Below are 57,006 nucleotides of genomic sequence, written 5' to 3' on the forward strand. Positions count from 1 at the left end.
GCGCCCGAACCCGTATCCCGTGCGACGGTCGCGCCGTTCTCGATCGTCGAGATCGATCCCGAACTCGGCATCGCGCTCGACCTCGATACCGAGATCCCGCCGTTCGCGCTGTTGCAGGCGCGCCGGCCCACACGAGCCGCTGCGCCGCCTGGACGGCGCCCGCCGCGTTGTCGCTGACGACGACATCGGCCCCCGGCAGGTTCGCCTCGCGATTGATCATCACGACCGGAATCCGGTGTTCGAGGTACTGCTGCGCGACCGACAGCGGCGGCGACGCGGACGTCATCACGAGCCCCGCGATCCGGTAGCTGAGCAGCTGTTCCAGCGATTGCCTGACCTGGCGCGGATCTTCCGCGTTGGTCACGAGCGGCGTCAGCGCGCGCTGCCCGAGCGCGGCCATCAGGTCCGACAGCAGCCGTGCGCGAAACGGGTTCTCGAACCCCGCCGTGACGACGCCGATCATGCTGCTGCGCTGCGTGATCATGTCGCGCGCGATCAGGTTGACCTGGTAGCCGAGCGCACGCGCGGCGGCCATCACGCGTTCGCGTGTTTGCGGTGCGATGCTCGCCGTCGGCGAAAATGCGCGCGACACCGCGGAGCGCGAGACGCCGGCCCGCGCCGCGACATCCGACGCCGTTACCCACGGTTTTCTTTCCTTGTCATTCATCGATTCATGATCCCTTCGCGCCACGAAACGTGCATGCCGCTCGCCGACTGGATGTCGGCGCTCGACGATGCGCGGCTGCTGCATACGCTGACCCTACCGGGCAGCCATGACACCTGTGCGTATACGGTCGACGATGCGCTCGTGCGCACGCAGCGCGCGCCGCTCGACGCGCAGCTCGCGCACGGCGTGCGGCTGCTCGACATCCGCTGCCGGCACGTGCGCGACGCGTTCGACATTCATCACGGCGGTATCGCGCTGGGGATGACGTTCGACGACGTGCTGACAAGCTGTGCGCGCTTTCTCGACGCGCATCCGCGCGAATGCATCGTGATGTCGGTGAAGGACGAGTGGCCGGCACAGGCGTGCACGCGCGGGTTCGACGCGACGTTCGACGCGCATCGCGCGCGGCACCCGCGGCTGCGCTGGCATGCCGGCGGCACGCTGCCCGCGCTCGGCGACGTGCGCGGCGCGATCGTGCTGCTGCGGCGCTTTCGCAGCGGCCGGCCGCTCGGCATCGACCTGACTGCGTGGCCCGACAACGCGACGTTCACGATCGATCATCCGGACGGCGCGTTCGTGATCCAGGACGAATATCGCGTGCCGGTGGCCGCATCGATCGCGTGGAAGTGGCGCGCGATCGACGCGCTGCTGACGCACCTGCCGGTGCCGGACAGCGGCCGCTGGGCGATCAGTTTCTGCAGCGGGACGGGAATGGGCGCGAATCCGTCCGTGGTGGCGCACGGCGACGGCAGGGTGCCCGGCATTCATGCGAGGCTGGCCGAGCGGTTGCATGCGCAGCGCGGCCCGCATGGCGCGATGCTGCTCGATTTCTGCGACGACGACGACTGGGCGCTGGTGCGCGCGCTGATCGAATGCAACGACCACGTGCCGGAGCAGGGCGTCTGGCGCAAGGCGTTTCGCTGTTAGTCAGCGCAGGTTCGCGTTGAAGAACGCGAGCGCCTTCGCGTCGAGTGTCCGGTGGAAGGCCGCGCGATCGAAGCCCTTTGCGTCGGTGCAGATGTCGGGCGCGTCGCGCGCCAGCTGCTCGGGGCACGGCGCCAGGAATGCGAAATGCGCGGCATTCGGCACGACGTGGAATTCCGGCCGCTGCGGCAGCAGGGCCGCCAGCGCGGGCGCCATTTCCGGCACCACGCCGTCGCCGCCTGCCTCGGAGGCCCAGAGCTGGATCGGCGCATGCACGTCCTTCAGCGTGTCGGCGCTCGGGAATGCGTCGAACGGATCGGCGAGCACGTAGGCCTTGATGCGCGGATCGTGCGTCAGCGGCGCTTTCGGCACGTCACCGTCGCGGATTTGCCGGCAGATCGGCCATGCCGGGTCCGGGCAGGCGAGCGCCGCATGCACGAAATCCGGGTTGGCGCCGGCCAGCACGAGGCCCGTGTAGCCGCCGCGCGAAAATCCGAAGAAGCCGATGCGGGTCGGGTCGGTTCGTGCGGCATCCGGCGCCTTGTCCAGCATGTAGTCGACCAGACGCGTGATGTCGGCCGGACGCTCGACGAAGTCGCTCAGATCGGCCGCGCGGCTCATGTCGGAGAACGTGTCGCCCGGATGGTTGATCGCCGCGACGACGTAGCCCGCGTCGGCGAGCGTTTCCGCGAGGTCGTGATGGCCGAGGAACGTGCCGCTGTGGCCGTGCGAGATCACGACGAGCGGCAGCTTGTCGCCGGCGGTCGGGCAGTCGCGCTGCCCTTGCAGCACGAAGGGGCCGATCGTGAGCGGCCGGCCGGGGGCGGCGCAGGGTGTCCAGATGGCCGCCCGCACCGCGGGGCCGCGGGTGTCGGCCGGAATCGTGACGAACTTGACGCCGGCCGCATGCGCGATCGTGGCGGACAGGCAGAGCAGGACGGCCGATAGCCAGGTTTTCATGTGCAATCCCGGGCAAGGGCGGGCGCCGCGATACGCGCCGGACGGAAGCGCTTACCGCGTCGCGATCGCCACTGCCGCGGAGGCCATCGCGGTCGCGCTCGTGCGGTTCGCGATCCGTTTCGCACGCGTCGATGTCAGGAACGCGCGTGCATGCGATGCGAGCAGCGACCAGAAGCAGTCGGCAAGAATCAGCACGGCGAGCATCGTGCCGACGAGTTCGGCCCACGCAGCGACACTGACATGCGCGAGATCGACGATGGTCGGCAGGAGTGCGAGATAGAACACCATGATCTTCGGATTGCCGAGCGTCACGAGCATGCCGGCGACGAACATGCGCCACGGCGACTGGCCGCGCGGCAGGTCGTCCGCGCCCGTGTCGGTGGGCGCGATCCACATTTTCCACGCGAGAAACAGCAGGTACGCGACGCCAAGCAGCTTCAGCACGAACAGGCCCGTTGCGAACGTGCGCGCGAACGCCGACAGCCCCGCGACCGCGAGCGTGAGCCACAGCGCTTCGCCGAGCCACATTGCCATGAGGAACGGCAGAACGTCGCGGATGCCGTTCGTCAGCACGCGCGCGACGAGCGCGGCGACGCTCGGTCCGGGCGTGCCCGCGGTGACGAGCAGGGCGAAGGCGAAGACGGTGAGCGTGGACAGCGTCATGGCGGGCCTCGGGAGTGGGACGTTCGAAACGTATGAAGTATCGATTATAGTGACGGCCGTTCCAGCCAGCCAGCCTGAATTGCCGTCATGACAGCATCGATCCTGATTCGTCTCGCCACGCGCGAGGACGCGGCCGCGATGGCCGCCGTGGAAGTCGCCGCCGCGCAGCGGTTTCGCGAAATCGGCATGGCCGACATCGCCGACGGCGAGCCGACGGATGCGGCCACCGTGCTCGCGCGCATCGACGCCGGCCGAGCGTATGTCGCGGTCGATCAGCAGGGGACGTGCGTCGGTTTCGCGTTCTACCGGTTGCTCGACGCGCGGCGCTTGTATCTGGAGGAACTGGATGTCGCGCCGTCGCATGCCGGACAGCGGATCGGCGCGCGCCTGATCGAACAGGTGAGGGCGCGCGCGGTGCAGGAGCACGTCGAGCAGGTGCTGCTGTCGACGTTTCGCGATGCGCCGTGGAATGCGCCGTACTACGCGCGCCTCGGTTTCGACATCGTCGACGACGCATCGCTCGACGATACGCTGCGCGCGATTCGCGCGCACCACGTCGCGCTCGGCCTCGACGAAACGCGGCGCGTGTTCATGCGCGCGGACGTGCGCGCCTGAACACGTGCTGCCTGGCCGTCAGGCCGCGTCGCTCAGCGCCGGGTAGTCGGTGTAACCCGTTTCGCCTTCCGCGTAGAACGTCTCCGGTACCGGCTGGTTGAGCGGTGCGCCGAGTTCGAGACGGCGCGGCAGGTCCGGGTTCGCGATGAACAGCTTGCCCCAGGCGATCGCGTCGGCGCTGCCGCTGGCGAGCGCGGCTTGCGCGGTGTCGAGCGTGAACTGCTCGTTCGCGATCAGCGGGCCGCCGAACGCTTCCTTCAGGCGCGGGCTCAGGTGGTCGCCCGAATACGATTCGCGCGTGAAGATGAACGCGATCTTGCGGCGGCCGAGCTCGCGAGCGACGTAACCGAACGTGGCCGCCGGATCGGAGTCGCCCATCGTGTGCGCGTCGCCGCGCGGTGCGAGGTGCACGCCGACGCGGCCGGCGCCCCACACGTCGATCGCGGCGTCGACCACTTCGAGCAGCAGGCGCGCGCGGTTCTCGATCGGGCCGCCGTACGCATCGGTGCGGTGGTTGGTGCTGTCCTGCAGGAACTGGTCGAGCAGGTAGCCGTTCGCGCCGTGGATCTCGACGCCGTCGAAGCCGGCGGCCTTCGCGTTCTCGGCACCCTTGCGGTAGGCGGCGACGATACCCGGGATTTCGTCGAGCTCGAGTGCGCGTGGCGTCACGTACGGACGCTGCGGACGCACGAGGCTCACGTGGCCGCCCGCGGCGATCGCGCTCGGCGCGACCGGCAGGTCGCCGTTCAGGAATACCGGATCGGAGATCCGGCCGACGTGCCAGAGCTGCAGCACGATGCGCCCGCCGGCTGCATGCACGGCCTGTGTCACCTGCTTCCACCCTTCGACCTGCTCGTCGGACCAGATGCCCGGCGTGTCCGCATAGCCGACGCCCTGCGGCGTGACCGACGTTGCTTCGGTAATGATCAGGCCGGCCGACGCGCGCTCGCTGTAGTAGCGCGCCATCAGCGCATTCGGCACGCGCGTCGTGCCCGCACGGGCGCGGGTGAGCGGCGCCATCACGATGCGGTTCGGCAGGCTCAGGTCGCCGAGGGTAACGGGGTCGAACAGTGTAGGCATGGCAGATAACCTCTTCTCGAAAGGCGGGGAAGCCGGCGCGTCATGTGCGATGGCGCCCCGCATGGCCGGTTGGGCCGATGGTTAGAGTTCGCGGCGCATGGCGTCGTGAAATGCGTCGATGACGGCCTCGTTGCGCCGGAAGAACGCCCACTGGCCGATCCGCGTCGACGTCACGAGCCCCGCGCGCTGCAGCGTGGCGAGGTGCGCGGAGACGGTCGACTGCGACAGCCCGCAGCGCGCGTCGATCTGGCCCGCGCAGACGCCGTGTTCGTACGGCAGCGTCTGTTGCGGGAAATGCTCGTTGGGCGTTTTCAGCCAGACGAGGATCTCCCGGCGCACGGGGTTCGAGAGCGCTTTCAGGATTGCGTCGATGTCGATTTCGGTCGGCATGGAAGGGCTTGGTGTTTCGGTTCGGCAAACGGGTATCGTCGATGAGCGAATCATATATCGTAATTTAACGATATGCTTGAAAGCACTGCTGCCAATGGGGTTGATAGGTGTCGACATACAAAAAAGGTCGCACTTATGAGAAGGGGGCGGAAATGTTCAAAAAAGGCCACACCTCGTATTTCACTATGTAAAAAGGCGGGATAACTGGTTGATATCAATCACCTTTATTTTCTGCTGCGTTAGGGGCCTTGGGAGTCAGCAGGGGCGTGCAAAAGTTTCCTGCCAAGAAAATTGATTAGTATTTCTAAGTTAATGTGTGTGCTAGGTCGCTGTGGCAAGGGAAAGCGATATCATTTCATAATGCTTTCAAATTGAGGTGGGAATCCACTCAATGCGAGTCGGCTGAATGACCTGAGGTTGGCGCTTTCCCTCCGGGTGACAGAAGACCAAGGGGGAGCACGGACGAGCGCCGCGCCGACTGCACGGGGGGGCTCAACATAGGCCCTTTTTGCGGCGACGGCAGACTTACAGGGCCGCGTGACATCTCGTCGACGTTGTGGCGCTCAATCGCGAGAACTGAAGGGGAACATAGTAAGGGCTATGTTCCCCTTCAGTTCTGGGCATGGGAGAGGCCTCGGCGTGCGCGGCACGCCCCTAGGGAATTGAGCGCTCCCACCGCGGCGATCGCAAGCGGTGCCATCATCGTTTCGTCGCCGCTGTATTTCTGGCGCGGGCGACGACGTGCCGGTGGGCGGGTTCATTGGGCATTGCGTCACGCGCGGGCCGGGAGGTTCTTCGATCCGGGCCGGGCTGTTGGAGAGACGGCTTCGACTCAGGCGGTGCTGAAGCTCAATTGCGAGCGCGCACATATAGCGCGGTGATAGGCGAGGGCCTCGGCGGGCCAGCCTCAGCTCGCACCGCTTCGAGGTCGTTCGAGGCATGGATGTAGGGGAATAGGGCAGCTCGGTTCTCGCCCGCGCTCCCGGACAGCGGAAGAGCGAAGGTCATGCGTTCGAGCGGTGCGAGCAGGGTTGCCTGGCCGCCTACCTCGACAGTCTGATTGTCCGGCGCGGCGAAGGGATCTCGGGCATCAACGTCCGCCTCGACACGCAACCCGATCGTCGCTTCGTGACGACGGAGCCAGCTGACGATGCTGCGTGCGCGGCCGGCACCGATACGTGGAACGGCGCGCCACCACGTGCCGCCGCGCTCGTTACAGAAGTTCACGAGCTCCACGAGGGTTGCGATGTGCCGTGACTTCAACCGAACGGCCACCAGTGGCCGAAACCACATTCCTACGGCGTGCCCGGCTTCTGGCCGTGCAACGGCGAGCTGCGCTGCTTGCTCGACCATCTTGAGGGATACGGCAGCGAGCTTGGCGCTGCCGTGCTTTCTTACTGATGCCTTCAGGTGGTCGGCGAGCACGGGCGAGCGCGACCAGGTCGGCCTGCATGTCGCGCAGACTTCGCTCGACCGCGGCGGCCGTGAGCGGTTCACCATCGTCCATCGCCCAGGTACAGACGGCCGATCGTTGCCAGTGGGATATGCTGGACGTAAGCTCTCAGCGCGGCGAAGTCGTTCCGAGTGTAGGTGCGTTGATGGGCGACGGTCTGCGGCCGATTGGACACGGCGAATCCTCAGAAAGCGGGTTGGTCGGTATAGCGCGGGTTGGCAATCTGCTCGCGTAGCCAGCCGTCGTCGGCCAGTGCAATTGCCAAGAAAGATGGGACGGTCAGCCAGCGCAGACCGAATTCCTGCTCGTGCGCGGGGTTCTTGCGCCGCCGGTACCACTCGGCAAGGCCACGCCGGACGGGGAATGGCTGCAGGTCGGCGTCCGTCTTGAGCCAGAAATCTGCGGTGTGCGGTCTGCTCACCCGAATCAGCGTGTCGCGCTTGAACGACGCGATGTCGACGCGCTTTCCCGCGCGGACCGCCTCCGCAATCAACTCGACAGCCGGCCGATGCGCCGCTTTGTACCCCACGCGTACCTTGCGGAGCATGGCCGTGTCACCAAATCGCGCAGCAAGCCAGACCACGGCGGCAACGAGGCGGTGATTCCCGTTTGAACAATGCGCGGCGCCGCCATACGCACCGAGGTCGAGCGTTGACCGCGCAGTGGCGGACGGAAAGTGCGTCGCGCCAATTGTGGACTCAAAATAGGTCAGTGCGCGTTCGTCCCAGTCGCTGCAGTGCAAGCCCTCGAACAGTTCGCGCCAGGTCGTCGCGTCGTGGTCCGCGAAGTTCGTGTGCGAGAGCGCGACAATCGACGTAAGCGGCACGTCGAAGTAGCCGGCCTTGTATTGGCCTTGCGTGAGCAGTGAAACCATCTCGCGCAGGTTCTGCTCGATGGCTACGGGCCGGTCGAGGACGAGTGAGCGCGAACACTCGGCAGCGAACTGAATCTTGGCCTTGATGGGTGCCACCGGCCGTGTCGGCAGTGGCGCAGCCAGGGCGGCAGGGTAAGCCGCGAACGCGGCGGGGTCGTGCGGCGTCCGAGAGCGGTTGGAGGTGTTGTTCAGCTCTTGCATCTTCGTTTCCATTCGAAGGGTTGGCAGATACCAGCGATTCAACCGCCGGTCGACCCAAATCGCTACGCGGTTGTTGCGCACGCGTCGATGGGCTGAAGACGTATAGTCAATTTTTCGATGCTGCCCGGTGACCGTCATCGCATTCGCGAAAACGCCCGTCCAATCGGCGCTTCTGCGCGGTTTCGCGCCGACGCTGGGCTGGCAGGCACGAGATCATTCTGGCCTTTCTTTATAAGGCGGCGCTCGGTGCTGCGCTCGCAGCCAGCTGGTGTCGGCCAATGCCGCGGCGAGCTCAGGTGATACGGGTTGCCACTTCAGCCCGGCCTCGTCGAGCCGGGGCTCGCGAAATCGGCGACGCACGTTGCCAAGCCAGCCACCTGGCCCTGCGATCGGCGTGACCCGTCGCCCATGGGCCTCCCAATACTGAGTCCCTTCCGACGAGTGGGCGCGCAGAAACACCGTGTGACTGCCGTCCAGCCGGGCGGCGTCGACCCGTGCGCCGGCGCTGAGCGTAGCCGTTATAACGGTGAGCGCGGCGGGATTCACGGGCTGGTAGCGGACCTCAACCTTGCACAGTTTTGCGGCAAGGCCATCTTTTGCCGCCAACCAGCACACGGCGGCAACAAGCCGGTGCATGCCGTTGACGCAGATCAGCGCGCCCCCGAACGCCTGGAAGCGGAGCGGATAGGCCGCGTTAGGCGCCGGGAACGACGACGCGCCGATTTCTGATTCGAAATAGGCGAGGGTGTCCCGTTCCCAGCCGACGCCGTGGATGCCGTCCAGCAAGGAGCGCCACGTTTTCGCGTCTTTGGCGAAGTTCTTGTGGCCGAGTGCAACGAGTTTCACGAGTGGCACATCGAGGTAGGCGGTCCGGAAGGCCGGCAGCGCCAAGCCTTCAGTCGCCGCGAAGATCTCGCGCTTTTCAGCGACCGGTCGGTCGACGATCGCCGCCGGCGCAGCGGGCAGCGCCGCCCGGATCGCGGGCAGCGCGGGCGCGGCGAGCTGGGCACGCGCGCCGTCTTCGCCGTAGACGAAGGCAAGCTGGGCGAAGGTGGGCTTGTCGTTCATCGTGGGGGTGCGGGGTTCGGGTTAGAAATATGCGGGCCGGCGCGTTACGCACCGCTCCCATCGTCGAGCGGCCGAAACGTGAAGCGGCCCAACAGGGCGCGTGCGGCACCTAGAAATGCCGCAGGGTGTGCGGCGAGCACGGCGCGCAAAGCGACATCCGTCTCGATCATCTGCGCCGATCCGCTCAGGATCGGGTTGGCGCCACGGAGTAAGAACTCGGCGGTGTCGATCGGCCCGAGCGAGGCCAGCATGGCCATCAAGTGCTGCCCATAAGCGCTCCGAAACAGGTCTTTTCCCCAGACCTGCATCAGTGCGTCGACGACGGCGGCCGACGCGGCTGTGAACGGCGGATCCTCACGAACGAGTTGCGCGTGCGGCGACAGGGAGCCGGCGTCGCGCGCGAGGCGCGCCAACGGCAGCTGGCACGCGTAGACGAAGATGCGCACGCGATCAGCGCGCTCGCGCGCCGGATAACGGTCTGATTGCTCCATCGAACCCTCGAAATAGCTAGGCGTAAAGTGCCGTACCCCGATTTTCGACCATTAAATGTAACGCTGATAATAAGAATTATCACGGTTAAAAATATAAGGGCCTGACCTGTGAATTAGAAAGATCGCTTCCGTCCACTTCTTGCATGTGGTCCGTGAGCGAGCAATTGACACGTCAGCCTGCCACCGCGTCGCCGTGGGCAGTTCCTCGCGTCGGCGGCCGGGGCGCGCGCAACACCGTCTTCAAACGCGGAGACGCCGCTCTTGAATATTCACTCCGACGATCGGGATAAAATAGCGCCTGAACTCTTCCTTGTGGCATGGGGACCGTCGACCGGACATTCCGGTTCCGCAACGGTGAACGGACCGAACTGATAGACCGAATGAACCGAAATTTGACCCTTGAGGACTTCGCTCCACCGGAGCCTTACTGGAATAGGCCGCTGCAGCTGCGTCCCGATCCTTCTTTCCTTGTATTTCAGGGGGGCGGAGCCAAGGGGATCGTACACGTTGGGGCTCTTGCGGCCGTCGAAGATCTGGGAATTGAGATTAAGGGCGTCGCGGGAACTTCCGCCGGCGCGATGATTGCTGCCTTGGTCGCCGCTGGTTTTACCAGTAAAGAAATGCTCGACACGACGTCTGGCCAGCACATCATTGCATCGCTCGGAGCGAGCTTCGGGCGAACGAGACCTTTTTCACTGGTCCGAGCGACGGATTTGTTCTCATGGAAGGGATGGATGTTCATCCGTACCCTTAAAAGGATGTTGTCCCTGGCAAAGTACTTTCAGGTTGCGCTGATTGCAGTGGTGGCCCTGTTGGGCGCACTCGAGTATTTCCGACCGTTTGTGGGGATGTTTGTTGGTATTGGCGGCCTATTGTTTGCGTATTGGGTCTACAAGAATTTGAAGCAAGGGGTCAGTAGGGTAGACCGCGTCCGCGACTTCATCGATCATGCGATCGTGTCGAAATTGAATGGCAAACATCGCTCAGATGTGACGTTCCGCCAACTCCATGAGGCCGGTGGAAAGGCACTGAAGGTAGTCGCCACGAATGTGACTGACCAGTGCGTTGAGGTTTTCTCCTACCAACGAACACCGGAGGTCCCGATCGCAGACGCTGTCGCCTCGTCGATCTGCCTACCGGTCGTGTTTGAGCCTTGGAAATTTGCTTGCCAGCGTAGCGCCGGTGTACGTGCCGATGAGGAGGAGCGCGAGTTTCTTGACGGCGGCCTAACATCAAACTTGCCTGTTTGGACGCTCGATAGCGATCGCGCTGCGGCCGGACAACTGCCGACAATTGCGTTTTCTATCCAACCAGATCAGCAGGACCATGACCGCCCCGGGCACTGGGCAAGCGCGCTGATGTCGGCGATTATCTCGGGGTCGATGGAGATTCATACTCGCGCTGTCGACAAGATGGTGCACATCCCAATCGGCTGCAGCCTGAAAATCTTTGATTTCAATGCCAAACTTGCAACTCTGTGCGAGGCGGTCGACAAGGCTCGCAATGGCGTTGCGGACCGACTCGAGAGGCAATTGATCGAGTTTCCGGAGATTCTCAGAACGGGGTGTAAGCAACTGTGCGAGGCGGCGGTTGAACTTTGGAAGCAGGAGCCGCAGATTTGGTGGAGCAATCCAGCGGCCGAACCGGCGCGCTTCGGTGTGGCCTTCGCAGTTCAAGCGCCGCGCGAGTGGCAAATGACTACTCCGTTTCATTACGGATTCGGCGATGGTAGTGAACTGCTTGTCAAGCAAAAGCACCTATTAGGAGTGTGGGAGGATCTGGAACCCGCATACGTCCAGTCGGGTCCAACCGACTACTACATTCTGGTTCCCGTCTCGACTTTCGATAGTAACGTTGAGTCCGTGGAGAGGAAGCACGAGCAGCCATTGGTCGTGATCATAGGAATTCGGGATTTAAGGGTCAAATTAGATTCGGCCTCCCGTAGTGAATTCGAGAGCTTTGTTTGGGCACTTGGGGCTAGTGTGGTAGTGTTTGCAAAGGAGCGCCGGATTCTTGAGGCGGTTCAAAGGAGCACTCAGACATCATGACGACGGAAATCATCAAAAAGGTGTTAAAGAAGGCCGCTCCAGGTCGTTCGGTAGGCGATTCGGAGCGTGTAGCGCGGTTCAAGACTCTTACGATTGAACTCGGTGCGGTCGAGCTGCAAACTAAGATCGACCATGCCATTCAGGAGTCTGAAGAGCGCCGTCGACGCTTGCGCGAACAAGGCGCCGTGACGGTCACGGTGCCGTGATTTCATGTGAATTGTGATCTTGAAAGGGCGCACCAGCGCCCTTTTTTGCATCATGGGGACTTGGGCGGGGGGCACTGGCCCATGACCTTTGGATGCCCCGTCTCCGGGGCGCTTGGCCGCTGGCCAGACTGGATGAGCATTCCGGAGATACTCGATCCGGACGAATGGGATGAATCGCAATTGGGTCACGCGCAGGCCAAGCGTCGCATCGGTAAACGGCTGACGGGAAAAAGTTCCGAAACGTTGGGAGCTCGCACGATAAGACGCACGCGCTGCGGCGCCAGCTCGTGCAGACTGAATTGAATCTGCCCTGGGCTCGCAAACCGGTCGTGCCTTGACGACGCTGATGACGCGGGACACTCCGGACGGGCGCCAGAAACGGATATACCACGTTGAATCCGTGCTGACGTGTGCGGAGCCCCTGGCGCTGACGGAACCGAAACCCGAATCGACCTTTCTGGCGGCCGGCCGACATTTCGACCGCCGAGGAGCCCATCATGGATAGCATGCCCGCAGCACGGATCCTCGCCGACGAAATCGGCGCGATCGCGCTCGATACGTCCATCTTCGACCAGTACAAGGGCCGCCTTGACAGCGGCTTGCTGCGCCGCATGACGCAGTTCCGGTACGGCGGGCGGGTGAAGGTCCTGATGCCCGATCTGATTCGGCGCGAGGTGCTCGCTCACCTGACCAGTGACGCGCGAACAGCCGCGGAAAACCTGAAAAAAGCGCTGCGCGATGCCGAGTCCGCGCAACTGGTGTCCCCCGACCACACTCGGCAGTTGCTCAACGGCCTGTGTGACCCTGCTGCCGAAGCGGAACGACGCCTGTCCGAGTGGGTCAAGCAAACGCGCGCGGAGATAATCGACTGTGCAGCCCGGGTCGATCTTGGCTGCATGTTCGACCGCTACTTCGCAGCCGAGCCACCGTTTGCTGATACCGTGGACAAGAAGGCCGAGTTTCCGGACGCGGCTACGCTGATGGCGCTTGAACACTGGGCTGACGAACACGACACGCGCGTGCTGCTGGTGTCGAGGGATGGCGACTGGGAACGTTTTTGCAAGCGCCATTCGCGCTTGCAGTCCGTCGGTGACCTGGGCGCGGCGCTCAGCGCGTTCCAGGACGAGAGCGCGCAGTTCATCGCCCGGCGGTTTGCCGACGCGGAGTTGGAAACACCACCGTCGGCGATCATCGAGGCAGTGTTCAACGAGCCCTCCATGTTTTCGGAGTTGATCACCTTCGTCATCCTCGATCCGGCGTGGCGCCCCGGTCTCCGATGGACCCACCTTACCAAGCTCCACGCCGTCAGCTGGCCGACCGCGAGTGGCATGCGGGAATTCGAAGCAGTGGATCACCGGGACGGCAAAGTGGTGGTCCGTGTCAGGCTCGCGTTATCCGTGGAGCTACGCGCAAGCTTCGTGGTCCTCAAATCCGCCGCACGGGAGGAGCTTTTGCGCCTCGTCGACGGGTGGAACCGCACGACCTATCAGACGGTCCCGATCGAGGCGCTGGTGACGCTTGACGGGGGGCTGAAGGACCGCGTGCAAGTCGACCGCGTCGAGTTCTTGCCAACCACCTATGCGTATACCCTGGGCAACACTTTCCCGGAAATCCAGGCCCCGGATCGTGACGACGGCATCACCTACCACGCCTTTGATTGAACAGCGACCGATCCGATGGCCACGACCCGGCAGGAGAGATAGTGGGAATCGCGATCCTGCATGTCTACTACTTTGCGTATCAACCAACGCACGGCAACGCTCCCTCGCAAACTAAAATTCCGACATGAGCCTGACTGATTCCGGTAGTCGCTTCGAACATCGCCTACGCCAAAAGCTCGTCCAACTTAAGCAGTTTGGTTGGCGCCACCTGATGCTCAGCGCACTTTTGTTCACTGTGACGGCTCAGCTTTACGACGCAGCAATGGGGGGGCGTCGCGCGGCAAAGCTTGGCGATCCCGCCATACGCGCCAAGCGCGCTGCCGTCCGTGCGTTTCTTCATCATTTCGACGCTGTCTCTGTGCTGGAACACGCCCTCAGCGGTGTCGGGTACGCCCTTGTCGGCGCGGCCCTGCTGCAGCTCTTCTACTTCGTCTACTGGCCGCAGACGCCGCAGGCGGTCGAAACGCCGCGCTGGCTTCGCTCAGTCTGGATTGTCGTGGCCGCCGCGACCGCCGTCGTCATGATCCTGCGCGTCGCCTACGTTGGAACTGGCACCGCGATGGCTATCCTCACCGCGCTCGGCGTCGCGGCGCTACTTGTGCGCCATGCGCGTGTAGCCGGCGTCGCGCGTTCAGCGCCGCAGTGGTTCATCGGGATCGCTGGCGCCGCTGTTTGGTGCAATTTCGATCTCGCGTGGAAAGTGTCGGAATGGCCGACCACGCACGATACGCTCGGTGTTGTGTTGGCGCATTTGTTCGCCAGTGGCGCGACGCTGATCATATGCAGCGTCGCGGGCGGGGCTGTGGTGCGATGGTGCGCGTGGCTCCGACCTGTTGGTACCTAACATGATTCTGCTGAGCATCACACCCGCTCACTGCGCGTTGTTCCGCGCGCAGTGAGCGGGGCTAAACAAGCCAATGCCGTACACGCATTAGGGCATGCCGGGCGCGTGACGCGCAACACCCTGACGATCGTCGTGCGTACGCCAAATTATTTCTGTCTTTCTAGAAGGCGCCGATGTCTCTCGACAACCAAAATCAAGCCGGATGCCGGCTCTCTACACAGATGGACGAACGAGTCAAAGCCCTTGCAGCACAAGGTGCGCGAATCGCAGAAAAGGAAGCGGCGCAGCTCGCCGCTGCGGAAGAGCTAAGGGATGGACTGAACGCGGCGTTCCACAATCGTGATATTTACGCGGTCAGTACGATCGTCGACATCGAGATGTACGACGGAGACTCGTGGGTCTATGGTCGGCTCCGATATTTTCGCAAAGATCTGGAAGTGCTTTACCGAACACCTGACGACGACATGGCTGACAGCCAGCGCCCTGACGCGCGCGAGAACGGGACTTGGCACATAAAGCAGCTCAAAGATTGCACGCCGAAGTGGCAGGCCACCATGCTCTCGACGGAGATGATCACGTCGTTGTTGAACGACTTTTCGGAGAGGCTGACGACCCACGAGCAACAGCTCGATCGCTCGCTATCTGCTTTTCAAAACCTCCCGTTGTTCGAGGCGACGGACGTTGACTCACTACCGGCCCCGCCGCGGGATGATTTGATCAAGGCCGCACAACGTTTTCGCGACGGTGACTTGAGTGGGGCGATAGCGGCTGCCTGTGGGGCCGTGGACACGGTCGTCGACATTGTCTTGCGTGAACCAAACCCGAAGCCAAGTTTTCAGGAGGGTTGTAACCGTGCGTTCAAGGAGGTGCTGAACGTTCAGTCCGATCTTCAGGAGCTCGGCTGGACGGAGAGCGAGGCGATGATGCTGGCCGACAATTTTAAGAGGGCGATGAGTGCAGGCGCGTACGTAATGCAGAGTTTGCGCAGCAAGATGGGCGATGTCCACGGAACCAAGCCGGTTCTGCTGCCCCTGGCATTCGACACGCTGAAATGGGCTGAAATTATGGTTCGCACGCTCGCTACACGCGAAATCGAGCGATGAAGTTGTCGAGCGCGGGGATAAACTCGTGGTAGCACCGTCAGCAAAGGCTGAGAGCGAGGTTTCGTTCGTGTCTGCACGCGTTGCGGGAATGCAACAATGGTGGGATGTATGTGCGATGATTTTGCTAATGCGTCTTCAGGAGCTTGCAATGTCAGATGTGGCTCACGAGCGGCGTAATGAGGAAAGTCGCTCGTGACGAGAGCATGGCGTGCACGTAACCGATGATCAACAACTTAGGTGCGTGCGCAACAATATACCTCTCGTCGGAAGGACGGGGATGCGACTTTAATGCCTGTTTTCCAGGGTGGGGGAGGCTGTCGACATTGAGCCGTGGTGCACGCCCATGTCGCGCTTCAACTCCATCGCTTGGAATTCAGCGCACGTCGATGAAATACCTCGCCAGCGACCTGTCGCTGCTCACTTCCTCAGCTTGACGTTCGCCGCCCCGCATTAGCGGAATCACTGGACACGATTAGCGCTCGAACTGACACCATTAGCAGAATCTGCGAACTTCAACAGCATACGTTCAATTTGATCAACGGCCACAAAACGGAACGAGAATTATGAAAATAATTGATAGCTTTCTGCCGCCAGCCGTACAAGCAGTCGTCATAGGCACGCTCGTCACTTATGCTCTTAGCCAGTTCGATGGCGTGCGCAAAGAAAGGCGCAGCTCGAAAAGCTTGGTGTTCATCTGTTGGTACGGCGCACGTAGACTTCCGGTTCGTTTGCCTCGCTGGATCACCTTTGTAGCGTCCGTGGTCAGGAGCCACTTTCGGAAGCCGGTGGATCAGATCGTGCTGCCAGTGCCTTCGACACAAAAGGTAGTGGTTTTCATTGCGAACAATGGGCGGGTTCCGCTCAGCAGCGACGACCTTTTCAAATCCACCCCGCTCAAACTAAGGCTATCCGGCGACGGTCAACTGGTCGACGTCAGAACACGCTACGAGAGCGACCAGATAGCTGGCATCAAGCTGACGGGGGAACGTAGCTTTCTGCGCCGTCCGAAAAACCACCTGATCGAGAGGGAAATCACGTTCGCATACATGGCGCCCGGCCATGGATTAGCCCTCGAAATCGAATACAGCACGCTTGGCAAGACACCGGTCTCCTTCAGCCTATCGGGTCCCGTGAACGGCATGAAAGGCTCGATCCAGCAACAGATCCTGTTTGAGATCGATATCGAAAACAACCAGCGTCGCCGTCGAGAACGGCGATCCGAGATCTTGAGATTATGGATAGGCATCCTGATGATGGTGGTCGCTGTGACTGTCGGAGTGGTTGACGCTTACGCGAATGGTGGACGTTTTGTCATGACCAAAAGCCTGCCATACTGGTCTACGCTGGGCCTCTTAGCGGTCGGTGAAATCATCGCCCTTGTGGCCTGGTTTCGCGTCGAACAGGTGAGAAAGATTCCCGCCGCGCTTCGATACTGGGAAGCGCAACAACAACCGCCGGGTCTCTCCACCATTCTTACTACTGACCGGACAACCGTCTAGCCACCACTTCCTCTACGGACTTTCACGACGCGGTTCATCGCCTCAAAGGGACGTGAGCCGCGCAGTACATTGCGAGTGACCGTCCTTCCGACTGACGGAATCGCGCGACTACCGGCCCCAGCGCTCACCGGCGACTTCCGCCGACGCTTCGCTTTCTGAGGTGCATCGGTGTTGCTCGGCGGGCAGCGCGATCGCGACCAGCAGGTCGTTGACGTGTCGGCGCCGCTCGACGTGCTTGGCGGAAGCGACCGACCACCTGGAACGATTGCGCGTCAACCGAAGAAGAATTGGTCACTCGACGATATCGTAGATCCGTTCACGGTCCTCTATACCTTTACAGGTGTCGCAGACAAGGCGGCGCTTCATATCCTGATGGACCTGGGATGGGGAGTGGTAAAACCGGATCGGCATATTTGTCGGTTTGTCAGCAGGCTAGGTGGCCAATGGAAACGATACTTTCCTGACGGCGCTACGGATGATCTCCGCCCAGCGCTCACGCTTCCGTTCGTGAGAGCATGGCAGGACGCTTGCGCACCCTTCTCTTCGAGTGCGCTGGCGCCACCGCCATCGCGCAACGGTGTGATGTTCCCAGGTGTCTCTGAGCTCAGCTCTCGCCACGTCGATCGCTTGGTTATGTGGTACGCGTAGGACCGAGCGAAGGAGGAGCACGTGTGGCGCCCAAAGCCTGTTTGCGGCAAACAACCGGACTACCAAAGTTGTTCGGTTCAGGATTGTGACGCGCGCGAGCAAGACTCGGCATGACACAACACTCGACGTACGGAAGTGACATCAGCCCATAGTTTTCGGGAATCTGCTTTTCGGCTTCAAATCCTGACCGCGGAAGTTCCGGATTGGGTCGTTCGGAGTCGTTCGGAGTCGTTCGCGTCGTCCCAGAACCGCCATTCGCTGTCGCGTGCCGATCCTGACGCCGGGATGAACGCGCGAACAAGATATGGAACCTTATCATGACACCACGATTGCTCGTTCAAACTTGGGTTTCGCCGAACCGGTGACCGCGACTGCCGGCGCCATTGGGGAGTTGACGCTGGTCTTCGCGAGATCGCGGCCAGTGACAACTTTGCTTCGCAAACGGTGACAAGTTTAATTTGATCGACGCGAACGGACATCATTAGGGAAACACTGATCAATTCGGCTTGGCGGTCATCGCTGACGAAGCCGAGGGCGTTGTAGAAAGAAGCTCACGGAACGGTCCCACGACGATGAAACGGCAGATTGGTTTTGCAGAAGCGGAAAACCTGGGCAAGAAGCGAGTGACCCAGCGACAGCGCTTCCTTGCGGAAATGGAGACGGTGGTGCCGTGGCGGCGCCTGCTGTCGGTGATTGAGCCGTACTACCCGAAAGGTGAACGGGGTCGGCCGCCGATCGGTCTTGAGCGCATGCTGCGGATCTACTTTCTTCAGCAGTGGTACAGCCTGTCTGACGAAGGGCTTGAGGATGCTCTGTACGACAGCATCGCGATGCGCGCCTTCGCGGGCATCGCGCTGGCGCGCGAGGATATGCCGGACGCTACCACGCTGCTGAAGTTCCGGCGCCTGCTGGTGGAGCACGAACTGACGCGAAAGCTGTTCGATGAGATCGGCATTGAGTTGTGCGAGCGCGGGCTGATGATGAAGGAAGGCACGCTGGTGGATGCGACGATCTTCGAGGCCCCGCCGTCGACGAAGAATGCCGAAAAGAGCCGGGATCCCGAGATGCACCAGACGAAGAAGGGCAACGAGTGGCATTTCGGCATGAAGGCTCACATCGGGATGGACGCTGACGCGGGGCTGGTGCATAGCGTGATCACCCCGGCCGCCAATGAGTCGGATGTATCGCAGGCACACGCGCTGCTGCACGGCCACGAGCGTGAAGCGTTCGGCGATGCAGGCTACACCGGCGTGGACAAGCGCGAGGAGATGAAGGGGCGGGCACTGAAGTGGCACGTGGCGCTCAGGCGCAGCAAGATCAAGGCGATGCCCCAGGGCATGCTCAAGGATCTGGTGATTGCGGCCGAGCGGACCAAGGCGCAGATTCGTGCGCGGGTTGAGCATGCGTTCCATGTCGTCAAGAATCTGTTCGGACATCGCAAGGTGCGCTACAGGGGGCTGGCCCGGAACACGGCGCAACTGTTCAGCCTGTTTGCACTGGCGAACCTGGTGATGGCACGAAAGCGGCTGTGGCCATGCCATGGGAGCAGTCCGTCTGGTGTGTGAAAAATGCTGGGACGTGGTCGCGCAGATGCCCCAAATTCACTGCGGCGGCCTTCCAGTTTAAAAATTGCGCGCCGTATGTGCCGATCCGGCTGCGATAGGCTCATTGATCAGTGCTTCCTTAGGGAATTGCTGCCCTCTGTATTGGCTGGCAATTCAGGTACGGACATTTATGTGCATCTACAGTAGGTATCGGCGTACAAAAGGATTACGGCCGGAAGAAGGGGGCGGAACGCCGAAGCCTCTCGCCGGCCGCCTGCTCACTTGCGCAACGATCCGGTCAGTTGACGCAATTCGTCCAGCAGCTTGACCGCGGGTGTGGGTAGCGTGCCGCGCCGGCGCCGAAACGCGGTCAACGTGCGTTGCGCATCCAGGCCTTCGATGTCCAGCGCGTCAATGACGCCGGCCTTGCTTTCGGTGTCGTACATCGGCTCGGCCATCCATGAGACGAAGCCGCATCGTGCTACCAGGCTTTTGAGCACGGTGACCGAACGGGTCTCGACGGCAATGGCCGGCATCGGGAGGCCTCGGGCTTCGAAGGTTTCTTGCATGTGGGCATAAGGTCCGGTTCCCTTGGGCGTGATGGCCCACCGTTGTGTCAGCGTGTCCTCGAGCCGAAGGCCGCGCGTCGAGCGCAACGGATGATCGGTCGCCGCGACCACGAAACTCCGGTCGGTCCATGAACAATCGGTGAGCGCAGCGACCTCGTCGGTTTCGATTCCCGAGGTGCAGAGCGCCAGGTCGATCTCGTAAGCGAGCAAACCCTCGACGAGACGGTCCCACACGCCTTCAATCACCTCGACGCGCAGGTTGGGCCATTTATCGAGCACGCACGCGATGGCCATCGGCAGCACGAGGCTCGCGATGCTGCCCACCGCGCCCACCTTGATGACGCCTTTCGCGAGGCCGCGCATCGCGTCCAGTTCCTCGCGCGCCTGCTCGGCTTCCCTTTGCAGCAACATGGCATGCGGCATCAACGCCTCGCCCAGCGCGGTCAGCTGCATCCCTTTCGTGTGGCGCTCGAACAGCGGCGCCCCGACCGATTCCTCGAGCCGCTTGATCGATCTGCTCAGCGCGGGCTGGGTCATGTCGAGCAGCGTCGCGGCTCGTCCCAGGCTACCGGCGGACACGATCGTCGTGAACATCGTCAACTGCTGCAGATTGAAACTCATCGCGGCGAACCCGATGGAAAGGGATTAAAGGTATCGAACAAGATCCCGAATGGGACGGCGGCTAGGTGTCTTCCCTGAAAGGAGCCGCCGCGTACGCTCGCAGCGGCTGCCGGAAAACCGGTTCTGGCGGCGCTCAGCCCCGCCCGGTAAGGCTTCCGGCCTGAATGGACCCGTCAGGCCACTCGACGATGTCATGCATGAATGTAATGGCTTTGAGCATTCTTGGCAATTTTCAAACAAGGTATCGAATCCCATACTGCGGCTCATCCCATCACCGCCAGCCCGAATGGCGAACCGCAGAGGATTCGAGATGCAACGAAACACAAGTGGGCAGCCGACCGTTCGCGATGCCGTCGTGGACTTGATGCGGCGCCTCGGCATGACGTTCGTGTTTGCCAATCCCGGCTCGACCGAGCTACCGATGTTCCGCGACTTCCCGGAGGATTTCCGGTACGTGCTGGGCTTGCAGGAAGCGGTCGTTGTCGGCATGGCGGACGGGTATGCCCAGGCGACCGGCAACGCCGCGCTGGTCAACCTGCATTCGGCGGCCGGTGTCGGCAACGCGATGGGCAACATCTTCACGGCGTTCAAGAACCGCACGCCGCTGATCGTGACTGCCGGCCAGCAGGCCCGCTCGATCCTGCCGTTCGATCCGTTTCTGTCGGCGTCGCAAGCAACCGAGTTGCCGCGCCCCTACGTGAAATGGAGCATCGAACCGGCTCGTGCCGCGGATGTGCCGCTGGCGCTCGCCCGTGCGTACCACGTGGCGATGCAGGAGCCGCGTGGCCCCGTGTTCGTTTCCATTCCGGTCGACGACTGGGATCAGCCGGCCGACTTCGTTGAGGCGACACGGGTCAGCAGCCGGTTCCGTCCCGATCCGGAACGGATCGCGGAGATCGGCGACGCGCTGGACCACTGTCAGCGGCCGGCCATCGTCGTCGGCGCGGAACTCGATCGCGCCGATGCCTGGAGCGAGGTTATCCAGATCGCCGAGCGCCACAACGCGCGGGTTTACGTCGCGCCGATGTCGTCGCGCTGCAGCTTCCCTGAAGATCATCGGCTCTTCGCCGGATTCCTTCCGGCGATGCGCGAAAAAATCGTCCGGATTCTGCACGGGCATGACCTGATCTTCGTCGTCGGGGCGCCGGCGTTTGCGTATCACGTCGAAGGCAGTGGGCCGCATGTGCCTGACGGTGCGGCGTTGTACCAGCTCATCGACGATCCGGCCACCGCGGCGTGGACGCCGGCCGGCACGTCGGTGGTGGCGAACATTCGCCTGGGGCTGGCGGACCTGCTCGCCCGTCCGGCGCCGCGGGGTCGGCCGCTACCGGCGCCTCGCGAGGCCGTCGAGCGCGCCGAGCCCACGGCGGTCATGTCGGTCGCCTATGCGTTGCAGACGCTGTCCGAGGTCCGCCATGCAGCCGATATCGTGGTCGAGGAGGCGCCGAGTTCGCGCCCCGTCATGCAACGGTATCTGCCGTTCACGCGCGGTCAGACGTTCTACACGATGGCAAGCGGCGGTCTGGGCTACGGCATGCCCGCCGCGGTGGGCGTGGCTTTGGGCAAACCCGGCAGCCGCGTGATCGGCCTCATCGGCGACGGCTCGGCGATGTATTCGCCGCAAGCGATCTACAGCGCGGTCCAGCTCGCTCTCCCGATCACATTCGTTATCCTGAATAATTCCCGCTACGCAGCCTTGCAGGAATTCGCGCCCGTATTTGGCTTTTCCGAGTCGGATCCGGTGCAGGGCACCGATCTCCCGGGGCTGGATTTCGTTTCTCTCGCCAACAGCATGGGGTGCAAAGGGGTTCGAGTGAGCGACGCACGGTTGCTCAAGTCCGCGCTGGAAGACGCGTTGTCGTCGGGTGAAACGCGCCTTGTGGAAATCGTCGTGGCCTGACCGTGAATCGGCGGTTCGGCAGGCCGGCATGTCAAACATATTCGAGGAGACGGAAGTGAATCAGGTAGCGATGCTGATCAATGGCGAGCGCACGATGGCTCGCGACGGGGCGACATTCGAGCGCCGTAACCCGCTCGACGACACGGTCGCCTCGACGGCGCCGGCCGCGACCGTCGCCGATGCACAAGCCGCGGTGCATGCCGCGGCCGCCGCGTTTCCCGCATGGTCGACGATGGGGCCGGGCGAGCGACGCGCGTTGCTGAATCGAGCGGCGGAGGCACTCGAGGCAAAGGGCGACGCTTTCGCGCTGGCAATGGCAACCGAAACGGGCGCGTCCCGCCTGTGGGCCGATTTCAACGTCAAGCTTGCGGCCGACGGGTTGCGCGAAGCCGCTGCGATGATCACGCAGATCTCGGGCGAAGTGATTCCGTCGGACGTACCCGGCAGTCTCGCGCTGGGGGTTCGGCAGGCTGCCGGCGTCGTGCTCGGGATCGCACCGTGGAACGCTCCCGTCATCCTGGGCGTGCGTGCGGTTGCGTTGCCGCTGGCGTGCGGCAATACCGTCGTGCTCAAAGGCTCCGAGATTTGCCCCGCGACCCACGGCCTCATCATCGAGGCATTGCAGGATGCGGGACTGCCGCGCGGCGTCGTGAACTTCGTCACGAATGCGCCGGCGAATGCTGGCGACATTGTCGAAGCGCTGATTGCCGAGCCCGCGGTCAGGCGGGTGAACTTCACGGGTTCGACGCGCGTCGGCCGCATCATCGCGACCCAGTGCGCGAAGTATCTGAAGCCTTCGGTACTTGAACTCGGCGGAAAGGCGCCGTTTCTGGTGCTTCACGATGCCGACCTCGACGCTGCCGTGCAAGGCGCGGCATTCGGCGCGTTCGCCAATTCCGGCCAGATCTGCATGTCCACCGAACGCATCGTCGTCGACACGGCGATCGCCGACGAATTCGTCGCGCGTCTGGCCGAGAAGGCCAAGAGCCTGCCGCTTGGCGATCCGAGAAAGGGCCCGGCCGTCCTCGGTTCCGTCGTGGACATGGCGACCGTCAGGCGATGCAACGACCTGATCGACGACGCGCTGGCGAAAGGCGCGACCCTGGTGTGCGGAGGGAAATCCGATACCACGCTGATGCCGGCCACGTTGCTCGATCACGTGACGGCGGACATGCATATCTACCGGGAGGAGTCGTTCGGGCCCGTCAAGGCGATCGTCCGCGTCGATGGAGACGAAGCGGCCATCGCATGCGCGAACGACAATGAATATGGTCTGTCGGCGGCGGTCTTCAGCCGTGATGTCGCGCGCGCGTTGACGGTCGCGCGGCGTATCGAGTCCGGGCTTTGCCACGTCAACGGGCCGACGGTTCACGACGAGGCGCAAATGCCGTTTGGCGGGATGAAGTCCAGTGGTTTCGGGCATTTCGGCGGCAAAGCCGGAGTCGCGGAATTTACCGATTTGCGCTGGATCACCGTGCAAACGACGCCTCGTCACTACCCGTTCTGATCGTTGCCGCGGTCGGGGCGCGTCTTTTTCATGGTGGAAGAGACGGGCCTCCGGATCGTGGACGCGAACAAAACAACAACGATATACCGGTGAGTAGCCTTCGCTCCTCGAACGACGAGCGATCGGCACAAGGAGACTGCAATGCCTGTCGTCAATTTCGAGTTGTCGCTCGATCGCATCCGGTTCGAGCTTGACCGTCACGTCGGAACACGGATTACCCGGCGATGCGATTCAGACTTGACCGATCTGGCGGGGAGAGCGAAATGAACGATCGTAATCCTCTTCTGCCGACGGTAGACATCGGCCGTACCCTCGACGATGGACCGTTCTCGGCTTTCCAGCGAACGGTCGTCCTGCTCGCCGCGCTTGCGATCGTGATGGATGGATTCGACGGGCAACTCATCGGGTTCGCCATTCCCAGCCTGATCAAGGAATGGGGCATCACGCGCAACGCATTCGCGCCCGCCGTCGCAGCCGGCCTCGTCGGCATGGGGATCGGCAGCGCGTTCGCCGGGCTGTTCGCGGACAGGTTCGGCCGGCGCTGGGCCATCATCGGGAGCGTGCTGGTATTCGGCTTGGCGACGAGTTCGATCGCGCTGTCGCCGGACGTCACGACCATCGCGATCCTGCGCTTCTTCGCGGGACTGGGTATCGGCGGTGCGCTGCCGAGCGCGACGACCATGACGGCGGAATTCACGCCCGCGCGCCGGCGCACGCTCGCCGTGACCGCCACCATCGTTTGCGTACCGCTCGGGGGCATGCTGGCGGGGCTGTTCGCGAGCGTCGTGCTGCCTCATTACGGCTGGCGGGGACTCTTTCTGATCGGCGGCACGCTTCCCGTGGCACTGGCGCTGCTGCTGTATTTCGTCATGCCGGAATCGCCGCGTTATCTTGCCCGCCGTCACGAACGCTGGAACGAATTGCGTCACCTGCTGACCCGCATGTCCCGCTCGATTCAGCCGGACGCCGTGTTCGCCGATCAGAAGGAGCAGAAGGCGGGACCGCGCCCGGGCTTTCGTGCGCTGTTCGCGGACCATCAGGGCCGTGACACGGTGGCGATCTGGGTCGCATTCTTCATGAACCTGGTCGCGGTCTACAGCGCATTCAGCTGGCTGCCGACGATGCTGGCGGGCGAGGGGCTCAGCCCGTCGGTGGCCGGTTCCGGTCTGACCGCCTACAACCTCGGCGGCGTATTCGGCGCAATGGGCTGCGCGCTAGCAATCGGTCGGTTCGGATCGCGCTGGCCTTTGCTCGTCTGTTGCCTGATGGCATCCGCGAGCGCGCTGTTCCTGCGCGGTCTCGACGTCTCCGCCCACACGACGTTGCTCGTGTTCGGAATCGGTCTGCACGGCCTCTTCGTGAACGCGGTCCAGTCGACGATGTATGCCCTTTGCGCGTACGTCTATCCCACCGAGATTCGCGCGACCGGGACCGCGTCCGCGCTCGCGTTCGGGCGGCTTGGCGCGATTCTCAGCGCGTTCGCGGGGGCATTCGTGATCACGCAGGGCGGTGCGTCCGCATACCTGGGCATGTTGGGCGCCGCGATGGCGATGGTGTTCATCTGCCTGATGATCGTGCGTCGCCATATTCCGCCCATCAATGGCGCCTGACCTCGCTCGTCCGGTCGACAGCGGCGCGCGAAACCGCACGCCGGCGCGCCGCGTTTTTTTGCATCACGATTGACTCCGACAGTACCCCGATCATGACAACAGGATTTCCCGGCATGTTCTCCGTCAGCGACTATCGAGACGAAGCCAGACGGCGGCTGCCGCGCATGGTGTTCGACTATCTGGAAGGCGCGGCGGACGATGAATCGGGGCTGACGCATAACCGTTCGGCGTTCGATACATTGCAGTTGTTGCCGCGCCGGCTGTCGGACGTCAGCACACGCGCGCAGTCCGTGGCGTTGTTGGGCCGGCGGAACCCGTTACCGCTGGTGATCGCGCCAACGGGCCTCAATGGCGCTTTCTGGCCGAAGGGCGACCTCGCCCTTGCGCGCGCGGCGGGCAAGGCCGGTATTCCGTTCGCGCTGTCGACGGCTTCCAACATGTCCATCGAGGAGGTGGCAAAGGGGGCCGACGGAGAACTGTGGTTTCAACTGTACGTCGTTCATCGCAACCTCGCGAAGAGCCTGGTCAATCGTGCCCGCGCGGCGCGCTATTCGACCCTGATCCTCACCACCGATGTCGCGGTCAACGGCTTTCGCCGACGCGATCTTTGCAACGGTTTCGCGATGCCGTTCAAGGCCAGTGCACGTGCGGCGGTCGACGGACTGTCGCACCCGCGCTGGCTTTGGTCCTATCTGATGAACGGCATGCCCGAGCTGAAGAATTTCGCGACGGACGATGCATCGGACACGGCCTCGCAGGCCGCGATCCTGCGCCGGCAGATGGATGCGAGTTTCGGTTGGGACGACCTGCGCCGCCTGCGGGACGAATGGCCGGGCAAGCTCCTCGTCAAGGGCATCGTGACGGCCGACGATGCCGCGCGGTGCGTCGCGCTCGGCGCGGACGGCGTCATCGTTTCGAACCATGGCGGCAGGCAACTCGCCGCCCTGCCGGCGACAGCCGACGTGCTGCCGGACATCGTCGAGCGCATCGCGGGCGCGACGATCATGCTCGACAGCGGCATACGGACGGGGGCCGACGTCGTCAAGGCGATCGCGCTGGGGGCCCAGGCCGTGATGCTGGGGCGCGCCACGTTATACGGGTTGGCGGCCAGAGGGGAAGCCGGCGTGAGCGACGTCATCGAGATGATCAAACGGGAAACGGACCGGACGCTTGCCCTCATCGGTTGTCGCTCGGTGGAGGCGCTCGATCGCAGCTACGTTTCGAAGCGGCCGTCCCGGGGTATTGCGCATTGACGCCGGATTTTGGATGCGTAATGGTCCGGGTTAACGCTCTCGCGTATCTGCCGCCGGAACCTCGTGCCATGAATCAAGTGACGACCACGGATCATTACCATCGCGACGACAGGCTTCTGGCATGGGCGGATCAGGTTCGGGCCAGCTGCGTCCCGATGGTTTTCCGGACCGAGTCCGATCAGGGGTTTCATGGCGAGATTTCGAGCGTGAACACCGACGGCGTGTGTGTGTCGCGGATCTCGGCGGTCGATCACGTCGCGGCGCATGACTGGGACGAAGTGCGGCGCACGGCGGACGACTACCTGCTCGTGGCGATCCAGACCGAAGGGCGAGGCGCGATCGAGCAGGATGCCCGCACCGCGTTCGTCGGCCCTGCCGACATGGTGCTGTTCGATTCGTCGCGCAGTTTCGTCTGGCATTTCTCCGGGCAGCATTACACGATCCGCTTTCCCCGCAAGGCGCTGGAGAAATGGGTGCCGTGCGGCCGGCAGCACACCGCGGTGAGGATTCCCGCGGCCACCGGGATCCGCCGGATCGCCGCGGACCATATCGCGTCCCTGCACCGGGCGCTTTCGTCGGACGAAGGCGCCACGACCGGTTGCGAGCGGCTTGGCGATGTGTCCGCGAACCTGGTCGCGCTGGCGTTGGCGGATTATTTCAACACGGTCCCGCTGCCCAAATCCAACGTGAAAGAGATGCATCTGCTCCGCGCACGTGCGTTGATCCGTGACCGTATTCGCGAACCGGAACTGGGACCCGAACAGATCGCCGATGCACTGGGGGTATCCAGCCGTTATCTTTACCGGCTGTTCGCCGAGGTCGGAGAGTCGATCGGCGAGATCATCTGTACGGCCCGACTCGACGGATGCGGCGAGTGGCTTCGGCAACGCGCCTACGCAAACCGCTCGATTACCGATATTGCGATGGCGTGGGGTTTCAATAACGCATCGCATTTCAGTCGCACGTTTCGACGTCGCTTCGGCATGTCCGCGCGCGACTACCGTGCGACGCATCGCGACGCTGTCTGAATCGCCGCTGAGCGGGCTGCACGTCAATCGCGCGTGCTGGCAGCATAAGCAAAAATCCTGTTCTGTCAGAGTCAAGCGTCCGCCATATTGGCCCCGGACACTTCGTCTACAACGTTGCGGGCGTCCCGTCCCGCGAGTCGTGGAGGAGTATCTTGGCGCTCAATCATCCCCAGTTCAAGGCGGCTGTCGTGCAGGCCGCCCCGGCCTTCCTCGATCTTCAGGCCGGAATCGAAAAGTCCATCCGCTTGATTGAAGAGGCGGCGCGGGCCGGCGCCGCGCTGATCGCATTCCCTGAAGTGTGGCTGCCGGGCTATCCGTTCTACGTCTGGCTCGGTACACCGGCCTGGTATATGAGCAAGGGCTATGTTCAGCGCTACTTCGACAACTCGCTGAGCTACGACAGTCCGGAAGCCGATGCACTGAGGGACGCGGCGAGGAAAAACCGCATCACGGTCGTGATGGGCCTCTCGGAGCGCAAGGGCCACTCGTTGTATATCGCCCAATGGATGATCGGCCCCGACGGCGAGACCCTGCTGCAACGGCAGAAACTCAAACCCACCCACCTCGAGCGGACGGTTTTCGGTGACGGGGAGGGCAGCGGCCTGACCGTGATCGACAGTCCGTTGGGCAAGCTCGGCGCGCTGTGTTGTGCCGAACACGTGCAGCCTTTGACCAAAGCCGCCATGTATGCGCAAGGCGAACAGGTCCATGTTGCCGCGTGGCCGAGCTTTTCCCTCTATGAATTCGCCAGCGCATTGAGCCACCAGGTGAACAACGCGGTTTCGCGGACCTATGCCGTCGAAGGCGGGTGCTTCGTCCTCGCGCCGTCGACCGTCGTCACCGAGGAGATGGTCGAGCATCTTTGCGACACCGAGGACAAACGTCAGCTGTTGCGGGCGGGCGGTGGCCATAGCGTTGGATACGGGCCCGACGGGGCGGAGTTGTTCGACAAGATCGACGAAACCGCGGAAGGCCTGCTCTACGCCAATATCGATCTCGGCACGCAATCGCTGTCGAAGTGCGTGTTCGATCCCGCGGGGCATTACTCGCGGCCCGACGTGCTGCGATTGTTGATCGACCGGCGACCGCGCCCCCCTGTCGCCGAAATACTCGACGGAACGCCGGCGGAGACGGCCGCCGACGATCTAGCCTCATCAGACGGCGGCTGCCCGCCCGGGCTTGCGGGCAGCGGCGGAGATCGGTAGCGGGACCATCGGGCCCGCCATGTCGTGTCATGGCGGGCCGGCCGGAGGTTTTCGTTTCGCGGCCCGGTGGGCTTGGCGGTTTTTCTTCGAATCAACGGTCATTCAGTCACGACGATATAGTTAGGATGGCGATATGAAATACAAGGAAAGTAGCGACTACGAATGGAAGATGGTCATCTTTCTTGCGGTGCTGTTCGGCATCGTGGGTCTCGACCGTCTGGTCATCGTGTACCTGTTTCCGGTTCTGCTGCCGGAGCTGAAACTGAACAACACGCAGGCAGGCGCCATCGCTTCGGTGCTCGCGTTGACCTGGGCCATTTCGACATGGGTGCTCGGGAGCCTGTCCGACCGCCACGGGCGCCGCAAGATTCTGCTCGGGTCGTCGATCTTCTTCTCGGTGATGACTGCCTTTACCGGCGTCGCCAAGTCGTTCCACGGCATGCTGCTCGTGCGAGGCCTTCTTGGCGTGGGCGAGGGGGGCGTGTTCAGCGCCAGCGTCGCGACCATCGACGAAATATCGACGCCGAGCCGGCGCGGCCTGAATCTGGGCATCCACCAGTCGTTTTTCCCTCTTCTGGGTATCGGCCTCGGACCGATCATCGCGACCCAACTCGTGATGCATATGCGCTGGGAGTGGGTGTTTTTCGTGCTCGGCATTCCGGGGCTGTTGCTGACGTTCCTGATCGGCCGGACCATGCGAAAGACGGAGGCCGGTCGCGACACGCAGGCCCGCTCGGCATCGGGTGGCCCCTTGACCGTGCTGAGATACAAGAACATCTGGCTGACCACGGTCATCGGATCGCTGTTCCAGACGGGCCTGTTCGTGTTCTCGACGTTCGTCGCGCTCTATCTGACCAAAGTCGTGGGCCTCGGTCTCGGCACGGTCGGCCTGATCATATCCGGATGGGGTTTCGGCGGGTTTATCGGGATGATCGCCGTTCCGGCGATATCGGATCGGCTCGGGCGGCGGATCGTGCTCGTCGTTTCCGCGGCATGTTACGGCATCCTGATGTTGGCGTTTGTTCTTTGTCACGCGTCTCCGGTCGTCATGTTCGCCAACCTCTTTGCTGCCGGGATTTGCGGCTTCGGCATCGCACCGCTCTTTCTTGCCGTGATTCCCTGCGAATCCGTCCCGTCCACGCTGACCGGCTCGGCCGTGGGCGTTCCCACCGCAGTCAGTGAACTGATTGGCGGGGTCCTGATGCCGGTGGTGGCAGGCGGGCTCGCCGACACGTTCGGTCTGGGTTATCCGATGCTGATCGTCGGAGGCGTGTCGCTGGTGAGCGCGCTCGTGGGAATGTTTCTCGATGAAACGGTGCCCGCGGCGACGTCGAAGCATGCCGTCTCGACCATCGACGCGGCCTGACCGTTCGGCAACGGGCAGGCGGATGTCGGACCGTTGCGCGGACTCGCGCGACCAGGGCCACTGACGTCGGTCGCGGGGCTGTACCAGGGGCGGTGAAGCGACGCTGTCAGGGTTGACTGCGTCGTCATTTCTGACGATGCGCGACAAAAAGGCCGACGCGCAATCTACGAAGACCGCAATGTACGAGAGACGTAGATGCCCACCCTGCCGCAGCTTTCAGTCGTCGACGCAAAAGGCGCGATCGATCGACGCGAGATCTCCTGCCTGGAATACGTACAGGCGCTGGTGGATCAACAGGCCAACACCGAGTCGCTGAACGGGTTCGCGCATTTCAACCCCGAGACGTTGTTGCAATCGGCGCGGGCCCACGACGAACCGCTCGCAGCCCGGACAGGCCGGATGTCACTTGCCGGCATTCCGTTGGCGATCAAGGACAACATCGACTGCGCGGGCATGCCGACAGCGGCTGGAACGGCCGCGCTTCGCCACGCCGTTCCGCGAGCGCAGGCGCCAGTCGTGGCGCGTGTGGTCGAGGCGGGGGCGTTGGTCGCCGGCAAAGCGAACATGCACGAACTCGCTTTCGGCTGCACCAACGACAACGGATTTTTTGGCCCGGCCCGCAACCCGTATGACCCGTCCAGAATTCCCGGCGGAAGCAGCGGTGGGTCGGCCGTGCTGGTGGCGAGCGGGGCGGTGCCGGCGGCGCTCGGCACCGACACGGGCGGATCGGTGCGCATCCCGGCGGCGCTGTGCGGGCTGGTCGGCTTTCGTCCCACGCACGGACGTTATCCGTCCGAGGGCGTCGTGCCGATATCGCCCACGCGCGACACGGTCGGCCCGATCGCCCGCACCGTCGCCGACGTGATGTTGCTGGACGCGATCCTGTCTGGAGGGGGTTCAGCGCCGCCCGTTGCCGACGATGCACGTGACGTTCGCCTGGCAGTTCCGTACTCGACGTTGTGGGAGGGGTTGTCGCCCGACGCACGGCCGGTACTCGAACGTGCGCTGCAGACGCTGAAGGATGCGGGCTTCGATCTGGTTGACGTGGACCTGCGACGTTATCCGTTTTTTCGTGCGAAGAAGAACGCAACCATTCCTTTTTTCGAGTTCGGCGGCGCCGTGGGCCGCTATCTGGAAACAGGCGGCGTGGCCGTGACGTTCCCGGAGATCGTTGCCCAGATCAGGAGCCCGGATGTGATCCGGATCGTCGGCGACATCCTGGGGGCCGGTGCGATTTCCGCGGCCGAATACGCCGAAGCGCTCCTCGCGCGAGAGCGGTCCCGCACGTCCTACGTGGCGTGTCTTCGCGAAGTGGAGGCAGATGCGCTGCTGTTTCCCACCGTGCTGATTCCCGCTTGCCGCATCGGCGCCGAAACCGTGGCGGTCGGGTCTGAAGCGCTCGATGTCTTTGCCGCATACACACGAAATACCGAACCGGGCAGCAACGCAGGGGTACCCGGCATCACCGTTCCCGCAGGCCTGACCCGGGACGGCCTCCCGGTTGGATTGGCGCTGGACGGTGCGCCGTATTCGGATCAGCGAATCCTGCAGATCGGCAAGGAAATGGAGCGCGTGCTGTGTGCGGCGACGTTCCCGCGTCTCGACGCACACGTTCAATCATCCGGCAACGGCTTAACGAGAAAGGCAAGCAAATGAATCGTCGACATATCCTGAAAAGTATTGCGCTCGGTGCCGCCAGTGCCGCGGTGGGCGTCGGGGGGCTCGTTCCGGTGTCGGTTCGCGCGGCAAACCAGCCGCTGAAGTTGGCGCTGATGGCGCCGATGAGCGGGCCGGCCGCATTTTTCGGTCAAGCCTGCAAAAACTGCGCAGCGATGGCGATCGACGAGATCAACGCGCGCGGGGGCGTGTTGGGGCGCCCGCTCGAGTTGCTGGTGGGAGATGCCGGCGCCGCGCCTTCCGAGTCCGCGCAGACGGCGCTGCGCCTGTGGAAGCGCGACAAGGCGGAGGTCTTTGTCGGATCGCACGATAGTGCTGTCCGCACGGCGCTGGAAAGTCTGTTCCGAGGCCAGGTGCCTTACTTCTATACCCCGATGTACGAAGGGGGCGATTGCGCGAAGGGCACGTTCTTCGTTGGCGAGACGCCCGCGCAGCAACTGACGCCGGTCATTCCGTGGTTGACCGCCCAGCACCAGGTCAAGCGCTGGTTCCTGATCGGCAACGACTACATCTGGCCGCGCAAGTCGAACGAAGTGGCGAAAAAGGCGATTCAGGGTTCCGGCGCGACCGTGGTCGGCGAAGAGTACGTTCCGTTCGACGTCGACAACTTCGACGCGGTACTGGGCAAAATCCGCGACAGCAAGGCGGATGCGGTGTTCATCACGCTGGTGGGCGGGTCGGCCGTCACGTTCAACAGAAGTTTTGCGAGCTTCGGTCTCGGCGACAGGATGATCCGCTTCGGCACGATGATCGAGGAAAACACGTTGATCGGGATCGGTGCGTCCAACACCAGGAACCTCTACTCGGCGTCCGGCTTTTTCGCGACGCCGACCGCAACGTCCGCGCCGTTTCTGGAGCGTTATCACAAGCGGTTCGGCGCGTCGGCGGTTTTGAGCAGCATCGGCGAGTCGACGTACGAGGGCGTCCTGATGTATGACGCGATGGCCAGGAAGGCGAATTCCGCGTCGATCGGCGATCTGACGAAGGCCTCCGACGGGGCAGGCTACAAAGGCCCGCGCGGCGTGGTCACGATGAAGTCCCGCAACGTGACGGCCGACATCTTCCTCGCCAGGGCATCAGGTGTGCGATACGACATCGTCAAGACGTTCTCGCAGCTTGGCTCGGCCGAGACCTGTGCGAGCGGAGCGGGTGCGGGTTGACGTCATGCTGCTTTCCCATCTTCTCAATCTCGGGTACGCGTGTGCGGCCCTCGCGCTCACGACGATCGGTCTGGCCATCGTGTTCGGGCTGCTGGGCGTGCTGAACATGGCGCATGGCGAGTTCATCATGCTGGGCGCGTACTCGGTGGTCGTCGTGCAGCGTTTCGGATTACCCGCTTTGCTTGCCATACCCGTGGCGATCGTCGTATGCGCTGCCGTGGGTTGGATCGTCGAACGCGTGCTGGTTCGTCCCTTGTATGAGCGGCCGTTCGATACCTTGCTCGCCACCTGGGGCGTTTCGATCCTGCTGCGCGAAGGGGTGGCCGCATTGTTCGGAAAGGGTTACCAGGACGTGACTGGCGCGGATGGCGCATCGATCGATGTCCTGGGCACCCCGTATCCGGCATTCCGGCTTGCGATGATGCTCGCGGTGGGCCTGGCATTCGCCGCGCTCGCGGCATGGTACGGCCGCAGCCAGACGGGCGCGCGGATTCGGGGCATGGTCGCGAATCCCCTTCTTGCCAGGGCGGCCGGCATCAATACGACCCGGCTGGCCAGCGGCACGTTCATCACGGGGGTGGTGCTGGCCGGGTTGGCGGGGGTGTTGCTCGCGCCGATCGTGCGGGTCGAGCCGTACATGGGCCTCGACTATCTGCTCAATTCGTTTTTCGTGCTCGTGGTCGGCGGCCTCGGCAGCTTGCTCGGTCTCGCGGTCGGCACGTTCGTCATCGGCGGAACGCAGGTCGCGGTGTCGAGTTTCATCGATCAGACGTCGGGTTATACCGCCGTTCTGATCCTGTCCATCTATTTCTTGTGGAGTCGCCCGAATGGCCTCGTCTCGCGCCGTTGAAACGGCCCTCCAGGTTGTCACGGCGGCGGTTCTTCTGAGCTTGCCGCTGTGGGCCGGTGACTACAGTGCAAACCAGATCGGGCTTCTGTTGCTGTATGGAATGGCAACGCAAGGCGTTGCGCTGTGCTGGGGGAATGCGGGCTTTTTGCCGCTGGGCCAAAGCCTGTTCTTCGGGCTGGGCGCGTATGTCAGCGCCTTGGTATTGCGCGCCGCGGCCGCGGCCGGCGGCGAATGGCAGATCGTCCTGCTTCCGCTTGCAGTCGCGGTACCGGCGGCCCTGGCCTATGCCATCGGATTGATCGTCTTTGCGCGCCGGATCGACAGCGGGCCGTTTTTTTCGCTGATTACGCTTGCGTCATGCATGTTGGGATTTCTGTTGGCCAATCAATGGAGCAGCGTCACCGGCGGCTTCAACGGGCTCACCGATATTCCCGACCTGCCGATGACCGACCGGTATGGAAACCTGTATTACGTGATCGCCGTGGCCGCGGTTGTCGTCACGGCGGGGATCACCTGGTTGAGTCGCCGCCCCATCGGGACGCTCTGGGCCGCCCTCTCGGAGAATGAGGATCGCCTCCAGTTCCTTGGATTCGCGACGCACCGGCTGAAGGCGGCCGCTTTCGGCCTCTCGGGCGCGATCGCGGGTCTGGGCGGCGCGCTGTATGCGCCTCACGAGGGTCTCGTCGGCCCTCAGGCGGTCGGCGTCGCGTTGTCGGCGCAGTTCGTCATCTGGGCAGCCGTCGGGGGGAAGCGCATTCCGTTGGGTGCGCAACTCGGTGCCGTCGTGATCGGGCTGCTCGCCGCGACCTGGCGCGATCTGTTCACCTATTGGGAAGTGCTGGTCGCGCTGATTTTCATCGGTGTGGTGCGGCTGTTTCCCGATGGCCTGGCCGGCGCGGCCGCCGCGCTTGCCCGGATGGCGGGTCTGCGCGTCGCGAACAGCATTCCGGAGAAACGGCTAGATGCTCACGAGATCGCGACGATCGACAGGCGGCCGGCTCAATCCGCGCTGCTCAGTTTCCGCAAGGTGGAAGTCAGCCAGGGGGGCGTCAACATTCTCAACGGGCTCGATCTCGAGGTGGGAGCCGGGGTCATCCATTGTTTCATTGGCCCGAATGGCGCCGGCAAGACGTCGACATTCAACGCAATGACGGGCCGCTTGCCGGTCCGTTCAGGTGAAATTCACTTTCGCGGGACCGAGATTTCGTCCTCTCAGGCGTGGCAGGTCGCCCGACTGGGCATCGGCCGCAAGTTTCAGATTCCCGCGGTGTTTGCCCGGTTGTCGGTCGACCAGAATCTTCAGATCGCCCTGTGGGCGAACCGGATACGTCCTCGGGAGATGCTGAGCGCGGCGCCGCTGCATTGGAACTCGGTTCAACGCGTACGCACGCTCGGGAAATTCGGGTTTCTCGAATCGAATCTGGCGGTTCGTGCGGGCGATCTGTCTCAAGGGATGCGCCAGATGCTGGAGTTCGCGATGGTGGCGATCACCGAGCCGCGTCTTTTGCTCCTCGACGAACCGTGCGCCGGCCTCTCGGCGCACGAAACCCGTCACATGATGGACGCGATCACGTCGACCGTGGGCGAACTGGAGGCGTCAGCCATCGTGATCGAGCATGACATGAGCGCACTCGAAAAGATCGCCGGCAACGTGGTGGTCCTGCATCAGGGAAGAAGCCTCGCGGTCGGATCGCTGTCGCAGATCAAGAGGTCGGCAGACGTCAAGGCCGTCTACTCGGGAGGAAGAAAGTGAGCGAACGCCGGCGGGAAGCCGTGTTGAGGTTTTCGTCGATCGTCGCGGGTTACGGCGACACGATGGTGCTCAAGGGAATCAGCGGCGAGGTGGCCGCGGGTAATGTCCTGGGGGTGTTTGGCCGCAACGGTGTGGGCAAGTCGACACTGATGCGCGCCCTGACAGGTGTTATCCAGCCCACTTCCGGGGCAGTCACGGTCAACGGCGGTGAAGTAGGAAAAGTACCGTCGCACCAACGGCGACGTCTGGGGATGAGCTATGCGCCGCAGGAACGGGTTGTCTTCGACAATTTGAGCGTTGCAGACAACCTGACCCTCGGATTCAAGACAAGAAGCCTGGAAGCATACGAAGAATTGTTCGAGATTTTCCCGCGTCTGAAAGAGCGGTTGCCGCAGGCAGCCGGGAAACTGAGCGGGGGTGAAAAGAAGCTGCTTTCCTTCGCCAGGATCATCGCGGAGCGTTCGCCGCTCACGCTGATCGACGAGCCGTCGGAAGGCGTTCAGCAGGAGAACCTGGAGCGGATGGCATCCGTTATCCGGTCTCGAATCAACGAAGGCGCGGCGTTCGTGGTGGTCGAACAGAATCTGACGTTTCTCACGTCGATCGCCGACCATTTCATCGGTCTGGATCATGGAGAGGTCGTGCTGTCGGGCGACTCGATCGATATGTCGCGCGACCGGCTCGAAGCCGTATTGGCCGTTTAGGCTCGCGTGTCAGGCGATTCGCCGTTTGTGCGTACCTGAGCGTCGACCGCGCCGTTCAATCGTCGTCACGGCGCGGCCGTTCCGGCCGCGGCGACGGAAGCAGCCAGCTCCGCACGGTTGGAGAATCCCTTCTTGTCCATGATCCGCCGCAAATGGGTGCGTACGGTCGACAAGCTGATGCAGAGAAGGCGGCCGATATCCTGATCGGTACAACCCTTTGCGACGAGCTGGGCGATCTCGCTCTCACGGTCCGTGAGCCCCGTCGCGCTGCCTGCCCGACGTTTGATGGCGCGGCAAAGGAACGGCTCGATCGCATCGAGCACGAGTTTGTCGCGCAGCTCGAATTCAGGCCGATTCCTGGTTCGCCAGATTCTCAGGTCGCTGAGCTGGCGTTCGCCGTCGAAAACGAACACGTTGATCCCGTGATGCAAACCATCCTGCGCGAGAAACTCGTTATAGAACTCGCTTTTCTCCAGGGCAGGCCGGTCCATCACTTCCTCCACGAACGTGGCCCGGCGCATCCTGCAGAGCTGCGCCGTCATCGGGTCATTGTGCTGGTACCAGCTTGTGTAGCGACGCACGTGATCCGAGTCGACGTTGACCGCAATCGGGTCGACGTAGGTCCCTTTCTCGGCATCCCAGTTGTAGGAGACGCAGAAATCGGATCGCAACAACCGGGTCAAGTCTGACAAAACGACACGTCTGACATCCACGATCGGTCCGAGCTCTTCGAGCCGCCCGATGATGTCGCCGAAAAGTCGGAGTTCGTCGAGCGTGAGATCGTGAACTGGTGGCTTCAAGGGGGCCTCATCGGTAGGAGGAGTCAGGAGACGGCACGCGCGACAGTCTTGGAAGACTGGTTCGCATTACGCATCAATCATAGCAGCGTAAAAAATCCCGATCAGCAACGAACGTGCGGCCTTTGCCGGTCCGTTGTATTCATGCCGCAGTCGCATCCGCCGCCTGTTTTCGGGCCGAAAGGGATGCCCGCGGCGGACCCTGAATGCCGCCGCCACTGACCGGGATTTCCGCATCGACATTTCTGACGATGGGGCTCAAAAAACGCCGGTCATAAAGTGGACGCGCAGTGGGAAGCGGACGTGTTGAGACCGTTCGTCGTGGAGGCAAGCCGGAGGTTTACCCGCAGACGCCTGCCCATTGATCAAACGATTCCAGCGCATTTTCAGCGGGACGTGTTCCTCAGCCATTTTCGTCAACGAAAACTACGCCATAAAATTAGGATAGCGATATGAACAGGATCATCAAGCGAAGCATGGTGGTGTGCGCCGCGGTCGGGTGCGGCGTGGCACATGCGCAGTCGTCAGTGACGCTGTACGGGCTGGTCGATGCGGGCATCACGTACACGAACAATGCAACGTCGGGCACCGGACATGGCGCGCTCGTGCAGTTCACGTCCGGGTCGTCGCAGGGAGATCGTTGGGGGCTGACGGGCAAAGAGGACCTGGGTGGCGGGCTCAAGGCGATCTTCACGCTCGAAAGCGGTTTTCAACTTTCCAACGGGGCCTTGGCGCAGAGCGGGCTGTTGTTCAACCGCGCGGCCTTCGTCGGCCTCGACGGGCGGTTCGGGACGCTGACGCTCGGGCGGCAATACGACTTCATCGGCGATATTTTCCCCGCGTACTCGATCGCGGGAAACACGGCCGCGGGTATCCTCGCGTGGGGCATTCCGGCGTATGCGGCTGGCGGGTATACGCTGGATAACCGACTGTGGGGCGACAACGTCAATAACTCGGTGAAGTATCTTTCGCCGACGATTTCGGGCTTCAGTGTCGGTGCCATGTACGGTTTCGGCAATGTGGCCGGCTCATTGGGCACCAACAGCGCGATGAACTTCCTGCTGAACTACAACCGGGGCGGGCTCGCCGCATCGCTGTCGTATTTCAAGCAGCATAACGCGACCCGCTCCGCGAATTTGACGGAATACGCCGGCGGTGCAACATACAGCCTGGGGAAAGCGCAGATATTCGGTGTGGTGACCGATGTCCAGTTGAGCAGCGGCACCCAAGCGCGCGCGCTGACCTATGACGGCGGCGTGACTTACTTTGTCAGGCCCGACCTCTCGCTCGGCGCCGGGTTCCAGTTCCAGCAGCGCAACAACGGGGTCGGCAGCGCGAATCAGGCGACCATCGGGGTCGATTACTTCATTTCCAAACGCACGGACGTGTATTTCGTCGGAGCGCTCGCGCATGATCATGCGCACGGCGCTCAAATCGAAGCAGCGCTCGGATCGCCGTCCAGCACGAGTTTTCAGACCGCGGCGAGGATCGGCATTCGGCACAAGTTCTGACCGGTGCGGCGGCACGTGCCGGTGGTGCAGGGGCGGGCCGGCAGCGCTTGGTCGTGCGTCGAAATACGATGCGCATGTGAGTGGATGCGTCGCGCGGCGTCCGGTTCGTGCGATCCGTCCGCTACCCGGCGCGGCTACATCGCGGCACTGTAAAGATGATGTGCGTCGGTCAGTGCGTCGGCGACAAGCTGCAGGCCGTCGCGGCAGCGCTCCTGATCCTGCGGGCCGCCGAGGCAGAGGCGAATCGCGTCCGGCGGGTTGCCGTCGGTCGAGAATGCCGCGCTTGCCACGGCGGCGACACTCCGGCTTCGCAGATATTGCGCGAGATCCGGTGCTGTCCACTGGCACTCGCCGGGAATCGGCAACCAGAGATGAAAACCGTCGGGATGCGCGTCGAAAGGCCATGCGCCGAGAACGCGGCTGGCGATCGCCTGCCGTGAATGCGCCTCGGATCGGATGGCGGCCAGCATCTCGCTTGCCGTGCCGTCGTTGATCCACTGGGTGGACAGCAGCATCGTGAACGGGCTCGGCATCACGGTCGTGGCGCGCAATGCCCCCGCGATACGCTGTGTTTCGCGCACCGTCGGCGCCAGCAGGTAGGCGATTCGCAGCCCGGCGCCGAGGTTCTTCGACATGCCGGTCACGTAGTAGGTCAGTTCGGGGGCCAGCAACGCCAGTGGCGGCGGGGCGCTCTGCGGGAGCATCGCGTACGCGTCGTCCTCGATGATGGGCACGTTGTAGCGCATCGCGATATCCGCCAGCGCTTCGCGGCGCCTGAACGGTATCGTGAGCGTGCTTGGATTCTGCAGGGTCGGGTTGCAGTACAGCGCCGCGGGCTGTCCGCTTCGGCAGAGCGATTCGAACGCATGCGGCAACGGCCCGTCGTCGTCCCGCGGCAGCGGCTGCAACTGGACGCCCAGTTGCGATGCGATGGCCTTGATGCCGGGGTACGCGAGTGAATCGAGGCAGATCGAATCACCGCGGCGCGCAAGCCGGGAGACGAGCGCGACGAGCGCGCTGTGGATTCCCGGACAAACGAGCACGGTATCGCTGCTGCAGCCGGGCAGGCGATGGGCCAGCCATGCGCGGCCGGCGGCGCGATCCGCCGGTGTGCCGCCGAAATCCTGATATCGCATCAGTTGGTAAGGGTCCGCGGCGGCGAACAATGCCGCCGCCGATTGTTGCAGCCGGCCGACCATCTCGGCCGGTTCAGGGGGCATGTTCATCGACATCTCGATGCTGCTCCCGCCCGACAGCTGGACCGTTTGCGTCGGGCCGCGCACGAACGTGCCGCTTCCTGCCCGCGTATCGAGCAAGCCGCGTCGGCGGGCTTCCGCATACGCGCGGGCGACCGTCGTGTAGTTCAGGTTCAGCGCCCCGGCGAGATCGCGCAGCCCGGGCAGGCGGTCGCGCGGTTTCAGCCGGCCGGCCGCAAGATCTTCCTCGATGAGGTCGGGGATCAGCTGATAGGCCGGTTTCCTGCTTTCCAGCAAGCGCTTCGACCAATGATGGATTGCGTAATCCATACCTGTTTCCATTTGACGATTCATCAAAACGTTAGCATGGCGCATTAATCGAAAAATATATATATCGCGCCGTGGAAACCGACTGATTGCATTGATTGCATCGTGTATCGGATTGATGCATCGATGCACGCCGGGCGCGCACCGGTTCATGCGTGCTGCATCAGTCAGGTGCGCCGTTCGGCCCGGACGGGCCGCTTTCAGTTGGATCCGGATTGGGGCACGCAAGGATCGAACCGACTGCAGCGGCATTTTTGGATTGAATGATTGCAGAGTGATTGCATCGGGTCGCGGCCCGGTTGGCATATGCGTTGCGTTAATGAGTTCGCCCGGATTCGAAAGCGTTCGGGAATCTCATTCAACTCATTTCCAGACGGAGCGTGCCATGCCCGCAGTCAATCAGCCTCTGCACAAGAAGGGAGATTTCCTCGTCGACTACGAGGAAAAAGTATTCGAAGACGTCAAGGCGGAAGCGGGCGAGAAGGCGCTCGTGACGTTCCACACGGTTGCGTTCGAGGGGTCGATCGGCTTCGTGAACCTCCTGCAGGCGACCCGCCTGCAGCGCAAGGGGTTCGAGACGTCGGTGCTGCTCTACGGCCCCGGCGTGACGCTCGGCCTGCAACGCGGGTTCCCGACACTGGGCGACGAGGCGTTTCCCGGCCATCTGAACTTCAACAAGCAGCTCGTGAAGTTCATGGAGGAAGGCGGGAAAGTCTATGCGTGCCGCTTTGCATTGCAGGCACTTTACGGACATGGCGAAGCGTCGCTGATCGAGGGCATCCGGCCGATCAACCCGCTCGACGTGCTCGATATCCAGCTGCTTCACCGCAAGGAGAACGCGCTGATCATCCATACCTGGACCGTTTGATCGAATCACGGGTGCCATCATGTCCGACAAACGCATCGTCCGGGCGGCAGCCGTCCAGATCGCGCCCGATCTGGAACGCGCCGGCGGCACGCTCGACAAGGTCTGCGCGACGATCGACGAGGCCGCCGGCAAGGGCGTCCAGCTGATCGTCTTTCCCGAAACATTCGTGCCGTACTACCCGTACTTCTCGTTCGTGCGGACGCCGGTCGCGTCCGGCGCCGATCACATGCGGCTCTACGAGCAGGCCGTGACGGTGCCGGGGCCCGTGACGCATGCGGTCGCGGAGCGCGCGCGCCTGCACGGGATGGTGGTCGTGCTCGGCGTGAACGAGCGCGACCACGGCAGCCTGTACAACACGCAGCTGATCTTCGACGGCGACGGGCGCCTCGCGCTGAAGCGCCGCAAGATCACGCCGACGTTTCACGAGCGGATGATCTGGGGGCAGGGGGATGCGGCCGGACTCAAGGTCGTGCGGACCGGTGCCGGACGGGTCGGTGCGCTCGCGTGCTGGGAGCACTACAACCCGCTCGCCCGTTATGCGCTGATGACGCAGCACGAGGAAATTCATTGCAGCCAGTTCCCCGGATCGCTGGTCGGCCCGATCTTCGCGGACCAGATCGAGGTCACGATCCGCCACCACGCGCTGGAGTCCGGCTGCTTCGTCGTCAATGCGACCGGCTGGCTGACGGATGCCCAGATCGAGTCGATCACGGGCGATCCGAATCTGCAGAAGGCCCTGCGCGGCGGATGCAATACCGCGATCGTGTCCCCGGAGGGGCAGCACCTGGCCGAGCCGTTGCGTGCCGGCGAAGGGATGGTGATCGCCGACCTGGACATGTCGCTGATCACCAAGCGCAAGCGAATGATGGACTCGGTCGGCCACTATGCGCGGCCGGAACTGCTGAGCCTTGCCATCAACGATCGGCCGGCGGCGACGGTGACCCCGATGGGGATCAACGGGTCGGCCGCCCCTGACTTCGAGGGAAACTGCCATGAGCGTGAACGCGAAACCGTCGGTGCAGAGCCGGCAATTGATGACTGAACTGCAGTCGGTCGGGCTGCGCCTCGCGGATCCGCGGGTTGGCGCCGCGAGCCGGCGCGGCGGCGCCGGGCCGTCCGATCACAAGGCCGTGACGGTCGACGGCGTGACCATCATGGTGCCTGTGCACACGAGCACCGCGTGGGATTCGCCGTTCGTCGCGGCGGCGCCCGACGCGGCGGGCGTCAGCCAGCTCTCGCGCGGCACCATCCCGATCGCGAGCATCAGCTTTCCGTCGAACCCGCGCTTCTACGCATTGCAGACGCTGGAGGGCGTGCCGTATTCGCACATCGCGACGCTGCACGGTGCCGACGTGCTGGCGACCACGGTGTTGCAGACCTGCATTCGCTACGAGAGCCGGCGCAAGACCTGCCAGTTCTGCTCGATCGGCCAGTCGCTCGCAGCCGGCAGGACGATCGCCCGCAAGACGCCTGAGCAACTCGCCGAGGTGGCGCGCGCGGCGGTCCTGCTCGACGGCGTCAAGCACATGGTATTGACGACCGGCACACCGCCGACGCTCGACCGCGGCGCGCGCGTGCTCTGCGAAAGCGCGTTCGCGATCAAGGCGGCCGTCGATCTCCCGATCCAGGCGCAATGCGAGCCGCCCGACGACGACGGCTGGTTCGAGCGGATGAAGGCAAGCGGGATCGATACGCTGGGCATGCATCTGGAAGCCGTGACGACGGCCGTGCGCGAACGGATCATGCCCGGCAAGGCGAGCGTGCCGTTGTCCCGCTACATGGCGGCATTCCGCGCGGCCGTCGCGGTGTTCGGCCGCGGACAGGTCAGCACCTACATCCTCGCCGGGCTCGGCGACAGCGCGGCCGCGATCCTCGACATGTCGCGCGAACTGATCGGGTTGGGCGTGTATCCGTTCGTCGTGCCGTTCGTGCCGATCAGCGGCACGCCGCTGGAGAGTCATCCCGCGCCGTCGCCGGACTTCATGCGGGCGGTGCTCGAACCGCTCGGCGCCATGCTGCGCGATGCCGGCATGCGCTCCGCCGACATCAAGGCAGGCTGCGGAAAGTGCGGTGCCTGCTCGTCGCTGTCGACCTACGAGGTATGACCATGTACTGCGCAGAGATGGGACTGGCCGACAGCAGCAGCCCGTACCGGCCAGCCGAATACCGGATCAAATGGGCGGCGCTTCCCTGGGAAATCGACGAAGCATACAAGCTGCGCCGGGCAGTGTTCTGCATCGAGCAGGGCATCTTCGCCGGCGACGATCGCGACGATATCGACCGCCACGCGCAATTGCTGGTCGCGGTCAGTTGCTGCGCGGGGCTGCCGGAGCAGGTGGTCGGCACGGTGCGGATTCACGAAACCGGGCCGGGAACCTGGATGGGCTCGCGGCTCGCGGTGCATCCGGCATTCCGGCGGCAAGGCAGGATCGGCTCGATGCTGATCGCGCTGGCCGTCAGCAGTGCGCATGCCGAAGGTTGCCGGCGTTTCGTCGCACACGTGCAATCGCAGAACGTGCCGCTGTTTCTTCGGCTTCACTGGGATGCGCTCGGCGAGGAAACGTTGTTCGGACGTCCTCATCAACTGATGCAGGCCCAGCTTGAACACTATCCGCCGTGCGGCACGCCGTTCGAGGGTTTCGTCCTGCGGCTGGAGGGGGCGCAATGAGTGTCGAGGATCGCATCGCGACGCTGCGCGCGAGCCGCGGCTTCCAGCACAAGCACGACATCGCCGGCGTGGTTGCGTCGCTCGCGGGCGCATTGCCGAACGGCGAACGGGATCTCGCACAGGCCGTCGCGCTCGGTGACGACTGCGCGGCGATTCCCGACGCGGACGGCTACCTGCTGTTTGCGATCGAGGGGATGGTCGGCGATTTCGTCGAGTCGATGCCGTGGTTTGCCGGGTACAGCGGCGTGATGGCGAACGTCAGCGACATCTACGCGATGGGCGGGCGGCCGATCGCCGTCGTCGATGCATTGTGGAGCGACGGAATCGACGCCGCGCGGCCGGTGCTCGCCGGGATGGCCGCGGCGGCGTCCGCGTACGGCGTGCCGATCGTCGGCGGCCACAGCAACACGCGCAGCGTGCAGGGGCAACTTGCCGTATCGATCCTGGGCCGGGCCCGCGCGCTGCTGTCGAGCTTCAGCGCGCGGCCGGGCGATCGCCTGATGATGGCGGTCGACCTGCGCGGCGCATTCGAGGCGCCATATCCGTTCTGGAATGCGTCGGTCGGCGCGCCGCCGGCCCGGTTGCGCGGCGATCTGGAGATTCTGCCGACGTTGGCCGAAGCCGGGCTGTGCGACGCCGCGAAGGATATCTCGATGGCCGGCGTGCTCGGGACGGCGCTGATGCTCGCCGAATGCTCGCGCGTCGGTGCGCGGATCGCGCTGGACGCGATCCCGCGTCCTCCTGGCGTCGACTTCGATCGCTGGCTGACGGCCTTTCCGAGCTATGGGTTCGTGATGGCGGCGCGGCCGGCGCATGCCGACGCGATCGCGGAACGCTTCGCGGCGCGCGGGCTCGCGTGCGCGGTGATCGGCGATATCGACGCCTCGTGCGAGGTCGTCGTCGAAGAGGCGGGCGAAACGGCGGTGCTGTGGGATTTCCGGGTCGAGCCGTTCATCACCTGCACTGTTGGGTGTGTGCGATGAGCGGCGATACGTTGCGCATCGCGCTGCTCACCCACTCGGTCAATCCGCGCGGCGGTGTCGTGCACGCGCTGGAACTCGCCCGTGCGCTGCACGATGCGGGCAGCGACGTCACCGTGTTCGCACCGGCCGCGCCGGGCGAGAGAATGTTCCGCGACGTCCGGTGCCGCGTCGTGCTGGCGCGCGTCGATGGCCATCCGCGCAGCGTCGCGGACATGGTGCGCGCGCGGATTGTCGCGATCAGGCATGCATTGCTGGAGCACGATGCAAGCGGCTTCGACGTGCTGCATGCCCAGGACAGCATCACGGGCAATGCGCTGGCCGACCTGAAGCAGTCGGGTGCAATAGACGGCTTCGTACGGACCGTGCATCACCTCGACGTATTCGACGACCCGCAGCTCGAACGCTGGCAGGCGCGCGCGTGGCGAGCGGCGGACCAGGTGCTGTGCGTGAGCGCTGCGTGGGCGGCCACGATGCGCGGGACGTTCGGGGTCGACGCAAGCGTGGTGCCCAACGGCGTGGACGTCTCCCGGTTCGCTCGGGCGGATCGGGCGGCCGTGCAGGCGGTGCGGCAGCGGTTCGGCCTGCACGGCGCGCCGGTCGTCCTGGCGATCGGCGGGATCGAGCAGCGGAAAAACTCGATCGCGCTGCTCGAGGCGTTCGCCCGGCTGCGCGGCACGATGCCCGACGCACGGCTCGTGATCGGGGGCGGCGCGAGTCTGCTCGATCACGATGCTTACGCGCGCCGCTTCGTCGCGCGCGCCGCCGCGCTGGGGCTGGGGATCGGCGTCGACGAAACCGTCGTGTCGACGGGGCCGCTCGACGATGCGGCGCTGGTCGCGCTGATGCACTGCGCCGACGTGGTGTCGATGGTGTCGATCCGGGAGGGATTCGGTCTGGTCGTGCTCGAGGGGCTTGCTTGCGGAAAGCCCGTGGTCGTATCCGAAATCGAACCCTTTACCGAGTATCTGGACGAGCACGTGTGTGTGTGGGCCGATCCCGCCGATGTGGATTCGATCGCCGGCGCGCTGCGCGACGCGCTCTCGGGACGGCGTGCTCCCGATTTCGCACGTGCCGTGCCCGCGCTGATGAACCGCTTCACATGGGAAGCGAGTGCGCGCAGGCATCTGGACATCTACCAGGACAGGCTGGCGCAGCGTGCGCAAGCATCGTCCGCCAAGTGAGGAGGCATCATGCCGGTCATGCATTTTCGGGTCCGTTGGCCCGACCAGTCGGAAACCAATTGCTATTCGCCTTCGACCGTGGTGTCGGAATTTTTCACGCCCGGCACGCAATACGCGCTCGACGACTTCGTCGAGCGAGCCCGGCGTGCCCTGGGTATCGGGTCCGAGCGCGTACGGGAGAAATACGGGTTCGCGTGCTCGGCCGCGATGGATGAACTGGCACGGATCGAAGCGCACGCGCAACGATTTTCTCCGCAGGGCGATGCGACCGTGACCGTCATCGAGCTCGTTTAGGGCGTCCGGCACGCGGCAATCCACCGTCGTCTCCAACACACATTCAGGACTGCATCATGTCAAGCGAACCCGTTGTTTCATCCAGCCTCCCGGATATCGATTCCCGTCTCGGCGTAGCGGTCGTCGGCGGCGGGCAGGCAGGACTGTCGATCAGCCACTACCTGAAGCAGGCAGGTATCGATCATCTCGTGTTCGAAAAGGAGACCGTGACGCACACGTGGCGCACGCAGCGCTGGGACGCGTTCTGTCTCGTGACGCCGAACTGGCAGTGTGCGCTGCCGGGCTATCCGTATCGCGGTGCGGATCCGCACGGCTTCATGACGAAGGACGAGATCGTCGAGTATCTCGACGGATTCATCCGCAGCGTCGATGCCCCGGTGCTGGAACACACCGCCGTCGAGCGTGTGACGCGCGACGCGGACGGACGCTATCGCATCGCGACGTCGCGCGGCACGTACACGGCGGATCGGGTCGTCGTGGCATCGGGCGGCTACCATCGGCCGATCGTGCCGCGGATGGCCGAGCGGTTTCCGGCCACGATCGTGCAGATCCAGTCGTCGGAATACCGGAATCCGGCCGCGTTGCCGGACGGCCCGGTTCTCGTGGTCGGATCGGGACAATCGGGTGCGCAGATCGCGGAGGACCTCCACCTCGCCGGGCGAAAGGTGTTCCTCGCGGTGGGCGATGCGCCTCGCTGCGCCCGTTTCTACCGGGGCAGGGACGTCGTCGACTGGCTGGCCGACATGCAGTACTACGACATGCCGGTCGATGCGCATCCGCTGCGCGAAGGCGTGCGCGACAACACCAACCATTATGTGACCGGCCGCGACGGCGGGCGCGATATCGATCTGCGCCGCTTTGCCGCCGACGGGATGGAACTGTACGGCCGGCTGGAGGATTTCACGGGCGGACAGTTGCGCTTCTCCGCGGATCTGGCGGCGCGGCTCGACAGCGCGGACGATACGTACAACCGGATCAACGCCGGCATCGATGCCCATATCGAGAAGAACGGAATCGCGGCGCCCCCTGCGACGCGCTACGCGCCCGTGTGGCGTCCGGCCGGCGAGCGCACGGCGCTCGATCTCGCGGCGAGCGGCATCGCATCGGTCATCTGGTGCATCGGCTTCACCCCGGATTTCAGCTGGCTGGATGCGCCGGTCTTCAACGGCCGCGGTTATCCCGCGCACCGGCGCGGCGTGACGCCGGTTCCGGGGCTCTACTTCGTCGGACTGCCGTGGCTGCACACGTGGGGATCGGGGCGATTCTCCGGCGTTGCGCGCGATGCCGCCCATATCGTCGACCAGATCCGGGCCGAGATGACGGCGCCGCGGTGCTCATCCGAAAGCGTGGCTGCCTGACGCCGCTGCATACGCCATCCATCGCCATCGAGCCGGCATGCCGCGACGCGCGCCCGCGAGGCTCGCGGAAGACTGGCCGGGCGACGCGGGCAGGCAGCGTCGCCGGGATGCGCCGGCCGCGCGTGCGGGCCGCGACGACCCCGGGTTCTTCGACGAGGGGCGGCAGCATGCCCATGCGACGATCGTGCCGATGCTCGCCGGTTTCGGCGCGTCGGACTACGCCGACAATCTCGCCTATAACGATGTCTACGATCGCGCGTTGGAAAGTCAAACCGAAACGAAGCTCGATTCAGGCAATTGACTCCGCCGGACGATTGCTTTAAAAAGTAAAGCATGACCACGCCAAGAATCGGACAACGCGTTCGCGGATCGACGACGGGGCGGCCCATCATGGTCGTGCTGGATCTGCTCGGGCGCCGCACCGCGCTGCGCATTTTGTGGGAGCTGCGCGGCTCGCCGCTCACGTTCCGCGCATTGCAGGAAGCCTGCGAAACGAACGCGCGTCTGCTCAACACGCGGCTGGCCGAGCTCAAGGCGTCGGGCCTCGTCGAGCACGGGGAGGGCGGCTATCGTATGACCGCCGAAGGCCGCCGGCTCGAAGCGGCGCTGCAGCCGTTGCTGGGGTGGGCAAGAGAGTGGGCGAAGCGCGACCCGGACGGGCTGGACGCGGCCGATCGCGAACAAGCCGGTCAGGCGCGCTGACCGCTCCTGCGCGCGGGTGCGGTCGCATCGTCATTCCAGGTCACGTGTCACGTGTCACGCGTCGAGCGTGATCCATTTTTCGTTCGCGGAGTCCATTCATGCCTGTTCGGGCCGTCATATTCGACTTCGATCTGACGCTGGCGGATTCGTCCGCGGCGATCGTCGAATGCACGGAATACGCATTGCATCGGCTTGGCGCGGCACGCGCGACACCCGCGCAGATCGGCGCCGTGATCGGTCTGACGCTGCCGCAGATGTTCCGTTCGTTGACGGGCGAGACCGAAGCGGCGCGGGCCGATGCGTTCGCGCGGCACTTCGTCGCGCGTGCCGACGAGATCATGGTGCCCGGCACGCGCATCTATCCCGAGGTGCCGCCGCTGCTTGCACGGCTGCGCGAGCAAGGGCTCGCCGTCGCGATCGTGTCGTCGAAGTTTCGCTACCGGATCGAGGCGATTCTCGAGCGCAACGGCTTGCAGTCGCTGGTCGACGTGTTGATCGGCGGAGAAGACGTGCAACGTCACAAGCCGGATCCCGAAGGGCTCGTGCTGGCGTTGGCGCGGCTGGGCCTGCCTGCCGCCGCCGCGATCTATGTCGGCGACCATGCGGTGGACGCGCAGGCGGCCGAGCGCGCGGGCGTGCCGTTCGTCGGCGCGGTGACCGGCATGACGTCGTTCGATGCGTGGGCGCGTGCGGGCAAGCAGGCGGTCCCGGCGCATATCGGCGAACTGGCCGCGATCGTGCGGCGGATGCAGCACGAGCCGGGCCGGGCGTCCGGCCCGCACGGCGTCTGACGCCGGTTTCGGGAGCCGCACGATGCCGCGCCGCGTGAACCATCTCCGCTGGAAGATCGTCGCGTTTCTGGTCGCGCCGCTGACCTTCGTGATGACGCTCGATCGCGCGGCGATGGCCGTGGCCGCTCCGGCGATCCAGGGCGAACTCGGCCTGTCGATCGTCGAGATGTCGATGATCCTGACGATCTACTTCTGGGCCTATGCGCTCGGCCAGATCCCGGCCGGACGCGCGGCCGAACGCTTCGGGTCGCGCCGCGTGCTGTTCGGCACCAGCACGCTGTGGTCGCTGATGATGATCGTCACGCCGCTCGGCGGTTCGTTCGCCTGGTTGTTCGGTTGCCGGCTGGTGCTTGGCGGCGCGCAGTCGGCAGACTGGTCCAGCAGCGTCGTCGCGCTCAAGCGCTGGTTTCCGGCCGGCGAGCGTGCGAAAGGCAACGCGGTGCTGCTCGCGGGGCTGTATCTGGGCCCGATCGTGTCGGCGCCCCTCACGGCCTGGACGATCGTCCATTTCGGCTGGCATGCCGTCTTCCATGGATTCGGCGCGCTCGGCCTGCTGCTCGGCGCAATCTGGTGGTTCGGCTACCGCGATGCGCCGGCGTCCCATCCGCTGATCACGCCGGCCGAGGCGGACTACATCGCGGCCGGCCAGCCGCCCGGCCAGACGGCCGTGTCGGGTTCGCTCGCGCGTTGCCTGCGGCTGGGGCGTTTCTGGATCTTCGGCATCCAGTACTTCCTGCTCGTGCTGATCCAGAGCTTCTACACGACGTGGCTGCCGACCTACCTGATGCGCGCGCGCGGCCTGTCGCTGAAGGCAATGGGGCTGTACGCGTCGCTGCCGTGGGTGGCCGTGTTCGCGGCGGTATTCGTCGCGGGTACCGTCAGCGACCGGTTGCTGAGGAAAACGGGTTCGATCTACCGGGCGCGCACGCCGGTCGCGATCGCGGGATTCGTCGTGAGCGCGCTGGCCCTGGTCGCCGCGTCGCGCGCGCAGGCGATGGCCGCGGTCATCGCGCTGCTGTGCCTGTCGTTCGCGGCCGTCGGATTCGTGCAGGTCGTCGTGTGGTCGGCCGCGCAGGATCTCGGGCGGCCGTTCGCCGGCGTGATGTCGGGCTGGACCAACGTATGGGGCGCACTGTCGAACGTCGCGGGGCCGATGGCGCTCGCGCTCGTCGTCAAGATCACCGGCAACTGGGGCAGCGGGATGGTCGTGATCGGTGCCGCGGCGGCCTGCGGCGCGGTGCTGTGGCTGTTCGTGCATCCCGAGCGCCCGCTGCTGGCCGCGACGGCGGGCGGCTTGCCGCCGTCGGCAGCGGGCGGGAATGCGGCGCGCGGCGACGCGGGCGCAACCCGTGCCGACGCCGGGCGGGTGTCCGAGCCGGCCGACTGAGCCGTATTGCACAACGGGCCGGCAGCGCGCGACGGATTCTGCGACCATCGCCGTTAAAGTCCTGTCCGCAACCCGATCCGCTGCCATGTCCCTTATTTCCGTTGCCTTTGCCAGCATCCGGCCCGCGCGTGCGCGGTCGTTCGCCCGTGCGCTGTCGTTCGCACTTTCGCTCTCGGTTTCGATCGCCTGTGCCGTCATCGGCATGGCGGGCAGTGTGCGTTCGGCCGAAGCCGCGACACCTACCCAGCGCGAACGTCTCGAAGCACCGGTCAAGGCCGTCGCCGACCAGCGCGTGGCCGTCGCGACGCCGCAGGGCAGCGCGGCGCTGCCCGTCTATGCCGACCATCCGCTCGATCAGCCCGCGCCCGACGTCGTGCGCGTGTTCATCGTGATTCACGGCACGCTTCGCAACGCCGACACGTATTACGCGTCGGGGCGCCAGGTCGTCGAGAAGGCCGGCGCGGCCGGCAGCGGCACGATGGTCGTCGCGCCGCAGTTCCTGACGCGCGCCGATACGCGCGCATTCTCGTTGCCCGCATCGACACTCGCGTGGACGCAGGAAGGCTGGAAGGGCGGCGAACCGGCGCGCCAGCCGGGGCCGGTCAGCTCGTTCGCGGCGCTCGACGCGCTGCTCGCGCATTTCGCCGACCGCAGCCTGTACCCGTCGCTGACGACGGTCGTCGTGATCGGTCACTCCGCCGGCGCGCAGTTGCTGCAGCGTTACGCCGTGGCCGGGCACGAAGGCGACGCGCTGGCGCGTGGCGGCGTCGCCGTGCGCTACGTGGTCGCGAACCCGTCGAGCTACCTGTATTTCGACGACGAACGGCCGAATGCCGACGCGATCGCGGGCGGCATCTGCCCGCGCGCGACGCAATGGAAGTACGGGCTGAAGTCGGCGCCGCCTTACGTCGCGTCGCAGGATGGGCGCGAACTCGAAACGCGTTATGTGGCGCGCGATGTCGTGTACCTGCTCGGGCAGGCCGATACGAATCCGTACACGCATTTCATCGACCGTTCGTGCGCGGCGATGGCGCAGGGCCCGTACCGGCTCGCGCGCGGGCTCGCGTATTTCGACTACCTGAAGAAGCGGCACCCGGACGATCTCGCGCAGCAGGTCGTCGAAGTCCCGGGCGTCGGGCATGACGGTCTCGGCATGTTCACGTCCGCTTGCGGGCTGGCCGTGCTGTTCGGGCAGGCCTTGCCGCAATCGTGTCCGGTCGTCGCCGGCACCGCGCCGGCGATGCGGGCGGCAGGGCCGTGAGCGGGCGAGCGAGGTGCGCGCGCGGCGAGAATCGATCGATCAGAAAAATGCAGGAATCGGCGACATAAATTCATTTCCCTGCGCGGCGTTCGCGGTTCAGGATGACGGCGTTCCCAGGAGCGTCCCCATGAACATCACGATCCTCGACGATTATTTCGACACGCTGCGCACGCTGCCGAGCTTTCGCAAGCTGGACGGGCAGGCGGTCACGATCTGGAACGACCATGTGCAGGACGTCGACGCGCTGGCCGAACGCCTGCGCGATACGGAGGTGCTCGTGCTGATTCGCGAGCGCACGCAGATTCGCGCGCCGCTCATCGCCCGGTTGCCGAAGCTGCGGTTGATCAGTCAGCGCAGCGTGTATCCGCATATCGACATCGACGCGTGCACCGCACACGGCGTGATCGTGTCGTCGAACCAGCATGCCGGCACGCCGTCCTATGCGGCTGCCGAACTCACCTGGGGCCTCGTGCTGGCCGCGGTGCGCCAGATTCCGCAGCAGATGCGCGCGCTGCAGGCCGGCCACTGGCAAACGGGCGTGGGCCGGACGCTGCGCGGGCGCACGCTGGGCATTTACGGCTACGGCCGGATCGGTGCGGAGGTCGCCCGATACGGCGCCGCGTTCGGGATGAACGTGCTGGTCTGGGCGCGCGAAGCGTCGCGGCAGCGCGCCCGCGACGACGGCTGGCACACGGCGCCGGACAAGCGCACCTTCTTCGAAACCTGCGACGTGCTTTCGTTGCACATGCGGCTCGTGCCCGCCACGCGCGGCATCGTGACGGCCGAGGATCTCGGCCGGATGAAACCCGATGCGCTGCTGGTGAACACGAGCCGCGCGGGCCTCGTCGCCGCGGGCGCGCTCGAGGCGGCATTGCAGGCCGGCCGGCCCGGGATGGCGGCGCTCGACGTGTACGAGACCGAGCCGCTGCGCGACCCGCGGCATCCGTTGCTGCGTTTGCCCAATGTCGTGTGCACGCCGCATATCGGCTACGTGACCGAGGACGAATACGAAACGCAGTTCTCGGATGTGTTCGACCAGATCGTGTCCTATGCGGCCGGACAGCCGATCCACGTGGTCAACCCGGACGTGCTCGCGCACGAAGCGGCATCGATCGAGCCGTTGATCCTCGACCTGCTCGAATGGATCGGGCCCGGCGCGCGGCCGTACGACGAGGTGATCGACGCATGGCGCACGTCGTGCCCGCGCCTGCCGGTCTGGGAGGAGGCGTGCGCGCGCGGTTACGTGGTCCGGCACCATGCGCCCGGCGGCGTGGCGGAGGTCGAAGTGAGCGAAGCCGGCCGCGCCCGTGTCCGGGCCGCGCGCGCCTGAGCGTGCGGGGCGAGCGGCCGCGCCATCCGCGCGTCATGCCGTTTTTTCGGCGACCGGCGCTGCGTCCGGATCGTACACCGTCAAGCCTTCCGTCGGATCCGTCGGCACGTCCCACGGGCGCGCGGCGATCGCCCGTTTCGCCGCGTCGTAGCCGGCCTGCCGGCGCGCCGCGATGCCGGCCGGCGTGAAATCGATGTCCTTCAACTGATTGTCGCCGTCGAGCCGCGGCGCGGCGAGCTTGATCAGGTGCATCGTCGTCTCGCATCCCCACGCGGCGAGCCGGCGCACCGCGGGCGACGCACGGTCGGCTTCCGGCACGTGCCGGACCAGCTCGCGGATCACGTGGCGCAGCCGGTGAATCTGCTGCTGGCGCGCGATGTGGCTGTCGGTGCGGCTCGCGTACTGGATGTCCTTCTGTCGCTCCGACACCTGCCAGATGCTCTCGGGCTCGGGGCCGGCCGGATTCCACATCTGCACGGAGAAGATGATCGAGCTGCGGCGCGGGTTGTCGTCGAGCACGACCTCGACCGGCGTATTCGAATACACGCCGCCGTCCCAGTACGGCGCGCCGTCGATCCGTATCGCCGGAAACGCGGGCGGCAGCGCCCCCGAACTCATGATGTGCTCGATCCCGAGCCGTGTATCGCGTGAATCGAAATAGCGCATCGTGCCCGTACACGCGTTGACGGCGCTGACGGTCAGGCGCGGATGGCCCGCGTTCAGCAAGTCGGGATCGACCAGCGACGCGAGCGTGTCGCGCAGCGGCGCGATCCGGTAGTACGACGCGCGATCGACGCCGAGGCGAGCCAGCGGCCCGAACCACGACGCCGGATTGGGCTGGAAGAAGCCCGTGATGCCGCCGCCGATGATCATTAGCTCGGCCAGCATCCGGTCCCAGCCGGGCACCAGGGGCGGGACGTCGAAACGGGTCCGCTCGGTCACGCGCCGCCAGAACGCCGACAGCTTGTCGTAGCGCTGCTCCGGCGGATTGCCCGCGATCAGCGCCGCGTTGATCGCGCCGATCGACGTGCCGACCACCCAGTCGGGCCGGATCCCGGCTTCGTCCATTGCCTGGAACACGCCGAGCTGGAACGCGCCCAGTGCGCCGCCGCCCTGGAGCACGAGCACGACTTGCCCGGGGAGGTCCATTCGTGCCGGCTGGCTCGCGGTCATGGCTTGCCTCGCTGCGTATGACGGTGGGTCGGATCCGAACAGTTCGATTCAGTTTAGGCGATCGATCGCGCGGCGTCGCCCGCCGCGCGACGGCGGCCCGCGTTTGCGTTGCCGCTCGCGTCCGACCCTTTGGCGCGGCCGGCGTCACGCGTCCGGGTAAGGCGTGCCGTCCTTGTGCAGGAACCGGCCGTCGCGGCTCGGGCTCATCAGGTCGATGTCCGGGCAGGTGATCACGTCGTCCGGCGAACGCGAGCCGACTTCGAGATAGACGGCAACCGCGTCCGACCGGTTGACCAGGTGGTGACCGTTGCCCGAGTTCTTCGGAAACGCGGCGCAGTCGCCCGCGCGCAGCACGGTCTCGCCGCCGTCCTCGATCATCACGAGCTCGCCTTCGAGCACGTAGACGAATTCGTCCTCGTCGGAATGCCAGTGCCGCTGGGCCGACCACCCGCCCGGCGGCACGCGCATCAGGTTGACGCCGAAGTCGCGCAGCCCGCCCGCGTCGCCGAGACGCTGGCGGACGCGCTGCGCGCACGGCGCGTCGAACGGCCGCGGATAGCCGCTGCCGCGGCGTTCGGGCACGGCGCCGAGGTCGATCCTGGGCATGGGCGGCTCCGTCTGCCACGCGGGCGAATGGGACGGCGATCATTGTAGGCCGATGCCGCCCGCCGTTCGTTCGCGTCGTTTGGCGGGCCGCGTCATTCGACGGTGATCGTCTCCTTCATGTACGGGTGAATCCCGCAGAACACCTTGTAGACGCCCGGCTTGTCGAAGCGAAACGAGTAGGTGTCGCCCTGGTCGAGCGCCGCCGAGTGAAAGATGCCGGCATCGTTGACGACGGTGTGCGGTTCGCCGTCGAGGTTCTTCCACGTGACGGTCGTGCCGGCCTTGATCGTGGTCGACATCGGCGAAAACATGAAATTGCGGATCGTCACGAGCGGGCCGGTCGGGCCCTGCGCGAACGCGGCGAGCGGCGTGCCGGCGGCGGCCGCGCACAGGATCAGCGCGGCGACGGTGCGGGTTGGCATGAAGCGGATCATGTCGTTCTCCTTGTTTTCATCAGGCCAGCGTCGTGTCGTGAAGCGACGACGCAACCGGATGGCCGGCGAATTCGACGGTCGTCACGCCGAGCATCGCGGGCAGCCGGTCGCGCGGCACCGTGAGCGGCACGGGGCCCGGGCCGTTGCCGGCCGTCGGCTGCGGGAACGCGGTGGAGCGCGCGGTATGGAACGTCACGTTGCCCTCGACCTTCGACACGATCTGGTGAATGTGCCCGTTCAGCACGGTGACCGAGCCGAAGCGGCGCAGCAGCGCCATCGTCTGCGGCGCGTCGCCGGTGCCCCAGCCCCACGGTTCGTAGATGGTCCACATCGGCATGTGCGAGAACACCACGATCGGCGTGCTCGACGAGCGGCCCTTCAGGTCCTGCGCGAGCCATGCGAGCTGGTCGTCGCCGAAGCTGCCGAGCCCGTTCGGCTTGAAGTGCATCACGTTGACGAGGCCGATGAAATGCACGCCCGCGTGATCGAAGCTGTAATAACCGCGGTTGTCCGACGCCTTGCCGAACCGGCCGAAATACTCGGCGCCCGACCCGTCGGTGACGTCGTGCTCGCCGGGCACCGTGTGCAGTTCCGGCACGCGCAGCGCGGCCAGCAATTGCGACGCGTGGTCGAACTCCTCGGGCTTGGACAGGTGCGTGATGTCGCCCGTATGGATGGCCAGCGCCGGCATCGCGGGCATCCCGTTGACGAGTTCGATCGTCTGCTTGAGCGTGGCCGATACATGGGGATTCGCGTCCTTGTTGAAGCCGATGTGCGTATCGCTGATCTGCACGAACAGCGGCTTGCCCGCGGCGGCCGGGCGTGCATCGCCGGTCTGCGCGAGCGCGAGGTCGAACGGCGTCAGGATGCCGCCCGACAGCGTAAACAGCGTGCCGAGGCCGCCGAAGGCCATGCATTGCAGGGCCTTGCGGCGCGACGGGCGGGTAGGGGTCGATGAAGACATGGGAGCCTCGCAATCGTGTGACGAAACCGGACGGCCGGATCGTCCTGGAATAAGCCGGCGCCTTCGGATGCGATACCGGCGAAGCGGCGGATTTATTCCCGCGCGCGACGCGGTCGACCCCCCGTGTTCGCGGCTTCCGGGGCGCCGCGCGATGCCGGGAGGATGACCCGTCAATGTCCTGTAAGTGACACGTCATATTTGCGTCACGGCCGACCGATAGCCTGCGACTCCGAATCACCTCTCTCCGGAGCCCCTTCATGCCGAACCTCGCGGCAACGGAAACGGGCGGCGCGGTCGGCCGCCGCACGCGCACGACCCGCCTCGTGCGGTTCTTTCTGATCGTTGCCTGCGGCATCGCCCATGTCGGCGTTCATCCCGACGCCGAGCCGAGTCCCGTCAAGGAACGCGCGGTCCCGCCGTTCCTGCTGCTGTTCGTCGCGCGGCTGACGGCCGGGATGGCCGGCGCGTACGGGCTGCCGGTATGACTGCGCACGGGCTGTCCTGATTCGCGCCGCGGGGCGCGACGCCTGGCCGCGAGACCGGCGGCCGGACCCATCGACTTTCAATTCGACACAACACGCTACCGATGGATCTCAGTTTCTTCGACCCGAATCGCACCGCCAACGCGTCCGCGTGGCGCGTGCTCCCCAATCGCTGGGACGCCGTCGCGTTTCCGCTGATCATCGGCATCCTCGCGATGGCGATCGTCGGTTTTCACGAGACGATGGCGCCGATCGGCGTACTGCAGACGCAGAAGATCTCGCTCGACCCGTCGAACCTGCCCGAATACGCGTTGCGCACCACGCTGCGGATGCTCGCGGCGATGGTCGCGTCGCTCGCGTTCACGCTCGTCTACGGCACGCTCGCCGCGAAAAGCCGCCGTGCGGGCATGGTGCTGATCCCGATCCTCGACATCCTGCAGTCGGTGCCGGTGCTCGGCTACATCTCGTTTACCGTCACGTTCTTCCTCGCGCTGTTCCCGGGCCGCGTGCTCGGCGCCGAACTGGCGGCGATCTTCGCGATTTTCACGAGC

General features: G+C 64.5%; 53 protein-coding genes and 1 pseudogene (1 of these 54 only partly in view). 38 read left to right on the forward strand and 16 right to left on the reverse strand.

Translation table 11 applies throughout. The annotated features are described in order from the left end of the window. On the reverse strand, positions 1-667 hold a 667-nt coding region (locus tag G3N62_RS10755), incomplete at its 3' end, for a LacI family DNA-binding transcriptional regulator (protein WP_241013059.1). 6 nt (positions 668-673) lie between these two features. On the opposite strand from G3N62_RS10755, the gene G3N62_RS10760 reads away from it, so the two are divergent. Continuing rightward, positions 674-1,594: a phosphatidylinositol-specific phospholipase C gene (locus tag G3N62_RS10760; RefSeq protein ID WP_185733091.1), complete on the forward strand. Its 921-nt coding sequence runs from the start codon at positions 674-676 to the stop codon at positions 1,592-1,594. Here G3N62_RS10760 and G3N62_RS10765 read toward each other — a convergent pair whose 3' ends face one another. Both G3N62_RS10765 and G3N62_RS10770 read right to left on the reverse strand, forming a co-directional pair. Then, positions 1,595-2,551, reverse strand: coding sequence for an alpha/beta fold hydrolase (locus tag G3N62_RS10765; protein WP_124670320.1), 957 nt, complete (start codon positions 2,549-2,551; stop codon positions 1,595-1,597). Between the two features lie 51 nt (positions 2,552-2,602). Continuing rightward, positions 2,603-3,214 (reverse strand): LysE family translocator, encoded by a 612-nt coding sequence (locus tag G3N62_RS10770; RefSeq protein WP_124670321.1) that lies wholly within the window; start codon positions 3,212-3,214, stop codon positions 2,603-2,605. Positions 3,215-3,301: 87 nt separating this feature from the next. On the opposite strand from G3N62_RS10770, the gene G3N62_RS10775 reads away from it, so the two are divergent. Then, complete coding sequence (locus tag G3N62_RS10775; RefSeq protein ID WP_124670322.1) at positions 3,302-3,829, forward strand: GNAT family N-acetyltransferase; 528 nt, start codon at positions 3,302-3,304, stop codon at positions 3,827-3,829. A gap of 18 nt (positions 3,830-3,847) precedes the next feature. Here the strand turns inward: G3N62_RS10775 and G3N62_RS10780 are convergent, their stop codons facing one another. The 6 genes from G3N62_RS10780 to G3N62_RS10805 form a co-directional block, all read right to left on the reverse strand. Next, positions 3,848-4,909: an alkene reductase gene (locus tag G3N62_RS10780; RefSeq protein ID WP_034189474.1), complete on the reverse strand. Its 1,062-nt coding sequence runs from the start codon at positions 4,907-4,909 to the stop codon at positions 3,848-3,850. An 81-nt stretch (positions 4,910-4,990) separates the two neighbouring features. Beyond that, a complete protein-coding gene (locus tag G3N62_RS10785) occupies positions 4,991-5,299 on the reverse strand; it encodes a helix-turn-helix transcriptional regulator (protein WP_034189475.1) in 309 nt (102 codons plus the stop codon). A gap of 849 nt (positions 5,300-6,148) precedes the next feature. Then, the gene (locus G3N62_RS35935; protein ID WP_260449355.1) at positions 6,149-6,724 is read right to left on the reverse strand and encodes a phage integrase family protein; all 576 of its coding nucleotides are present in this window, start codon (positions 6,722-6,724) and stop codon (positions 6,149-6,151) included. A 212-nt stretch (positions 6,725-6,936) separates the two neighbouring features. Further along, entirely contained in the window at positions 6,937-7,827 is an 891-nt protein-coding gene (locus tag G3N62_RS10795) for a hypothetical protein (RefSeq protein WP_060170363.1), read from the reverse strand. A gap of 213 nt (positions 7,828-8,040) precedes the next feature. Then, entirely contained in the window at positions 8,041-8,895 is an 855-nt protein-coding gene (locus G3N62_RS10800; RefSeq protein WP_124670323.1) for a hypothetical protein, read from the reverse strand. A gap of 44 nt (positions 8,896-8,939) precedes the next feature. Next, positions 8,940-9,386 (reverse strand): hypothetical protein, encoded by a 447-nt coding sequence (locus G3N62_RS10805; protein ID WP_124670324.1) that lies wholly within the window; start codon positions 9,384-9,386, stop codon positions 8,940-8,942. Positions 9,387-9,766: 380 nt separating this feature from the next. Here G3N62_RS10805 and G3N62_RS10810 point away from each other — a divergent pair, with 380 nt between their 5' ends. The 7 genes from G3N62_RS10810 to G3N62_RS10840 all read left to right on the forward strand — a co-directional run bounded on the left by G3N62_RS10810 (position 9,767) and on the right by G3N62_RS10840 (position 18,960). Further along, positions 9,767-11,434 carry a patatin-like phospholipase family protein gene (locus G3N62_RS10810; protein ID WP_185733092.1) on the forward strand — a complete coding sequence of 556 codons (1,668 nt, stop codon included), beginning with the start codon at positions 9,767-9,769 and terminating at the stop codon, positions 11,432-11,434. Beyond that, positions 11,431-11,640, forward strand: coding sequence for a hypothetical protein (locus tag G3N62_RS10815; RefSeq protein WP_124670326.1), 210 nt, complete (start codon positions 11,431-11,433; stop codon positions 11,638-11,640). The genes G3N62_RS10810 and G3N62_RS10815 overlap by 4 nt, the downstream gene beginning before the upstream one ends. Positions 11,641-12,137: 497 nt before the next feature. After that, positions 12,138-13,301 (forward strand): PIN domain-containing protein, encoded by a 1,164-nt coding sequence (locus tag G3N62_RS10820; protein WP_124670327.1) that lies wholly within the window; start codon positions 12,138-12,140, stop codon positions 13,299-13,301. Between the two features lie 124 nt (positions 13,302-13,425). Beyond that, positions 13,426-14,145, forward strand: a complete 720-nt coding sequence (locus G3N62_RS10825; protein WP_060170350.1) for a hypothetical protein — start codon at positions 13,426-13,428, stop codon at positions 14,143-14,145. 173 nt (positions 14,146-14,318) lie between these two features. Then, positions 14,319-15,248 carry a hypothetical protein gene (locus G3N62_RS10830; RefSeq protein WP_124670328.1) on the forward strand — a complete coding sequence of 310 codons (930 nt, stop codon included), beginning with the start codon at positions 14,319-14,321 and terminating at the stop codon, positions 15,246-15,248. Positions 15,249-15,811: 563 nt separating this feature from the next. After that, entirely contained in the window at positions 15,812-16,747 is a 936-nt protein-coding gene (locus G3N62_RS10835) for a hypothetical protein (RefSeq protein ID WP_124670329.1), read from the forward strand. 1,220 nt (positions 16,748-17,967) lie between these two features. After that, the gene (locus G3N62_RS10840; protein ID WP_124670330.1) at positions 17,968-18,960 is read left to right on the forward strand and encodes an IS5 family transposase; all 993 of its coding nucleotides are present in this window, start codon (positions 17,968-17,970) and stop codon (positions 18,958-18,960) included. 257 nt (positions 18,961-19,217) lie between these two features. On the opposite strand, the gene G3N62_RS10845 is transcribed toward G3N62_RS10840, so the two are convergent. Next, a complete protein-coding gene (locus tag G3N62_RS10845) occupies positions 19,218-20,129 on the reverse strand; it encodes a LysR family transcriptional regulator (protein ID WP_034189481.1) in 912 nt (303 codons plus the stop codon). A 310-nt stretch (positions 20,130-20,439) separates the two neighbouring features. On the opposite strand from G3N62_RS10845, the gene mdlC reads away from it, so the two are divergent. The 12 genes from mdlC to G3N62_RS10905 all read left to right on the forward strand — a co-directional run bounded on the left by mdlC (position 20,440) and on the right by G3N62_RS10905 (position 36,142). After that, positions 20,440-22,029 (forward strand): benzoylformate decarboxylase, encoded by a 1,590-nt coding sequence (mdlC, locus tag G3N62_RS10850; protein ID WP_069706333.1) that lies wholly within the window; start codon positions 20,440-20,442, stop codon positions 22,027-22,029. Positions 22,030-22,084: 55 nt separating this feature from the next. Continuing rightward, positions 22,085-23,536, forward strand: coding sequence for an aldehyde dehydrogenase (locus G3N62_RS10855; RefSeq protein ID WP_124670338.1), 1,452 nt, complete (start codon positions 22,085-22,087; stop codon positions 23,534-23,536). A 263-nt stretch (positions 23,537-23,799) separates the two neighbouring features. Beyond that, positions 23,800-25,146 carry an MFS transporter gene (locus tag G3N62_RS10860; RefSeq protein ID WP_034189484.1) on the forward strand — a complete coding sequence of 449 codons (1,347 nt, stop codon included), beginning with the start codon at positions 23,800-23,802 and terminating at the stop codon, positions 25,144-25,146. A gap of 113 nt (positions 25,147-25,259) precedes the next feature. Continuing rightward, a complete protein-coding gene (locus tag G3N62_RS10865) occupies positions 25,260-26,399 on the forward strand; it encodes an alpha-hydroxy-acid oxidizing protein (RefSeq protein WP_241013060.1) in 1,140 nt (379 codons plus the stop codon). A gap of 68 nt (positions 26,400-26,467) precedes the next feature. Further along, entirely contained in the window at positions 26,468-27,427 is a 960-nt protein-coding gene (locus G3N62_RS10870; protein ID WP_049031828.1) for a helix-turn-helix domain-containing protein, read from the forward strand. Positions 27,428-27,579: 152 nt separating this feature from the next. Continuing rightward, positions 27,580-28,632: a carbon-nitrogen hydrolase family protein gene (locus G3N62_RS10875; protein WP_049031827.1), complete on the forward strand. Its 1,053-nt coding sequence runs from the start codon at positions 27,580-27,582 to the stop codon at positions 28,630-28,632. A gap of 133 nt (positions 28,633-28,765) precedes the next feature. Continuing rightward, positions 28,766-29,998 carry an MFS transporter gene (locus G3N62_RS10880; protein ID WP_206141231.1) on the forward strand — a complete coding sequence of 411 codons (1,233 nt, stop codon included), beginning with the start codon at positions 28,766-28,768 and terminating at the stop codon, positions 29,996-29,998. 195 nt (positions 29,999-30,193) lie between these two features. Next, the gene (gene iaaH, locus G3N62_RS10885) at positions 30,194-31,654 is read left to right on the forward strand and encodes an indoleacetamide hydrolase (RefSeq protein ID WP_124670332.1); all 1,461 of its coding nucleotides are present in this window, start codon (positions 30,194-30,196) and stop codon (positions 31,652-31,654) included. Next, positions 31,651-32,835 carry a substrate-binding domain-containing protein gene (locus G3N62_RS10890; RefSeq protein ID WP_124670333.1) on the forward strand — a complete coding sequence of 395 codons (1,185 nt, stop codon included), beginning with the start codon at positions 31,651-31,653 and terminating at the stop codon, positions 32,833-32,835. Before iaaH ends, G3N62_RS10890 begins: the two co-directional genes overlap by 4 nt. A gap of 4 nt (positions 32,836-32,839) precedes the next feature. Continuing rightward, complete coding sequence (locus G3N62_RS10895) at positions 32,840-33,685, forward strand: branched-chain amino acid ABC transporter permease (protein ID WP_124670334.1); 846 nt, start codon at positions 32,840-32,842, stop codon at positions 33,683-33,685. Further along, entirely contained in the window at positions 33,663-35,438 is a 1,776-nt protein-coding gene (locus G3N62_RS10900; RefSeq protein WP_124670335.1) for an ATP-binding cassette domain-containing protein, read from the forward strand. Before G3N62_RS10895 ends, G3N62_RS10900 begins: the two co-directional genes overlap by 23 nt. Next, complete coding sequence (locus G3N62_RS10905; RefSeq protein ID WP_260449356.1) at positions 35,435-36,142, forward strand: ATP-binding cassette domain-containing protein; 708 nt, start codon at positions 35,435-35,437, stop codon at positions 36,140-36,142. Before G3N62_RS10900 ends, G3N62_RS10905 begins: the two co-directional genes overlap by 4 nt. Before the next feature lie 65 nt (positions 36,143-36,207). On the opposite strand, the gene G3N62_RS10910 is transcribed toward G3N62_RS10905, so the two are convergent. Beyond that, positions 36,208-36,942, reverse strand: coding sequence for a helix-turn-helix transcriptional regulator (locus G3N62_RS10910; protein ID WP_034189490.1), 735 nt, complete (start codon positions 36,940-36,942; stop codon positions 36,208-36,210). Between the two features lie 449 nt (positions 36,943-37,391). Here G3N62_RS10910 and G3N62_RS10915 point away from each other — a divergent pair, with 449 nt between their 5' ends. Next, positions 37,392-38,450, forward strand: a complete 1,059-nt coding sequence (locus G3N62_RS10915; protein WP_233623289.1) for a porin — start codon at positions 37,392-37,394, stop codon at positions 38,448-38,450. A 134-nt stretch (positions 38,451-38,584) separates the two neighbouring features. On the opposite strand, the gene G3N62_RS10920 is transcribed toward G3N62_RS10915, so the two are convergent. Continuing rightward, positions 38,585-39,976 (reverse strand): PLP-dependent aminotransferase family protein, encoded by a 1,392-nt coding sequence (locus tag G3N62_RS10920; protein WP_124671341.1) that lies wholly within the window; start codon positions 39,974-39,976, stop codon positions 38,585-38,587. 382 nt (positions 39,977-40,358) lie between these two features. Between G3N62_RS10920 and G3N62_RS10925 the strand changes: the two genes are divergently transcribed. The 14 genes and pseudogenes from G3N62_RS10925 to G3N62_RS10990 form a co-directional block, all read left to right on the forward strand. Further along, positions 40,359-40,841, forward strand: a complete 483-nt coding sequence (locus tag G3N62_RS10925) for an MSMEG_0572/Sll0783 family nitrogen starvation response protein (protein ID WP_034189492.1) — start codon at positions 40,359-40,361, stop codon at positions 40,839-40,841. 19 nt (positions 40,842-40,860) lie between these two features. Then, the gene (locus tag G3N62_RS10930) at positions 40,861-41,883 is read left to right on the forward strand and encodes a Nit6803 family nitrilase (RefSeq protein WP_124671340.1); all 1,023 of its coding nucleotides are present in this window, start codon (positions 40,861-40,863) and stop codon (positions 41,881-41,883) included. Next, the gene (locus tag G3N62_RS10935; protein ID WP_124671339.1) at positions 41,876-42,946 is read left to right on the forward strand and encodes an MSMEG_0568 family radical SAM protein; all 1,071 of its coding nucleotides are present in this window, start codon (positions 41,876-41,878) and stop codon (positions 42,944-42,946) included. Before G3N62_RS10930 ends, G3N62_RS10935 begins: the two co-directional genes overlap by 8 nt. A gap of 2 nt (positions 42,947-42,948) precedes the next feature. Beyond that, on the forward strand, positions 42,949-43,509 hold the full coding sequence (locus G3N62_RS10940; protein ID WP_124607758.1) for an MSMEG_0567/Sll0786 family nitrogen starvation N-acetyltransferase: 561 nt from the start codon (positions 42,949-42,951) through the stop codon (positions 43,507-43,509). After that, positions 43,506-44,492 carry a sll0787 family AIR synthase-like protein gene (locus G3N62_RS10945; RefSeq protein ID WP_124671338.1) on the forward strand — a complete coding sequence of 329 codons (987 nt, stop codon included), beginning with the start codon at positions 43,506-43,508 and terminating at the stop codon, positions 44,490-44,492. The genes G3N62_RS10940 and G3N62_RS10945 overlap by 4 nt, the downstream gene beginning before the upstream one ends. Beyond that, positions 44,489-45,673: an MSMEG_0565 family glycosyltransferase gene (locus tag G3N62_RS10950; protein WP_124671337.1), complete on the forward strand. Its 1,185-nt coding sequence runs from the start codon at positions 44,489-44,491 to the stop codon at positions 45,671-45,673. Before G3N62_RS10945 ends, G3N62_RS10950 begins: the two co-directional genes overlap by 4 nt. Positions 45,674-45,682: 9 nt before the next feature. Continuing rightward, a complete protein-coding gene (locus tag G3N62_RS10955) occupies positions 45,683-45,967 on the forward strand; it encodes an MSMEG_0570 family nitrogen starvation response protein (protein ID WP_034189497.1) in 285 nt (94 codons plus the stop codon). 56 nt (positions 45,968-46,023) lie between these two features. Further along, the gene (locus G3N62_RS10960; protein ID WP_124671336.1) at positions 46,024-47,325 is read left to right on the forward strand and encodes an MSMEG_0569 family flavin-dependent oxidoreductase; all 1,302 of its coding nucleotides are present in this window, start codon (positions 46,024-46,026) and stop codon (positions 47,323-47,325) included. 37 nt (positions 47,326-47,362) lie between these two features. Next, a complete protein-coding gene (locus tag G3N62_RS10965; RefSeq protein ID WP_124671335.1) occupies positions 47,363-47,626 on the forward strand; it encodes a hypothetical protein in 264 nt (87 codons plus the stop codon). 89 nt (positions 47,627-47,715) lie between these two features. After that, positions 47,716-48,027 carry a winged helix-turn-helix transcriptional regulator gene (locus tag G3N62_RS10970; protein WP_226104046.1) on the forward strand — a complete coding sequence of 104 codons (312 nt, stop codon included), beginning with the start codon at positions 47,716-47,718 and terminating at the stop codon, positions 48,025-48,027. Positions 48,028-48,125: 98 nt separating this feature from the next. Further along, the gene (locus G3N62_RS10975) at positions 48,126-48,818 is read left to right on the forward strand and encodes an HAD-IA family hydrolase (protein ID WP_069706345.1); all 693 of its coding nucleotides are present in this window, start codon (positions 48,126-48,128) and stop codon (positions 48,816-48,818) included. Between the two features lie 34 nt (positions 48,819-48,852). Then, a complete protein-coding gene (locus tag G3N62_RS10980; RefSeq protein WP_167361900.1) occupies positions 48,853-50,205 on the forward strand; it encodes an MFS transporter in 1,353 nt (450 codons plus the stop codon). Positions 50,206-50,290: 85 nt separating this feature from the next. After that, on the forward strand, positions 50,291-51,466 hold the full coding sequence (locus tag G3N62_RS10985; protein WP_124671333.1) for an alpha/beta fold hydrolase: 1,176 nt from the start codon (positions 50,291-50,293) through the stop codon (positions 51,464-51,466). 127 nt (positions 51,467-51,593) lie between these two features. Continuing rightward, a pseudogene (locus G3N62_RS10990) lies at positions 51,594-52,562 on the forward strand (D-2-hydroxyacid dehydrogenase family protein); the annotation flags it as partial. Between the two features lie 267 nt (positions 52,563-52,829). Here G3N62_RS10990 and G3N62_RS10995 read toward each other — a convergent pair. From G3N62_RS10995 to G3N62_RS11010, 4 genes are all read right to left on the reverse strand, one after another. Further along, positions 52,830-53,969: a patatin-like phospholipase family protein gene (locus G3N62_RS10995; protein ID WP_034189503.1), complete on the reverse strand. Its 1,140-nt coding sequence runs from the start codon at positions 53,967-53,969 to the stop codon at positions 52,830-52,832. 144 nt (positions 53,970-54,113) lie between these two features. Continuing rightward, the gene (locus G3N62_RS11000; RefSeq protein WP_049031278.1) at positions 54,114-54,575 is read right to left on the reverse strand and encodes a cupin domain-containing protein; all 462 of its coding nucleotides are present in this window, start codon (positions 54,573-54,575) and stop codon (positions 54,114-54,116) included. Positions 54,576-54,667: 92 nt separating this feature from the next. Beyond that, on the reverse strand, positions 54,668-55,009 hold the full coding sequence (locus G3N62_RS11005) for a plastocyanin/azurin family copper-binding protein (protein WP_034189505.1): 342 nt from the start codon (positions 55,007-55,009) through the stop codon (positions 54,668-54,670). A gap of 19 nt (positions 55,010-55,028) precedes the next feature. Beyond that, on the reverse strand, positions 55,029-55,973 hold the full coding sequence (locus G3N62_RS11010) for a metallophosphoesterase (protein WP_124671331.1): 945 nt from the start codon (positions 55,971-55,973) through the stop codon (positions 55,029-55,031). Positions 55,974-56,230: 257 nt separating this feature from the next. On the opposite strand from G3N62_RS11010, the gene G3N62_RS11015 reads away from it, so the two are divergent. Beyond that, positions 56,231-56,458: a hypothetical protein gene (locus tag G3N62_RS11015; protein ID WP_059556725.1), complete on the forward strand. Its 228-nt coding sequence runs from the start codon at positions 56,231-56,233 to the stop codon at positions 56,456-56,458. A gap of 101 nt (positions 56,459-56,559) precedes the next feature. Next, positions 56,560-57,006, forward strand: the start of a protein-coding gene (locus G3N62_RS11020; protein WP_206141232.1) for an ABC transporter permease subunit. The gene runs 1,308 nt beyond the window's last position; only the first 447 of its 1,755 coding nucleotides appear in the window; the start codon lies at positions 56,560-56,562; its stop codon lies off the right edge, out of view.

The sequence above is a fragment of the Burkholderia sp. Tr-20355 genome, assembly GCF_017104685.1.
GTDB lineage: Bacteria > Pseudomonadota > Gammaproteobacteria > Burkholderiales > Burkholderiaceae > Burkholderia > Burkholderia seminalis.

What these genes read in the sequence shown, in the direction of transcription:
- G3N62_RS10760 (WP_185733091.1), top strand. Translation starts at nt 674, where the DNA reads ATGATCCCTTCGCGCCACGAAACGTGCATGCCGCTCGCCGACTGGATG.
- G3N62_RS10765 (WP_124670320.1), bottom strand. Translation starts at nt 2,551, where the DNA reads ATGAAAACCTGGCTATCGGCCGTCCTGCTCTGCCTGTCCGCCACGATC.
- G3N62_RS10770 (WP_124670321.1), bottom strand. Translation starts at nt 3,214, where the DNA reads ATGACGCTGTCCACGCTCACCGTCTTCGCCTTCGCCCTGCTCGTCACC.
- G3N62_RS10775 (WP_124670322.1), top strand. Translation starts at nt 3,302, where the DNA reads ATGACAGCATCGATCCTGATTCGTCTCGCCACGCGCGAGGACGCGGCC.
- G3N62_RS10780 (WP_034189474.1), bottom strand. Translation starts at nt 4,909, where the DNA reads ATGCCTACACTGTTCGACCCCGTTACCCTCGGCGACCTGAGCCTGCCG.
- G3N62_RS10785 (WP_034189475.1), bottom strand. Translation starts at nt 5,299, where the DNA reads ATGCCGACCGAAATCGACATCGACGCAATCCTGAAAGCGCTCTCGAAC.
- G3N62_RS10795 (WP_060170363.1), bottom strand. Translation starts at nt 7,827, where the DNA reads ATGCAAGAGCTGAACAACACCTCCAACCGCTCTCGGACGCCGCACGAC.
- G3N62_RS10800 (WP_124670323.1), bottom strand. Translation starts at nt 8,895, where the DNA reads ATGAACGACAAGCCCACCTTCGCCCAGCTTGCCTTCGTCTACGGCGAA.
- G3N62_RS10805 (WP_124670324.1), bottom strand. Translation starts at nt 9,386, where the DNA reads ATGGAGCAATCAGACCGTTATCCGGCGCGCGAGCGCGCTGATCGCGTG.
- G3N62_RS10810 (WP_185733092.1), top strand. Translation starts at nt 9,767, where the DNA reads ATGAACCGAAATTTGACCCTTGAGGACTTCGCTCCACCGGAGCCTTAC.
- G3N62_RS10815 (WP_124670326.1), top strand. Translation starts at nt 11,431, where the DNA reads ATGACGACGGAAATCATCAAAAAGGTGTTAAAGAAGGCCGCTCCAGGT.
- G3N62_RS10820 (WP_124670327.1), top strand. Translation starts at nt 12,138, where the DNA reads ATGGATAGCATGCCCGCAGCACGGATCCTCGCCGACGAAATCGGCGCG.
- G3N62_RS10825 (WP_060170350.1), top strand. Translation starts at nt 13,426, where the DNA reads ATGAGCCTGACTGATTCCGGTAGTCGCTTCGAACATCGCCTACGCCAA.
- G3N62_RS10830 (WP_124670328.1), top strand. Translation starts at nt 14,319, where the DNA reads ATGTCTCTCGACAACCAAAATCAAGCCGGATGCCGGCTCTCTACACAG.
- G3N62_RS10835 (WP_124670329.1), top strand. Translation starts at nt 15,812, where the DNA reads ATGAAAATAATTGATAGCTTTCTGCCGCCAGCCGTACAAGCAGTCGTC.
- G3N62_RS10840 (WP_124670330.1), top strand. Translation starts at nt 17,968, where the DNA reads ATGAAACGGCAGATTGGTTTTGCAGAAGCGGAAAACCTGGGCAAGAAG.
- G3N62_RS10845 (WP_034189481.1), bottom strand. Translation starts at nt 20,129, where the DNA reads ATGAGTTTCAATCTGCAGCAGTTGACGATGTTCACGACGATCGTGTCC.
- mdlC (WP_069706333.1), top strand. Translation starts at nt 20,440, where the DNA reads ATGCAACGAAACACAAGTGGGCAGCCGACCGTTCGCGATGCCGTCGTG.
- G3N62_RS10860 (WP_034189484.1), top strand. Translation starts at nt 23,800, where the DNA reads ATGAACGATCGTAATCCTCTTCTGCCGACGGTAGACATCGGCCGTACC.
- G3N62_RS10865 (WP_241013060.1), top strand. Translation starts at nt 25,260, where the DNA reads ATGTTCTCCGTCAGCGACTATCGAGACGAAGCCAGACGGCGGCTGCCG.
- G3N62_RS10870 (WP_049031828.1), top strand. Translation starts at nt 26,468, where the DNA reads ATGAATCAAGTGACGACCACGGATCATTACCATCGCGACGACAGGCTT.
- G3N62_RS10880 (WP_206141231.1), top strand. Translation starts at nt 28,766, where the DNA reads ATGAAATACAAGGAAAGTAGCGACTACGAATGGAAGATGGTCATCTTT.
- iaaH (WP_124670332.1), top strand. Translation starts at nt 30,194, where the DNA reads ATGCCCACCCTGCCGCAGCTTTCAGTCGTCGACGCAAAAGGCGCGATC.
- G3N62_RS10890 (WP_124670333.1), top strand. Translation starts at nt 31,651, where the DNA reads ATGAATCGTCGACATATCCTGAAAAGTATTGCGCTCGGTGCCGCCAGT.
- G3N62_RS10895 (WP_124670334.1), top strand. Translation starts at nt 32,840, where the DNA reads ATGCTGCTTTCCCATCTTCTCAATCTCGGGTACGCGTGTGCGGCCCTC.
- G3N62_RS10900 (WP_124670335.1), top strand. Translation starts at nt 33,663, where the DNA reads ATGGCCTCGTCTCGCGCCGTTGAAACGGCCCTCCAGGTTGTCACGGCG.
- G3N62_RS10915 (WP_233623289.1), top strand. Translation starts at nt 37,392, where the DNA reads ATGAACAGGATCATCAAGCGAAGCATGGTGGTGTGCGCCGCGGTCGGG.
- G3N62_RS10920 (WP_124671341.1), bottom strand. Translation starts at nt 39,976, where the DNA reads ATGGATTACGCAATCCATCATTGGTCGAAGCGCTTGCTGGAAAGCAGG.
- G3N62_RS10925 (WP_034189492.1), top strand. Translation starts at nt 40,359, where the DNA reads ATGCCCGCAGTCAATCAGCCTCTGCACAAGAAGGGAGATTTCCTCGTC.
- G3N62_RS10930 (WP_124671340.1), top strand. Translation starts at nt 40,861, where the DNA reads ATGTCCGACAAACGCATCGTCCGGGCGGCAGCCGTCCAGATCGCGCCC.
- G3N62_RS10935 (WP_124671339.1), top strand. Translation starts at nt 41,876, where the DNA reads ATGACTGAACTGCAGTCGGTCGGGCTGCGCCTCGCGGATCCGCGGGTT.
- G3N62_RS10940 (WP_124607758.1), top strand. Translation starts at nt 42,949, where the DNA reads ATGTACTGCGCAGAGATGGGACTGGCCGACAGCAGCAGCCCGTACCGG.
- G3N62_RS10945 (WP_124671338.1), top strand. Translation starts at nt 43,506, where the DNA reads ATGAGTGTCGAGGATCGCATCGCGACGCTGCGCGCGAGCCGCGGCTTC.
- G3N62_RS10950 (WP_124671337.1), top strand. Translation starts at nt 44,489, where the DNA reads ATGAGCGGCGATACGTTGCGCATCGCGCTGCTCACCCACTCGGTCAAT.
- G3N62_RS10955 (WP_034189497.1), top strand. Translation starts at nt 45,683, where the DNA reads ATGCCGGTCATGCATTTTCGGGTCCGTTGGCCCGACCAGTCGGAAACC.
- G3N62_RS10960 (WP_124671336.1), top strand. Translation starts at nt 46,024, where the DNA reads ATGTCAAGCGAACCCGTTGTTTCATCCAGCCTCCCGGATATCGATTCC.
- G3N62_RS10965 (WP_124671335.1), top strand. Translation starts at nt 47,363, where the DNA reads ATGCCGCGACGCGCGCCCGCGAGGCTCGCGGAAGACTGGCCGGGCGAC.
- G3N62_RS10970 (WP_226104046.1), top strand. Translation starts at nt 47,716, where the DNA reads ATGGTCGTGCTGGATCTGCTCGGGCGCCGCACCGCGCTGCGCATTTTG.
- G3N62_RS10975 (WP_069706345.1), top strand. Translation starts at nt 48,126, where the DNA reads ATGCCTGTTCGGGCCGTCATATTCGACTTCGATCTGACGCTGGCGGAT.
- G3N62_RS10985 (WP_124671333.1), top strand. Translation starts at nt 50,291, where the DNA reads ATGTCCCTTATTTCCGTTGCCTTTGCCAGCATCCGGCCCGCGCGTGCG.
- G3N62_RS10995 (WP_034189503.1), bottom strand. Translation starts at nt 53,969, where the DNA reads ATGACCGCGAGCCAGCCGGCACGAATGGACCTCCCCGGGCAAGTCGTG.
- G3N62_RS11000 (WP_049031278.1), bottom strand. Translation starts at nt 54,575, where the DNA reads ATGCCCAGGATCGACCTCGGCGCCGTGCCCGAACGCCGCGGCAGCGGC.
- G3N62_RS11005 (WP_034189505.1), bottom strand. Translation starts at nt 55,009, where the DNA reads ATGATCCGCTTCATGCCAACCCGCACCGTCGCCGCGCTGATCCTGTGC.
- G3N62_RS11010 (WP_124671331.1), bottom strand. Translation starts at nt 55,973, where the DNA reads ATGTCTTCATCGACCCCTACCCGCCCGTCGCGCCGCAAGGCCCTGCAA.
- G3N62_RS11015 (WP_059556725.1), top strand. Translation starts at nt 56,231, where the DNA reads ATGCCGAACCTCGCGGCAACGGAAACGGGCGGCGCGGTCGGCCGCCGC.